General features: G+C 71.5%; 51 protein-coding genes, 1 tRNA gene and 1 pseudogene (2 of these 53 running past the window's edge). 27 read left to right on the forward strand and 26 right to left on the reverse strand.

Features of this window, described 5'->3' with window-relative positions:
- Positions 1-755, forward strand: partial view of a magnesium/cobalt transporter CorA gene (gene corA, locus ACQPXS_RS14235; protein WP_433449537.1) — the 3' portion only. 373 nt of this gene lie to the left of the window's left edge; 755 of the gene's 1,128 nt are visible here — the last part of the coding sequence; its start codon lies off the left edge, out of view; its stop codon occupies positions 753-755.
- 31 nt (positions 756-786) lie between these two features.
- Here corA and ACQPXS_RS14240 read toward each other — a convergent pair whose 3' ends face one another.
- Positions 787-1,419: a uridine kinase gene (locus tag ACQPXS_RS14240; protein WP_433449539.1), complete on the reverse strand. Its 633-nt coding sequence runs from the start codon at positions 1,417-1,419 to the stop codon at positions 787-789.
- A gap of 310 nt (positions 1,420-1,729) precedes the next feature.
- On the opposite strand from ACQPXS_RS14240, the gene ACQPXS_RS14245 reads away from it, so the two are divergent.
- From ACQPXS_RS14245 to ACQPXS_RS14255, 3 genes are all read left to right on the forward strand, one after another.
- A complete protein-coding gene (locus ACQPXS_RS14245; RefSeq protein ID WP_433449540.1) occupies positions 1,730-2,425 on the forward strand; it encodes a DUF2293 domain-containing protein in 696 nt (231 codons plus the stop codon).
- Positions 2,426-2,595: 170 nt separating this feature from the next.
- A complete protein-coding gene (locus ACQPXS_RS14250; RefSeq protein ID WP_433455810.1) occupies positions 2,596-3,075 on the forward strand; it encodes a DUF1772 domain-containing protein in 480 nt (159 codons plus the stop codon).
- 533 nt (positions 3,076-3,608) lie between these two features.
- Positions 3,609-5,096 (forward strand): glutamate synthase subunit beta, encoded by a 1,488-nt coding sequence (locus tag ACQPXS_RS14255; protein WP_433449542.1) that lies wholly within the window; start codon positions 3,609-3,611, stop codon positions 5,094-5,096.
- Positions 5,097-5,251: 155 nt separating this feature from the next.
- Here ACQPXS_RS14255 and ACQPXS_RS14260 read toward each other — a convergent pair whose 3' ends face one another.
- On the reverse strand, positions 5,252-5,770 hold the full coding sequence (locus tag ACQPXS_RS14260) for a carboxymuconolactone decarboxylase family protein (protein ID WP_433449544.1): 519 nt from the start codon (positions 5,768-5,770) through the stop codon (positions 5,252-5,254).
- Positions 5,771-5,816: 46 nt separating this feature from the next.
- Here ACQPXS_RS14260 and ACQPXS_RS14265 point away from each other — a divergent pair, with 46 nt between their 5' ends.
- Positions 5,817-7,238 (forward strand): PLP-dependent aminotransferase family protein, encoded by a 1,422-nt coding sequence (locus ACQPXS_RS14265; protein ID WP_433449545.1) that lies wholly within the window; start codon positions 5,817-5,819, stop codon positions 7,236-7,238.
- A 1,049-nt stretch (positions 7,239-8,287) separates the two neighbouring features.
- Here ACQPXS_RS14265 and ACQPXS_RS14270 read toward each other — a convergent pair.
- A complete protein-coding gene (locus ACQPXS_RS14270) occupies positions 8,288-8,542 on the reverse strand; it encodes a DUF397 domain-containing protein (protein ID WP_351800714.1) in 255 nt (84 codons plus the stop codon).
- Positions 8,543-9,403 (reverse strand): helix-turn-helix domain-containing protein, encoded by an 861-nt coding sequence (locus ACQPXS_RS14275; RefSeq protein ID WP_356304473.1) that lies wholly within the window; start codon positions 9,401-9,403, stop codon positions 8,543-8,545.
- 268 nt (positions 9,404-9,671) lie between these two features.
- Between ACQPXS_RS14275 and ACQPXS_RS14280 the strand changes: the two genes are divergently transcribed.
- The 3 genes from ACQPXS_RS14280 to ACQPXS_RS14290 all read left to right on the forward strand — a co-directional run bounded on the left by ACQPXS_RS14280 (position 9,672) and on the right by ACQPXS_RS14290 (position 13,110).
- Positions 9,672-10,424: an ATP-binding protein gene (locus tag ACQPXS_RS14280; protein ID WP_433449547.1), complete on the forward strand. Its 753-nt coding sequence runs from the start codon at positions 9,672-9,674 to the stop codon at positions 10,422-10,424.
- Positions 10,425-10,531: 107 nt separating this feature from the next.
- Entirely contained in the window at positions 10,532-10,918 is a 387-nt protein-coding gene (locus ACQPXS_RS14285) for a hypothetical protein (RefSeq protein WP_365326695.1), read from the forward strand.
- Between the two features lie 167 nt (positions 10,919-11,085).
- Complete coding sequence (locus ACQPXS_RS14290) at positions 11,086-13,110, forward strand: ABC transporter ATP-binding protein (RefSeq protein WP_433449548.1); 2,025 nt, start codon at positions 11,086-11,088, stop codon at positions 13,108-13,110.
- 24 nt (positions 13,111-13,134) lie between these two features.
- Here the strand turns inward: ACQPXS_RS14290 and ACQPXS_RS14295 are convergent, their stop codons facing one another.
- From ACQPXS_RS14295 to ACQPXS_RS14315, 5 genes are all read right to left on the reverse strand, one after another.
- A complete protein-coding gene (locus ACQPXS_RS14295) occupies positions 13,135-13,311 on the reverse strand; it encodes a hypothetical protein (protein ID WP_433449550.1) in 177 nt (58 codons plus the stop codon).
- Positions 13,312-13,464: 153 nt separating this feature from the next.
- The gene (locus ACQPXS_RS14300; RefSeq protein WP_433449552.1) at positions 13,465-14,121 is read right to left on the reverse strand and encodes a DUF899 domain-containing protein; all 657 of its coding nucleotides are present in this window, start codon (positions 14,119-14,121) and stop codon (positions 13,465-13,467) included.
- 138 nt (positions 14,122-14,259) lie between these two features.
- The gene (locus ACQPXS_RS14305; RefSeq protein WP_433449554.1) at positions 14,260-15,612 is read right to left on the reverse strand and encodes an amidohydrolase; all 1,353 of its coding nucleotides are present in this window, start codon (positions 15,610-15,612) and stop codon (positions 14,260-14,262) included.
- A 15-nt stretch (positions 15,613-15,627) separates the two neighbouring features.
- Positions 15,628-17,466, reverse strand: a complete 1,839-nt coding sequence (locus ACQPXS_RS14310; RefSeq protein WP_433449555.1) for an FUSC family protein — start codon at positions 17,464-17,466, stop codon at positions 15,628-15,630.
- Between the two features lie 148 nt (positions 17,467-17,614).
- A complete protein-coding gene (locus ACQPXS_RS14315; RefSeq protein ID WP_433455812.1) occupies positions 17,615-18,400 on the reverse strand; it encodes a nucleotidyltransferase domain-containing protein in 786 nt (261 codons plus the stop codon).
- Between the two features lie 221 nt (positions 18,401-18,621).
- Here ACQPXS_RS14315 and ACQPXS_RS14320 point away from each other — a divergent pair, with 221 nt between their 5' ends.
- Complete coding sequence (locus ACQPXS_RS14320) at positions 18,622-19,038, forward strand: RidA family protein (protein ID WP_365326414.1); 417 nt, start codon at positions 18,622-18,624, stop codon at positions 19,036-19,038.
- On the forward strand, positions 19,035-19,490 hold the full coding sequence (locus ACQPXS_RS14325; protein WP_433449557.1) for a GNAT family N-acetyltransferase: 456 nt from the start codon (positions 19,035-19,037) through the stop codon (positions 19,488-19,490). The genes ACQPXS_RS14320 and ACQPXS_RS14325 overlap by 4 nt, the downstream gene beginning before the upstream one ends.
- Before the next feature lie 49 nt (positions 19,491-19,539).
- Here ACQPXS_RS14325 and ACQPXS_RS14330 read toward each other — a convergent pair whose 3' ends face one another.
- Both ACQPXS_RS14330 and ACQPXS_RS14335 read right to left on the reverse strand, forming a co-directional pair.
- Positions 19,540-20,262 carry an aspartate/glutamate racemase family protein gene (locus tag ACQPXS_RS14330; protein ID WP_433449559.1) on the reverse strand — a complete coding sequence of 241 codons (723 nt, stop codon included), beginning with the start codon at positions 20,260-20,262 and terminating at the stop codon, positions 19,540-19,542.
- Positions 20,263-20,267: 5 nt separating this feature from the next.
- Entirely contained in the window at positions 20,268-21,725 is a 1,458-nt protein-coding gene (locus ACQPXS_RS14335) for an NCS1 family nucleobase:cation symporter-1 (protein WP_433449561.1), read from the reverse strand.
- A gap of 189 nt (positions 21,726-21,914) precedes the next feature.
- On the opposite strand from ACQPXS_RS14335, the gene ACQPXS_RS14340 reads away from it, so the two are divergent.
- On the forward strand, positions 21,915-22,577 hold the full coding sequence (locus ACQPXS_RS14340; RefSeq protein ID WP_433449563.1) for a GntR family transcriptional regulator: 663 nt from the start codon (positions 21,915-21,917) through the stop codon (positions 22,575-22,577).
- A 233-nt stretch (positions 22,578-22,810) separates the two neighbouring features.
- Here ACQPXS_RS14340 and ACQPXS_RS14345 read toward each other — a convergent pair whose 3' ends face one another.
- Positions 22,811-23,506, reverse strand: a complete 696-nt coding sequence (locus tag ACQPXS_RS14345) for a uracil-DNA glycosylase (RefSeq protein ID WP_351800678.1) — start codon at positions 23,504-23,506, stop codon at positions 22,811-22,813.
- A gap of 223 nt (positions 23,507-23,729) precedes the next feature.
- On the opposite strand from ACQPXS_RS14345, the gene ACQPXS_RS14350 reads away from it, so the two are divergent.
- Positions 23,730-24,524, forward strand: coding sequence for an RNA-binding S4 domain-containing protein (locus ACQPXS_RS14350; protein ID WP_433449565.1), 795 nt, complete (start codon positions 23,730-23,732; stop codon positions 24,522-24,524).
- Positions 24,525-24,679: 155 nt separating this feature from the next.
- Here the strand turns inward: ACQPXS_RS14350 and ACQPXS_RS14355 are convergent, their stop codons facing one another.
- From ACQPXS_RS14355 to ACQPXS_RS14365, 3 genes are all read right to left on the reverse strand, one after another.
- Positions 24,680-25,129: a DoxX family protein gene (locus ACQPXS_RS14355; protein WP_433449567.1), complete on the reverse strand. Its 450-nt coding sequence runs from the start codon at positions 25,127-25,129 to the stop codon at positions 24,680-24,682.
- 105 nt (positions 25,130-25,234) lie between these two features.
- On the reverse strand, positions 25,235-25,930 hold the full coding sequence (locus ACQPXS_RS14360) for a class I SAM-dependent methyltransferase (RefSeq protein WP_433449568.1): 696 nt from the start codon (positions 25,928-25,930) through the stop codon (positions 25,235-25,237).
- 132 nt (positions 25,931-26,062) lie between these two features.
- Positions 26,063-26,974 carry an acyltransferase domain-containing protein gene (locus tag ACQPXS_RS14365; RefSeq protein ID WP_433449569.1) on the reverse strand — a complete coding sequence of 304 codons (912 nt, stop codon included), beginning with the start codon at positions 26,972-26,974 and terminating at the stop codon, positions 26,063-26,065.
- An 86-nt stretch (positions 26,975-27,060) separates the two neighbouring features.
- Here ACQPXS_RS14365 and ACQPXS_RS14370 point away from each other — a divergent pair, with 86 nt between their 5' ends.
- Positions 27,061-27,357 carry a DUF6343 family protein gene (locus ACQPXS_RS14370; RefSeq protein ID WP_433449571.1) on the forward strand — a complete coding sequence of 99 codons (297 nt, stop codon included), beginning with the start codon at positions 27,061-27,063 and terminating at the stop codon, positions 27,355-27,357.
- 49 nt (positions 27,358-27,406) lie between these two features.
- Here ACQPXS_RS14370 and ACQPXS_RS14375 read toward each other — a convergent pair whose 3' ends face one another.
- The 4 genes from ACQPXS_RS14375 to rpsA form a co-directional block, all read right to left on the reverse strand.
- On the reverse strand, positions 27,407-27,787 hold the full coding sequence (locus ACQPXS_RS14375; RefSeq protein WP_351800663.1) for a tetratricopeptide repeat protein: 381 nt from the start codon (positions 27,785-27,787) through the stop codon (positions 27,407-27,409).
- A gap of 61 nt (positions 27,788-27,848) precedes the next feature.
- Positions 27,849-28,460 (reverse strand): dephospho-CoA kinase, encoded by a 612-nt coding sequence (coaE, locus tag ACQPXS_RS14380; RefSeq protein WP_433449573.1) that lies wholly within the window; start codon positions 28,458-28,460, stop codon positions 27,849-27,851.
- A gap of 45 nt (positions 28,461-28,505) precedes the next feature.
- A complete protein-coding gene (locus ACQPXS_RS14385; RefSeq protein ID WP_433449575.1) occupies positions 28,506-29,444 on the reverse strand; it encodes a PAC2 family protein in 939 nt (312 codons plus the stop codon).
- Positions 29,445-29,696: 252 nt separating this feature from the next.
- Positions 29,697-31,187, reverse strand: a complete 1,491-nt coding sequence (gene rpsA / locus ACQPXS_RS14390) for a 30S ribosomal protein S1 (protein WP_023551529.1) — start codon at positions 31,185-31,187, stop codon at positions 29,697-29,699.
- A gap of 228 nt (positions 31,188-31,415) precedes the next feature.
- Here rpsA and ACQPXS_RS14395 point away from each other — a divergent pair, with 228 nt between their 5' ends.
- Complete coding sequence (locus tag ACQPXS_RS14395) at positions 31,416-32,396, forward strand: class I SAM-dependent methyltransferase (protein WP_433449576.1); 981 nt, start codon at positions 31,416-31,418, stop codon at positions 32,394-32,396.
- A 69-nt stretch (positions 32,397-32,465) separates the two neighbouring features.
- Entirely contained in the window at positions 32,466-34,991 is a 2,526-nt protein-coding gene (hrpB, locus tag ACQPXS_RS14400) for an ATP-dependent helicase HrpB (RefSeq protein WP_433449577.1), read from the forward strand.
- On the opposite strand, the gene ACQPXS_RS14405 is transcribed toward hrpB, so the two are convergent.
- The 3 genes from ACQPXS_RS14405 to ACQPXS_RS14415 all read right to left on the reverse strand — a co-directional run bounded on the left by ACQPXS_RS14405 (position 34,981) and on the right by ACQPXS_RS14415 (position 38,019).
- Positions 34,981-35,973, reverse strand: a complete 993-nt coding sequence (locus ACQPXS_RS14405) for a DUF3068 domain-containing protein (RefSeq protein ID WP_433449579.1) — start codon at positions 35,971-35,973, stop codon at positions 34,981-34,983. The genes hrpB and ACQPXS_RS14405 overlap by 11 nt on opposite strands.
- Before the next feature lie 28 nt (positions 35,974-36,001).
- The gene (locus ACQPXS_RS14410) at positions 36,002-36,136 is read right to left on the reverse strand and encodes an SPW_0924 family protein (protein WP_433449580.1); all 135 of its coding nucleotides are present in this window, start codon (positions 36,134-36,136) and stop codon (positions 36,002-36,004) included.
- Between the two features lie 161 nt (positions 36,137-36,297).
- Positions 36,298-38,019, reverse strand: coding sequence for a lytic murein transglycosylase (locus ACQPXS_RS14415; RefSeq protein WP_433449582.1), 1,722 nt, complete (start codon positions 38,017-38,019; stop codon positions 36,298-36,300).
- A 341-nt stretch (positions 38,020-38,360) separates the two neighbouring features.
- Between ACQPXS_RS14415 and ACQPXS_RS14420 the strand changes: the two genes are divergently transcribed.
- Complete coding sequence (locus ACQPXS_RS14420; protein WP_433449583.1) at positions 38,361-39,248, forward strand: DUF4184 family protein; 888 nt, start codon at positions 38,361-38,363, stop codon at positions 39,246-39,248.
- Here the strand turns inward: ACQPXS_RS14420 and ACQPXS_RS14425 are convergent.
- Complete coding sequence (locus ACQPXS_RS14425; RefSeq protein WP_433449586.1) at positions 39,139-39,579, reverse strand: hypothetical protein; 441 nt, start codon at positions 39,577-39,579, stop codon at positions 39,139-39,141. The genes ACQPXS_RS14420 and ACQPXS_RS14425 overlap by 110 nt on opposite strands.
- A 431-nt stretch (positions 39,580-40,010) precedes the next feature.
- The gene (gene polA / locus ACQPXS_RS14430; protein ID WP_433449587.1) at positions 40,011-42,737 is read right to left on the reverse strand and encodes a DNA polymerase I; all 2,727 of its coding nucleotides are present in this window, start codon (positions 42,735-42,737) and stop codon (positions 40,011-40,013) included.
- Between the two features lie 180 nt (positions 42,738-42,917).
- Between polA and ACQPXS_RS14435 the strand changes: the two genes are divergently transcribed.
- From ACQPXS_RS14435 to ACQPXS_RS14470, 8 genes and pseudogenes are all read left to right on the forward strand, one after another.
- On the forward strand, positions 42,918-45,230 hold the full coding sequence (locus tag ACQPXS_RS14435) for an FdhF/YdeP family oxidoreductase (RefSeq protein ID WP_433449589.1): 2,313 nt from the start codon (positions 42,918-42,920) through the stop codon (positions 45,228-45,230).
- Positions 45,231-45,278: 48 nt separating this feature from the next.
- Positions 45,279-45,770: a hotdog fold thioesterase gene (locus ACQPXS_RS14440; protein ID WP_433449590.1), complete on the forward strand. Its 492-nt coding sequence runs from the start codon at positions 45,279-45,281 to the stop codon at positions 45,768-45,770.
- Positions 45,771-45,834: 64 nt separating this feature from the next.
- A pseudogene (locus ACQPXS_RS14445) lies at positions 45,835-45,975 on the forward strand (thioesterase); the annotation flags it as partial.
- Positions 45,976-46,685: 710 nt separating this feature from the next.
- Complete coding sequence (locus ACQPXS_RS14450; RefSeq protein WP_433449592.1) at positions 46,686-47,909, forward strand: branched-chain amino acid ABC transporter substrate-binding protein; 1,224 nt, start codon at positions 46,686-46,688, stop codon at positions 47,907-47,909.
- A 109-nt stretch (positions 47,910-48,018) separates the two neighbouring features.
- Positions 48,019-48,957: a branched-chain amino acid ABC transporter permease gene (locus ACQPXS_RS14455; RefSeq protein WP_351800630.1), complete on the forward strand. Its 939-nt coding sequence runs from the start codon at positions 48,019-48,021 to the stop codon at positions 48,955-48,957.
- A 5-nt stretch (positions 48,958-48,962) separates the two neighbouring features.
- A complete protein-coding gene (locus ACQPXS_RS14460) occupies positions 48,963-50,753 on the forward strand; it encodes a branched-chain amino acid ABC transporter permease (protein WP_433449593.1) in 1,791 nt (596 codons plus the stop codon).
- A gap of 6 nt (positions 50,754-50,759) precedes the next feature.
- Positions 50,760-51,710, forward strand: a complete 951-nt coding sequence (locus tag ACQPXS_RS14465) for an ABC transporter ATP-binding protein (RefSeq protein ID WP_433449595.1) — start codon at positions 50,760-50,762, stop codon at positions 51,708-51,710.
- Positions 51,707-52,423, forward strand: coding sequence for an ABC transporter ATP-binding protein (locus ACQPXS_RS14470; RefSeq protein WP_351800624.1), 717 nt, complete (start codon positions 51,707-51,709; stop codon positions 52,421-52,423). The genes ACQPXS_RS14465 and ACQPXS_RS14470 overlap by 4 nt, the downstream gene beginning before the upstream one ends.
- Before the next feature lie 67 nt (positions 52,424-52,490).
- Here ACQPXS_RS14470 and ACQPXS_RS14475 read toward each other — a convergent pair whose 3' ends face one another.
- Positions 52,491-53,150 carry an ANTAR domain-containing response regulator gene (locus ACQPXS_RS14475; protein WP_366808274.1) on the reverse strand — a complete coding sequence of 220 codons (660 nt, stop codon included), beginning with the start codon at positions 53,148-53,150 and terminating at the stop codon, positions 52,491-52,493.
- Between the two features lie 99 nt (positions 53,151-53,249).
- Here ACQPXS_RS14475 and ACQPXS_RS14480 point away from each other — a divergent pair.
- Positions 53,250-53,336 (forward strand) — tRNA-Leu (locus ACQPXS_RS14480).
- Between the two features lie 82 nt (positions 53,337-53,418).
- The gene (locus ACQPXS_RS14485; RefSeq protein WP_433449597.1) at positions 53,419-54,207 is read left to right on the forward strand and encodes a helix-turn-helix domain-containing protein; all 789 of its coding nucleotides are present in this window, start codon (positions 53,419-53,421) and stop codon (positions 54,205-54,207) included.
- Positions 54,208-54,237: 30 nt separating this feature from the next.
- Here the strand turns inward: ACQPXS_RS14485 and pyk are convergent, their stop codons facing one another.
- A complete protein-coding gene (gene pyk / locus ACQPXS_RS14490; RefSeq protein WP_433449599.1) occupies positions 54,238-55,674 on the reverse strand; it encodes a pyruvate kinase in 1,437 nt (478 codons plus the stop codon).
- Positions 55,675-55,882: 208 nt separating this feature from the next.
- Between pyk and ACQPXS_RS14495 the strand changes: the two genes are divergently transcribed.
- A protein-coding gene (locus ACQPXS_RS14495; RefSeq protein ID WP_351800613.1) for a bifunctional metallophosphatase/5'-nucleotidase crosses the window boundary here: on the forward strand, positions 55,883-56,905 show its 5' portion. The gene runs 783 nt beyond the window's last position; the window shows 1,023 of its 1,806 coding nt (coding positions 1-1,023); its start codon is at positions 55,883-55,885; its stop codon lies beyond the right edge, outside the window.

Consider the following 56,905-nt stretch of genomic DNA (forward strand, 5'->3'; position numbering starts at 1 on the left):
TCGCGGTGTTCAAGACGGTCTGCTATGTGGAGCACGAACAGCTGACGGCGACCAGCGAGGTGGTCAACACCGGCGAGATCATGGTGTTCGTCGGCGAGGACTTCGTCATCACGGTGCGGCACGGCCGGCACGGGTCACTGGGCCCGCTGCGCGAGGAGCTGGAAGCGCATCCGTATCAGCTCGCCAAGGGGCCGGCGGCGGTGCTGCACGCGATCGCCGACCATGTCGTCGACGACTATCTGAACGTCACGGACGCGGTGCAGGCCGACATCGACCAGGTCGAGACGGACGTCTTCTCAGAGAACAGCGCACGGCTCGACCCCGGCCGCATCTACCAGATGAAACGTGAACTGCTGGAGCTGAAGCGGGCGGTGGTGCCGCTCGGCCGCCCGGTGGAGGACCTTGCCACCCGGCCCATACGGGTCGTCGCCCCGGAGATACAGGCCTACTTCCGGGACGTGCTCGACCACCTGATACGGGCCAAGGAACAGATCGCCGCCTTCGACGAACTGCTCAACTCGATCCTGCAGGCCCACCTCGCGCAGGTGACCGTCGCACAGAACGAGGACATGCGGAAGATCACGGCCTGGGCCGCGGTGATCGCCGTGCCGACGATGGTGTGCGGGGTGTACGGCATGAACTTCGACCACATGCCGGAGCTGCACTGGCGGTTCGGCTATCCGCTGGTCATGGCCGTCATGGCGACGGCATGTCTGGTGCTGTACCGGGGCTTCAGGCGCAACGGCTGGCTCTGAGCCGCCGGGCCGCGCTGCCGGGCCGCCGGGATCAGCCGCTCCAGGCGGGACGGCGCGGGTCGTCGGCGCGTACGAGGACGTCCGCCGTGCCCGCGGGGTCGGTCTCGGACTCGTAGCGCTCGAAGGCGGGGAGCGTCCAGTGCTCGGACTCGGGGGTACGACGGCGCAGAGCACCCGGGGAGAGGAGGAGGTGCACGGTCAGGTCGAAGGGAAACCAGTGCCGCAGCAGAAGGGGGCCGTGCAGCAACAGGACTCCTCCCGGCGGGAGTTGGACATACGGGCTGCGGGTGGCCCGGTCGGTGGCCGGATCCCACAGGTCGGGCAGGACGCGCCCGCTGCCACCGGGGTCGAGGGGGCCGAAGACCTCGCGCCACAGGGCGCCGGTGTCGAACCAGCCGCCGTAGTACGACTCCGCGTCGCGCCGCCCGTGTTCCAGGCGCAGCGAGGCCGGACGCAGGAACCCCTCGGCGCCGACCACCAGTGAGGGCCGGCCGCGCACCCGCAACGCCTCCCCGACCCGTTCGGCGAGGTCGCCGGGCCGGGCGGCCGGGGCCCCGTCGAAGCCGACACGCGGCCAGGCGCTCCCGTCGGCCGGCTCCAGCCCGGCCAGCCGATCGGCGAGCCGCTCCGCGAGCCGGTCCCAGGTGATCGCTTCGAGTCGCACACGGCCCATGATGCCGGGTGCCGGAAGGTGAGGTGACAGTGCCTGCGGGTCACGGGCCCGACCGGGAGCTGACCGGTGTCGGGGGCGCCGGGGCCAGTTGCGGTGTTCGGACGCTCGGCGGACCGCAAGCAGGTTCGGGAGATGGGTCTCGCTCCAGGTGCGCGCCGCGCCGAGGCGGGGATCAGTGTGCGGCCGAGCCGGCGAGGACATCTTGGAAGGAGGCAGAGGCGACAAAGGTGAAGAAGGAGAAGGAGACCGCAGAGTAGACAAGGCGTGGGAGGCGCGGGCGGCAGCGGGGAAAGTACCGCGTATGGCGCTTCCCTCAACTCCCCACTCCCCCGGTCGGCTTGTCGTCATCCAGGCACAGAAGCCCAAGCGGTGCGCCACGTGCCGGCGCGGACCACTGTCGCTGCTCGTGCTGGAGGACGGGGCACCGCGTTGCCTGCACTGCGCGGACCTCGGACACCTGGTGTTCCTGCCGCGCGGGGACACCGCGCTGACCCGCAGGTCGAGGGAGGAGAGCGGGCTGTCGGTCGTCGTGGTGCGGTTCAACCGGCGCAAGAGCCGTTACGAGCGGCAGGGCGTGCTCGTGGAGGAGGCGGCGCTGGCCCGGGCCGAGGCCCGCTGCCTGGCGGACGCTGAGGCGCGGCGCAGGCGGCGGGCGCGGGACGCACGGCGCCGGGCGGCGGAGGACGAACGGTTCGCGGCGGCTTTCGCGGCCGAGATCCTGCGGCTCTTTCCCGGCTGCCCTGCCGACCGAGCGCGAGCCATCGCGGCGCACGCGTCCGTGCGCGGCAGCGGGCGAGTGGGGCGCAGCGCGGCCGGGCGGGCGCTGTCGGAGGGAGCCGTGGCCTCGGCGGTGGTGGCGGCCGTACGGCATGTGGACACGCCGTACGACCAGCTGCTGATGAGTGGGGTGTCCCGGTACGAGGCACGGCGCCGGATCGCCCCGGCCGTGGAGAGCGTGCTGCGGGCCTGGCAGGACGCGGGGGCGGAGGTTGGCTGATGGGGAGGGGGAGGGGGAGGGGGAGGGGGAAGAGGGAGGGGGCGACGGAGACGCTCGCGCATCTCGTCGCGTTTCTCGGCCGTGGTCCGCGCCCGTTCCTGGGCATTCACTGGGGATGATGGTGATGCCGGGTGCGTACTGGGCGGAACGAGACTGGATGGGGCGTGGAGATGATCGACGGGCCGTTCTTCGTGCTGGTCGTCGCGGGGATTCTCGGCACCGGGCTGATGGCCGGCGCCTTCTGTGCGTTCTCGACCTTTGTGATGCGGGGGCTCGCGGCGCTGCCGCCCGCGCAGGGCGTCGCGGCGATGAACGCGATCAATGTCGCCGCGGTCCGGCCCGCCTTCATGACGGTGTTCACCGGCTCGGCGGTGCTGAGCGCGGTGATCGCGGTGGTGACGTTCGTGGTGTGGCCGAACGAGGGGAGGCTCGAACTGCTGATGGGCAGCGCGCTGTACCTCTGCGGATCGTTCGGGCTGACGATCGTTGCCAACGTCCCGCGCAACGACAGGCTGGCCCAGCTGACCCCGGGCGCCCCGGAGGCCGCCGTGTACTGGCCGGCGTATGTGCGCGAGTGGACGTTCTGGAACCATGTCCGCACCGTCGCCTCGGCAGCGGCCGCCCTGGTCTACGTACTGGCTCTCACCTGATCCCGGTACGGGCCGTTTGCGTGACCAGCTCCTGACAAGCCACGGTCCCCCTGGCCTGGTCATGCCCGACCGCACCCCGACCCACCTGCGGCAGGCCCCTGACCGCTCCCTGACTGCACCCTGGCCCCTCCCAGACCGATCCCTGACTGCACCCTGGCCCCTCCCAGACCGATCCCTGACTGCACCCTGCTCCCCTCCGTGACCCCTCCCTGACCACGCCCTGATCAGTCCCTGCCCCCCCGACCCGCCCCCGAACACTCCCTGCCGGCTCCGCTCCTGATCATCCACTGACCAGCCGCTGACCAGCCGCGACCAGCCGCTGACCAACCCCTGAGGGACCCCTGGTCAGGGAGTCCGGACGCGGCTGGTGCCCGGCTCAGGGGAGCCTCGCGAGAAAGCGCTGTCCACCGCTCTGCGCCGTGGTCGGGGCGGACGTATCGTGGCCGAGAGAGAGCCGAAGGACGCCGCCCGATGGCGTACGGCCCGTCGTACACCCGATGCCCGCGCGGTATCCGTACGCGAGGAAGACGACCATGGCCGATCCCAAGGGGTTCATGACCACGCCGCGCCAGGAGTGGCCGCGGCGGCCCGTCGAGGAGCGGGTGCGGGACTGGGACGAGGTGTACGTCCCGGGAGCGCTGCTGCCCATCATCAGCAAGCAGGCCGACCGGTGCATGGACTGCGGCATCCCGTTCTGCCACGACGCCTGCCCGCTGGGCAATCTCATCCCGGAGTGGAACGACCTGGTCTCGCGGGAGGACTGGCGGGCGGCGAGCGACCGGCTGCACGCGACGAACAACTTCCCCGAGTTCACAGGCCGCTTGTGCCCGGCGCCCTGTGAGGCGGGATGCGTGCTCGCGATCAATCAGCCGGCCGTCACCATCAAGAACGTCGAGTGCGCGATCGCCGACCGGGCCTGGGAGGAAGGTTTCACCCAGCCCCGGCCGCCCGAACGGCTGTCCGGGAAGACGGTCGCCGTCATCGGCTCCGGGCCCACCGGGCTCGCCGCGGCACAGCAGCTGACCCGGGCCGGGCACACGGTAGCCGTGTACGAGAAGGACGACCGGATCGGCGGGCTGATGCGATACGGGATCCCCGAGTTCAAGATGGAGAAGCGGCATCTGGAGCGGCGGATCGAGCAGATGCGGGTCGAGGGGACGAAGTTCCGTACCTCGACGGCCGTCGGGCGGGATGTCGGGGCGGCGGAGCTGCGGGGACGGTACGACGCCGTCGTCATCGCGACGGGGGCCACGGCGTGGCGGGAACTTCCGGTGTCCGGCCGGGACTTCGACGGGATACACCAGGCGATGGAGTATCTGCCGCTGGCGAACCGGGTGTGTGAGGGGGATCTGGAGGTTTCGCCGCTGTCCGCGGCCGGCAAGCATGTGGTGATCGTCGGCGGCGGGGACACCGGAGCGGACTGTCTGGGGACCGCGGTGCGCGACAGGGCCGCGTCCGTGACCCAGCTGGACATCTACGCGCAGCCGGGCGCCGAGCGCGACGAGGACACCGAGCCATGGCCGACGTACCCGAAGATCTACCGGCTGTCGGCCGCGCACGAGGAGGCCCGGGATCTGCGTACGGCACCGGCGGCGGACGCGGACGCGCGGCTGTTCGCGGCGTCCACGCTCCGCTTCACCGGCGACGACAGCGGGCATGTGCGGTCCCTGCATCTGGTGGAGGTCGACGAGCGGCGCCGGCCGGTGACGGGTACCGGGCGGACGCTTCCCGCCGATCTCGTGCTGCTCGCCCTCGGGTTCACCGGGCCGGACCAGGAGGACGGGCTGATCGGGCAGTTGGGGCTGACGCTCGATCCGCGCGGCACGATCGCCCGGGACGACGGCTTCGCGACCAACGTCCCCGGGGTGTTCGCCGCCGGGGACGCGGCGCGGGGGCAGTCGCTCATCGTCTGGGCGATCGCGGAGGGGCGGGCGGTGGCGTCGGCCGTCGACCGGTATCTCACCGGGAGTTCACGGCTGCCGGCACCGGTCTCTCCGCGGGATCGGCCGATGAGGGTGTAGGTGTGGCCCTCGGTTTCTCCTCGCCATCGGCTGTGCTCGGCTGCTGACGTGGGTCGAGTGACCGGCGAGACTTGGCGATCGGCGTCTGCCGTCTGCCGTCTGCCGTCTGCCGTCTGCCGTCTGCCGTCTGCCGTCTGCCGTCTGCCGTCTGCCGATCATCGCTTCCGCTCGTCCGTCCCCGCCACCTTCCCCGTCGCCAGGGCCACCCGGTTCCACGTGTTGATGGTGCAGATCACGGCGATGACGTGGGCCAGTTCCTCCTCGTCGAAGTGGGCCGCGGCCTCGGCGTAGACGGTGTCGGGGACGCCCGCGTCGGCCACGAGGGTGAGGGCCTCCGTCAGTGCTAGGGCGGCCTGTTCCCTGGGGGTGAAGTAGTGCCGGGCCTCGCGCCAGACGGCCACCATGTGCAGCCGGTCCTCGCTCTCGCCGGCCTTGCGCGCGTCGTTGGTGTGCATGTGCAGGCAGTAGGCGCAGTGGTTGAGGAGGGAGGAGCGGATCTGGATCAGCTCCACCAGCGCCGGATCGAGGCCGGCGCGGGCGGCGGCGTCGAAGCCGACGATGGCGCGGAAGACCTTCGGGGCGGACCTCGCGAGGTCCAGCCGGGTACGGGCGGCCTCGACCTCGGCGATTGCGCTGGTGATATCGGCTGCGGCAGTGTTCGTGTTCGTCGTCATGGCTTCAACCTACGGGCCGGATAGACCGGCTGTAGGGTGCATTTCCATGACGGAATCGTGGGTCAATTCCGCGGAGCGGATCGGCGCCGATCTGCATCTGGAGCTGTCGGGTCCGGGCGGGCGGCGGGCGGCGCTGACCCGGGCGCTGCGGGAGACCGTGCGCAGCGGGCGGCTGGCGCCGGGCACCCGGCTGCCGCCGTACCGGTCGCTCGCCGCCGATCTGGGCGTGGCCCGCAACACGGTGGCCGACGCCTACGCGGAACTGGTCGCGGAGGGCTGGCTGACCGCCCGCCAGGGCTCGGGCACCCGGGTCGCCGACCGGGCCGAGCCGCTGCGGCACGCCGTACGGACGCCGGTGAGAACACCGCCACGCGCGCGTGGCCCGCGACACGATCTGCGGCAGGGCGCGCCGGACGCGTCGGCGTTCCCGCGGGCGGCCTGGTCGGCCTGTTATCGGCGGGCTCTCCAGGCGGCGCCGAACGAGGCGTTCGGGCCGGGGGATCCGGCCGGGCGCCGGGAGTTGCGGGAGGCGCTGACCGAATATCTGGCACGCGCGCGTGGTGTGCGGACCGAGCCGGACCGGATCGTGATCTGCTCGGGCTTCGCGCACGCGCTGCGGCTGCTGTTCGGCCAGGGCGCGGGCGGGGTGTTGCGCGGTCCGCTGGGCGTGGAGGCGTACGGGCTGGACTTCCACCGGGGGCTGCTCACCACGGCCGGGGTGCGGACGGTGCCGCTGCCGCTGGACGAGCACGGCGCGCGGGTGGACGTGCTCGGGCGGGAGCGGGCCGTGCTGCTCACGCCGGCGCACCAGTTCCCGACGGGCGGGCCGCTGCACCCGGAGCGCCGGGCGGCCGTGATCGACTGGGCACGCGCGCGTGGGACGGTCGTCCTGGAGGACGACTACGACGGCGAGTTCCGGTACGACCGCAGGCCGGTCGGCGCTCTCCAGGGCCTCGATCCGGAGCGGGTGATCCACCTCGGTTCGGTCAGCAAGAGCCTGTCACCGGCGCTGCGGCTGGGCTGGATGGTGCTGCCCGAGCGGTATGTGGGGCCGGTGCTCGCGGCCAAGGGCGAGCGGGAGGGCTGGGCGAGCGTCCTGGACCAGCTGGCCTTGGCGGAGTTCATCACCTCCGGGTCCTACGACCGTCATGTGCGGCGCATGCGGCAGCGCTACCGGCACCGGCGTGACCGGCTCGTCGCCGCGCTCGCCGAACACGCGCCGCAGGTCGAGGTGACGGGCATCGCGGCCGGGCTGCACGCGGTGCTGCGGCTGCCGCCCGGCACCGAGCGGTCCGCCGTGAAGGCCGCCGCGTGGCAGGGGATCGCCCTGGACGGACTCGCCGCGTTCCGGCATCCGGAGGCGGCGGCGACGGTGGGTGACGGACTGGTGGTGGGCTACGCGGCAGCCCCGGAACACGCCTACGGCGCGGCGTTGGAGGCGCTGTGCGAGGTGCTGCCTCCGGGGTGAGGACCGGGGTGCCTCCGGCGGTCGGAGCGGTTGCCTCCGGCGGTCGGAGCGGGTTGTCTCCAGTGGTCGGAGCGGATTGCTCCGGCGGTCGGAGCGGGTTGTCTCCAGTGGTCGGAGCGGATTGCTCCGGCGGTTGGAGCGGTTGCCTCCGACGGTCGGAGCGGATTGTCTCCGGCGGTTGGAGCGGTTTGTCTCCAGCGGTCGGAGCGGTTGCCTCCGACGGTCGGAGCGGATTGCTCCGACGGTCGGAGCGGATTGCCTCCGACGGTCGGAGCGGATTGCCTCCGACGGTCGGAGCGGATTGCCTCCAGCGGTCGGAGCGGATTGCCTCCGACGGTCGGAGCGGATTGCCTCCAGCGGTCGGAGCGGATTGCCTCCGACGGTCGGAGCGGATTGCCTCCAGCGGTCGGAGCGGATTGCCTCCGACGGTCGGAGCGGGTTGCCTCCGACGGTCGGAGCGGTTACCTCCGGCGGTTGGAGCGGGTTGCCTCCGGCGGTCGGAGCGGTGGTTCAGAGATCGGGGTCGGCGGCGGTGACGTAAACCTTCGCGACCGGCGGTCGGCTGTTGGGCCGGCGGCCGGTACCGGTCGACCGGAGCGGGTCCGGAGGATCGGGGGGTAGCGATGACTTGCGACGGAAGGATCCACTGCCTGCGCACCTGAACCCTGAGCAGCGTAGGCGCGGTGGGCGGGGCCGCGCAGCCGAATAAGCGCCGGGCGGCCCACCCGTCGGCCTGCGGATGCTCGGTCGCGCCCTCGGGTGTGCTGTGCAGTCGGGCCGCGGCGTGGGCCGGCACGACCGGGGCGTTGTCGCGGCGGACGACCGGGGCCGTCACCGGCACCCGGCGGTCGAGGGCCGGCATCCGCCGGCCCTCTCCCACTGCCTCAAGGGCATAGGCGGTGTCCCCGCTCGTCGACGGGGCAGTGGTCCTTGCTTCGGGTCCTGCCCTGTCGTGCGGCACTCCATGGACGTCCTGAGCGTCCGGCGCAATGAAGGATCAAGTAGGCGTCACCATAAGGAAGGTGAGGAAAAACAACACACGGTCGGGGTCAGGACAGCAGGAAGTCGGCCTCCCCCGCCTTGGCGCCCTCTATGAACGCGGTCATCTCGGCCGTGGTGTAGATCAGCGCCGGCCCGTCCGGGTCGGTGGACTGGCGCAGGGCGATCCGGCCGTCGGCCAGCTTCATCACCTCCAGGCAGTTCCCGCCGTTGCCGCCGCTCCAGGGCTTGTGCCAGCCCTCGCTGCCCAACTCCCGCGCGGGCATGCCGTTGTAGACGCGTGCGCGCGGCGTGATGCGATCCATTCACAGCTCCTTGCGGAGATCCCGGAGGATCTCCTTCGTGCGTTGTGCCGTAGCGGCCTGCGCCGCCATGCGGTCCATGACCTCGAGGTGCGTCGCCACCTCCGTGCGCGCGTCCAGATAGACCGCGCCGGTCAGGTACTCGCTGTAGACCATGTCCGGCAGCTCCGGCATGGCGAATCGGAACAGCACGAAGGGCCCGTACGTCCCCGGGTGCGGCCCGCTGGCGAACGGGGCGACCTGGAGCGTCACATGGGGCAGCTTCGTGGCCTCGAGCAACTTGTCGATCTGCGCGCGCATCACCTCCGGGCCGCCGACCGGGCGGCGCAGGGCGGTCTCGTCCATCACCGCCCAGAAGCGGGGGGCGTCGGGACGGGTGAGCAGTTGCTGGCGTTGCATCCGCAGGGCGACGTGCCGCTCGATGTCGTCCGGGCTGGTCTGGCCGATGGCACCTGACTTGAGCACACCGCGCGCGTAGTCCTCGGTCTGGAGCAGCCCGGGGACGAAGTGCGGCTCGTAGGAGCGGATGAGGGCGGCCGCGCCCTCCAGGCTGACGTACATCGAGAACCAGCCGGGCAGGATGTCGTGGAAGCGCTGCCACCAACCCGGCTTGTTGGCCTCCTCGGCCAGCTGGACGAAGAGTTCGGCCTCGTCGTCGGCCACGCCGTAGGCCTTCAGCAGCAGTTGCAGGTACGGGATCTTGAGGGCGACCTCGGCCATCTCCATGCGGCGGACGGTGGCGGGCGCGACGCGCAGGATGCGGGCGGCCTCCTCACGCTTCAGTCCGGCGCGTTCCCGCAGGTCCAACAGGCGCCGTCCGAGGACCACCTGGCCCACCGTCGGCGCGGACCGCGGTTCGCTCACGCTCTCACCTCCACCGAACGCCTCCACTGAACGTTTGCACCGGACGTTTGCACCGAACGTTTCCCGAGGGATGTCTCCTGACGGACGTTTCCCGACAGCCCTGCGGCGCCATTCGAAGATGCATTCGAAGACCGGGCGATCTCCGATGACCCCAATTGGCGCCGCTCTACGTGCTGTTGCGAGCAGTGTGCCACGGCCCCTGACCGAGTCACCCAGCACTCTGCATTTTTCAGAGTGATACTTGCCAAGTGTTCACGGCGGGGAGATAGTGGCAAGCGTGATTCCGTCCGCGCCCTTAGGAACAGACGCCGCCGCAGACCCTCCCGGTCTCGGCGCAGCCACGGGAGCAGCCCCTGACGGGGACGTTGCCGGGCGCCGGTTCCGCTTCGAGCTGGCCGCACATCCGGGTTCCGTCGCCCAGGCGAGACGCCTCGCGCATGCCCGGCTGACCGGCTGGTCGGTGTGCGCGGACACCTGCGACAGCGCGGCCCTGGTCATATCCGAGCTGGTCACCAACGCGATCGTGCACACCGCGAGCAGCCGCGTGGTGTGCGAGCTGCACGACCACGACGACACCCTGCGGATAGCCGTACGGGACGAGGGCTGTGCCCCCGGCGATCCCCATCCCTCCGCGCAGCGGCCCGATGAGGAGCACGGGAGGGGATTGCTCCTGGTCGACGCGCTGTGCCGGGCCTGGGGCGCCCAGGAACACGGGCCCGGCCTGCTGGTCTGGGCCGAGCTGGACCGCTGGTCCGACGCGGCCGACGACACCGCTCCGCGAGGCGACCTGGGCTGGGGCGCCCGTCCCAAGCCCGGCCGCCCGGACGACTCCGGCGAGGACGAGGTCCCGGAGGGCCGGCAAGGGGCCGCCGGGCACCCCCGCCCTCTCGCCCAGCTCGCCCCCGAGCACCAGCACCGCCACGGGGTGCCGGAGCCCCACCGGCACCGCATCCTGGACCGGCCGCCGCACCAGTCTTCGCACCGGGCCCCCGAGCAGCACCGTTCCGGGGACCGGCCGTGACCGCACGGTACGGCTCCGGCGACCACGACTTCGACGGGCACCGCGCCCCGAGTCCCTGCCCGGCCGGCACCGTCGGCTCCGCCTGGGGCGCCGAGCGGTCCCTCGGCCTGGACACCCTGGTGCGGCTGCAGCGGCTCAGGTCCGTCCCGGACGCGCCCCGCCGGCTCGCCGTGCCGGACGGTATGACCGCACCGCTCGGCTGCGACGCCGTGGCCGTGCCCGACCGCCTCGGCCCGCTGGTCGTACCGCGGCTGCCCCGGCTGGGCTGTGTGTACACCGACGGCGCCCGCTGGTGGTGGATCGTTCCGTCGGACTCCGACTACGCCCTGCCCTGGCCGTCCCCGGCCCACTACGCCCCCGGCGCCCTGGTCACCGGCACCGCCCGGCTCATCCACCGCCCGGAGGGCACGGTCCCCTACACCCCGCCGATCCCGCTGTACCTGGCCCTGTGCCGGGTGACCGGAACGACCCCCGACTGGTCCCGGGCGGCGTGACGCTGCGCTGGCCCCGGCCCCGGTCACCCTGGTCGGCTGACGGGCAAACCTCTCTGCGGAGTCCCGCCACACGCCCCCTTCGCTCCCCCGGCACTCCCCCGCACGCCCTCCCCCGCCACCGGTTCGCCCGGAGATAGTGGCCGTTCCGTCACGCTCCGGGAGGTCACGTGAGGAAGAAGCGGGGGACGCCCGAGCCCGTGGTGTCGGGGTCGGAGCGGCTGCTGTTCGGGGGACCGCTGCGCTACGACATGGGCTGGAACGAGCACGCGGACGCCTTCCTGGAACTGGGCTTCCGTGCGATGGTCGTCCGGCTGCCCGGCATGCTGGCCTCCAGTCTGCGGCTGGCCCTGCAGGCGGATGCCCGGGCCGCGCGGATGGTCCTGGCCGCCGAGGCGCTGCGCGGCGCCGCCCAGGCGGTGAGCCTGCTGGCCGTGAACAGCGCGCTCGCCAGGCTGCTGACCGGCCCGGACATCGAGCAGCGACTGCGGTCGGCCGCCCCCGCACTGCTCGCCATGGCCGCCGTATCGCTCGTGGCCGTGCTGCTGCGGGCGGCCTCCACGTACGCCATCGGGCGGCTGGAGCCCAAGGTGGAGCGGGTGGCGACCGAGCTGTACCTGGAGCGGGCGGCGAACGTGGAGCTGGCCGCCATCGAGGACCACGCCTTTCACAAACTGCTGGACACCGCCCGGTACGGCGCCGAGTCCGCGCGCCGCATGATCTCCTACGGCGCCCGGGTGATCGGCGCGCTGATCTCGCTGATCGCGGCGGCCGGCGTGCTGGCGGTACTGCATCCGGTCCTGCTGCCGCTGCTGGTCACCATGACCCTGCCGAGCGCCTGGAGCGCGCTGACCAACGCCCGGCGCCGCTACGAGTCCTTCCATGTCTGGGTGCAGCACGCCCGCGCGGGCCGGCTGATCAGCCATCTGCTCACCGAACCGGCCGCGGCCCCGGAGATCCGGGTGCACGGGGTCGGCCCGTTCCTGCTGCGCCACTTCCGGTCCATGTCGGAGACGGCGGAGGCGGAACAGGCCCGGCTGGCCCGGCTCGCCGCCCGGACCGGCCTGATCGCGGCCGGCTGGACCGGCCTCGCCACGCTCGCGACCTACGCCACGCTGGGCGCATTGCTGCTGACCGGCGCGATGGCCCTGTCGGTGGCCGGCACGGCGGTGATCGCGATCCGCACGGGTGCGTCGAGCCTGGACACGCTGGTGCTGGAGATCAACCAACTGCACGAGGAGGCCCTGTTCGTCGGGGATCTGCAGCGGCTGTACGTGGAGGCGGCCGAGCGGGCCGTCCCGGAGGGCGGCGAGCTCCTGCCGGAGGATCCGAAGGAGATCCGGTTCGAGCACGTCACCTTCAGCTATCCGAGTGACGCGCCGGACCCCTCTTCCGGTGGGCTGCCCGCCTCCTCCGGTGAGCCGGCGGCGTCTTCCGGTGGGCCGCGGACCCGCCCCGCCCTGGACGACGTCACCCTCACCCTGCCGCTCGGCCGGATCATCGCGCTCGTCGGCGAGAACGGCTCGGGCAAGACCACGCTGGTCAAGCTGCTCGCGGGCCTGTACACCCCGGACCGCGGCCGCATCCTGTGGGACGGCGTCGACGCGGCGCGGGCCGACCGGCGGCTGCTCGCCGAGCGGATCGCGATGGTGGCCCAGGACTTCAAACGCTGGCCGTTCACCGCCCGGGTGAACGTGGCCGTCGGCCGCCCGGCCGTGCCCATCACCGAGGAACGGCTGGCCGCGGCCGTCGCCGAGGCGGGGGCGGAGGAGGTGGTCGCGGATCTGCCGCGCGGCCTGGACACGCTGCTGGCCCGCGACTTCAGCGGCGGGCACGAGCTGTCCGGCGGTCAGTGGCAGCGGCTCGGCATCGCCCGGGCGGCGTACCGGCGCGGTCAGGTGCTGATCGTGGACGAGCCGACGGCCGCCCTGGACGCGCGGGCCGAGCTGGAGGTGTTCGAGAAGATCCGGGCGCTGGCCGGCAGTGGGCAGACGGTCGTGCTGATCACCCACCGGCTGGCCTCGGTCCGGCATGCCGACCTGGTGCATGTGCTGGAGCAGGGGCGGCTGGTGGAGTCCGGGACCCCTCAGGAACTGCTGGCCAGGGGCGGGGTCTACGCCGAGCTGTACGCGCTGCAGGCGGAACAGTTCACGGCGCAGGTACCGGCGCGGGTACCGGCGCCGAAGCCGGCCTGAGCCGGCCGGACGGCACCGGTCGCGTCACTCGGCCGCCTCGGCCCCTCGCACGATCACCAGGAAGGTGTCCGTCGCGAGGTCCATGACCACTTCGGCGGGCAGACCTTCCAGACGCCGCGCGTGCGCGAACTCCTCCGCGGGCCAGGATCCCCGCGGACCACCGGCGGGAAAGCGCTCGAGCACCCTTCGCCCGTTCACCATCTCGCACCTCCAGAAAGCGTCGTACTCGTAGGAGTTAACGCTCTGGAGAAGGCAAAGGCCTCACTCGGTGACGGGACTGAGACATTACCTACACCCGTTCGGCGCGGAGCGTGCGGAACCGTTCACTTTGCGACATGAACGGCACCCTCCGTGTCAGTGGTCGTACTCGTCGTGAAGCCGCAGCCGCTCGCCGCCGACGGGGCTGCGGCCGAGGGCGGTGAGGTCGAGCAGGCCGGAGAGGGTGCCGAGTCCGTCCAGCCCGTCGTCGTACACCGAGTAGGTGTGGAAGACCCGGTCGCTCTCCCGCAGGAAGCAGCTCACGCCCGGCCGGTCGACCAGGCCCCGGCCCGACTCCACGGTGGCCTCGAAGTCGAGGTTGAAGTCGCCCTGGGACGCGGAGCACGACGAGGAGTACCAGGGCACGACCCAGCCCATCCGCGCCTTGAACGGCAGGATCCGGGTGAACGGCGCCCGGGAGACGGCCGCGAAGGAGGTGTTCCTGGCCCGCAGGTGGGCGAGGTGGCCGACCTGGTCCAGGAAGGCCGCGCAGCACGGGCAGCCGTTCTCCCACTCCGGGGCGAACATGAAGTGGTGGACGACGAGCTGGGCCCGGCCCTCGAAGAGGTCCAGGAGGGTGGCCTTGCCGTCGCCGCCCTCGAAGACGTACCCCGCGTCGACCTCGACCATCGGCAGCCGCCGCCGCTCCTGACCGAGCACCTCGCGGGCCCGTCTGACCGTCTCCTCCTTGCGCTGCAACTCCTCGCGCGCCGCGCGCCACTGCTCGCGCGAGACGATCCTCGGAAGCGACATGGGCCCTCCTGTCCGACGGTCGGTACGAGGTGGTGACCGCCGCTGGGGGCGGAACTCATCGCTGTGCGCGGAGATTCTCGCGGAGATTTCCGGGAGATTTTCTTCCGGCCTCGCCGACCCGCACGGCACCGGGCCGGCTCAGGTGTCGTACTCCTGGATGCGCCGCCCATGGCTCCGGTCGGTCAGCGCGGGCAGCCGGCGGCCCAACTCCGCCACGACGGCGGGCAGGTCGAGGGTGAGGAGTTCCCGGTCGCGCATCAGGACCCGGCCGTCGACGACGGTCGTGCGGACGTCCGAGGAGCGCGCGCTGTGCACGAGGGTGGCGGCGAGGTCGTGGACGGGCTGGGTGTGCGGCCCGGTCAGGTCGACCAGGACGATGTCGGCGCGCCGGCCGGGCGCGAGGCTGCCGACGCGGTCCGCGAGACCGACCGCGCGGGCGCTCTGCAGCGTGGCGTGGTGCAGGGCCTGACGGGAGGTCAGCCAGCGTGGATCGCCTACGGTGGACTTCTGGATCAGGGAGGTCAGCGCCATCGACTCCCACACGTCGAGGGAGTTGTTGGAGGCGGCGCCGTCCGTGGCGAGCCCGACGGGGACGCCCGCCGCGCGCAGGGCCCGTACCGGAGTGGTGGTGGGCCAGGCGAACTTCAGGTAGCCGCGGGGCGCGGTCGCCACGGCCGTACGGCCGCCCGTGCGGGCCAGCAGCGGAAGGTCGCGCTCCACGATGCCGGTGCCGTGCGCGATGAGCAGGTCGGTGTCGAGGAGTCCGGCGCGGTCGAGGACCTCGATGGGGGTGAGGCCGTGCCGGGCGAGGCTGGTGTCGGTCTGGTCGCGGTTCTCGGCGGCGTGGATGTGGACGGGCAGGCCGTGGGCGCGGGCGAGATCGGCGGTGGCGGCGAGGTCGGCGTCGGTGACGGTGTAGGGGGCGTGCGGGGCGAGGGCCGTGGTGATGCGGCCGTCGGCGCCGCCGCGGTGGCGGAGGGCGAACTCGGCCGACCGCTCCCGCCCTTCGGGGCCCTGGCTGGAGAAGTAGGCCTCGCCGAGGTGCGCGCGCAGCCCGCACTCGGCGACGACGGCGGCGACAGCGTCCATGTGGAAGTAGTGGTCGGCGAAGCAGGTCACCCCGCCCCGGATCATCTCGGCGCAGGCCAGCCGGGCGCCCGACTCCACGTCGTGGGCGGTGAGGTTGGACTCGGCCGGCCAGACGACGTCGTTGAACCACTCCTCGGTCGGCAGGTCCTCGGCGAGTCCGCGCAGGGCCACCATCGGGGCGTGCGTGTGGCAGTTGATCAGCCCCGGCATGGCGACCTGCCCGTAGGCGTCGATCCGCTGCACGGCGGGCAGGTCCCGCACGGACGCGGCGGAGGTGACCGACTCGATGACCCGGTCACGTACGACGATCGCCGCGTCCTTGCGGAAACCGACCTGCTCCGCCTCGTCGTGGACGAGCGCGGTGCAGCCGGTGATGACGAGGTCGGCGGGAGCGGGGCGCATGGGCCCACCGTACGGCTACGCGGCGGCGGGCAGCGGTACCTCGACCCCCTGGTGCCTCAACTCGTTGAGGGCATCCTGCAGTTGACCGACATGCCGAGGGGTCAGCCGGCCCGTCTCGTCGAGGTGCACGGCGCAGGCCGTGGTCGTGTCGACAAGTCGCTCCAGGACGTCCGCGACGGCGTCCGTGCCCGCCGTGTGCCGGGCGAGGGCGGGCAGTTCGGCGGCGGCGAGCGCGATGGCGGTACGGGCCTCGGCGAGGGTGCGGTAGGCCTCCCGGCGCAGCGCCCACCGCTCGGCGCGGTCGTCGGACTCGCCGAGGACGTGCACGAGATAGGCGTGCGCGGCGCTCCCGGCCGTGGCGAGCCGCGCCCGTACCCCGCCGCCGCGCTCCCCCGGCACCGGAAGATGCCCGACGACCAGCACGAGCGCGCAGGCCAGCAGGGTCTCCCCGATCCGGCTGACGGAGGCCTGAGGCTCACCGCCGGCCATCACCAGGGCGAGCACGAGGACGGTGACGACGGCGGTCAGCGCGGCGAAGTGCCGGGTGGCGACCGGCACCAGCGCCCCGCAGACTGCGACCAGCGCGATCAGCCCGGCCGGGCGTGGCAGCAGTGCGGCGAGCCCGGCGAACACCAGGGCGCCCAGCACGGTCCCGGCGGCCCGGCACAGCACCCGGGAGGCGAGCGGCCCGAGGTCGGGCTTGACGAGGAAGACGGCGGTGGCGGGCAGCCAGTACCAGTGCTGGTGCTGGCCGTACCAGCGGGTGTGGTGCAGTGCCTGGGCGATGGCGGCGCTGGCCCCGAAGCAGACGGCGACCCGCAGCCCGTACTCGCGTCCGCCGGTGCCGAACGCGGCGCGCAGGGCGCCCGGGAGGCCCGTGCGCCGGGTGAGCAGCCGGTGCTGGGCGCCCTTGCCCTGGTCGAAGGCCTCGGCCGCGCGCAGCAGGGCGTCGTCGAGGGCGCGCAGGGCGGGGGCCGACCGGTGGGGCGCGGGCAGCGGGCCGGTGCCGGTGTTGCCGCGGACGGCGGCGGCGAGCCGCCGGGGTCCTTCCGCGGCCCGCGCGGAGACGGGCTCGCCCGCCCAGAACAGCGCGGTGGCGGCCTCCGCGAGCGGGAGGGCGGCCACGTACTGCGCGTGCAGCCGGCGCTCGGCGGCGGAACTGGCGTACCGGCGCAACCGGGGTCCGGCGAGGGCGTCCTGGGCATGGTCGAGGGCGGCGGTGAGCGCGGCCCGCCGGGCGGTGGCCCGCTCCCCGCCCACGGCGTCGAGGAGCGCGGCGACGGCGTCGTACACGTCGGCGACCGCCGCCCGCTCCCCGTCGAACCGGAAGTCCCCGGCGAGCGAACCGGGCGTGGGCAGGGCGAGCCGCAGTACGAGCAGCCAGCCGGCCCCGGCGAGAAAGGCGAGGGCCCGCTGCCAGCCGCTCTGCGCCGCCGGCATCCCGGCGCCGATCGCGGCGCCGACGAGGAGCTGCGTTCCCGCGGCGGAGGCGACGGGCCCGACCGCGCTGACGCCGCCCGCGACCAGCCCGAGCAGGGTGAGCGCCAGGGTGAGCGGTACGGCGGCCAGCCCCTGCCCCGCATACGTCCCCGCGAGCAGCCCGAGCGCCCCGGCCAGCGCGGGTACCCCGAGCCGTTTGACGGAGGCCCGCCGGCTGCCCGGCCGGTCGTTGATGCCGGCGAGCATCGCGGCGATCGCGGCGAGGACGCCGAGCGCGGTGTGTCCCGTACCGACGCCGGCGAGCAGCAGCGGCCCGGCGGCGAGCGCGCCCCGGGTGACCGCGCTCCAGGGGACGGGGCCGCGCTGGGCGCGCAGGGCATGGGCGAGCCAGAGAGGGGCGGCGGGCCGGGACACGGGGCTCCTGTCGTACGCGGGCGGGTTGTGCCTTGCCTTCGGACGACGGTGGCCGGGTGGGCTGTGCCCCACGGTAAGGGGCTTTCTTGGTGCGAACCGGGCGATCACGTTTCCGGCACGTGAAAGGTGCCGCGGTCGGCCGGTTTCTTTATGAACGCAATGCCCCGGCGACGATCTCCTCGGCCTCGGTCACGGCGGCGACGAGGGCCTCGGGTTCGGACGGCAGCGCCCCCACCACCGCGTCGATCCCCCGCAGCCCGGCCCGCTCCAGCAGCCGTTTCTCGTTCGTCACCCACTCGCCGCGCGCCGCGAGCACTCCGTGCGCGGCCTGGGCGGCGGCCGTCGCGAGGGCGCCTGCGGTCTCCGTGAGCCGGCCGTGGGGGGCGTGGTTGGCCTTCGCGTAGGCGAGGGTGGCGCGGGCGGTGCCGTGCCAGCGCTCGGCGGCGGTGACGCGCAGCCGCGCCGGGTAGCCCGCCGGGCGGGGCAGGGTGCCTCGGAGCACCTGATTGACGGCCAGTTCGGCCACGATCAGGTAGGTGGGGATGCCGGCGAGATGGAAGAGCAGCGGCTCCACCCGGAACCGTCCCTCCTCCGCCTCCGCCAGTTCGTGCTCGACCACGTCCAGGTCGCGGTAGTGCACATCGACCCGGCGTCCGTCGATGGTCAGCCAGGCCCCGCCGTTGAAGACCCCGCCGCCCCACCCGCCGATCTCGGAGACCTCGCCCTCCCAGCCGACCGCGCGCAGGTCGTCGGGGTCGAAGGGGCCGCGGTAGTAGACCGCCAGGTCCCAGTCGCTGTCCGCGCGGTGGGTGCCCTGGGCCCGGGAGCCGCCGAGGGCGACCGCATGGACGGTGGGGAGGGCGGCGAGGCGGTCGGCGGTACGGGCGAGGAAGACGGGATCGGAAACCTGGGGCGTGGGGGTCGGCTGGGACATGGGCATGGCCCCAGCCTGCCGCGCCGTCCCGGAGTCCGCGCCCGGAATTCCGGCGGGCCTTCCCGCCCGTGCGCGAAGTCGAGAGTCCGTACGCCTCCGCCGTCGGTGTCCCGTCAGCAGAGCGGTCCTGGTAATTCGGGTGCGGTCAGGGCCGACGGGATCGATCATCGGAATCTGTCGGGAAGTCGTGTCGTCCACCGCCGTTTTAGGAGAGCACCCCAGTGATCCAGCGCGTAACCGTCCCGGTCCTCTTCCCGCCGCCCCGCTATGCGCACGCCTCCGTCGTCGAGGCCGGGACGAAGCTGGCCTTCCTGGCCGGGGCCGTGCCGCTCGACGAGAAGGGGGAGATCGTCGGCCCGGGTGATCCGGTGCGGCAGGCGGAGCAGGTGATCGCCAACCTGCGGGAGCAACTGGCCGCGGTCGGGAGCGACTTGGCGCATGTGGTCGCGACGGACGTGTACGTGGTGAGCAGCGAGCCGTCGGTGCTGTCCGCGGTGTGGGACGTGGTGGAGGCCTCCGGGCTGAGCGCGGGACCGCACTCGTCCACGCTGCTCGGGGTCGCCTGCCTCGGGTACACCGGGCAGCTGGTGGAGATCACGGCCACGGCCGTGGTGCCGGAGCGCGAGGGGAACCGGTGACGGACAAGGTCGTGCTGCGCCGGGCCGTGGCGGCGGACGCCTTGGCCGCCGCGGACGTGTATCTGCGGTCCTTCGACGCCGCCCTGCCCACCGTCGTCCGGCCGCGCACCGACGACGAGGTGCGCGAGTACATCCGGGATGTCGTCGTGCCGTTGCGGGAGACCTGGGTGGCGGAGGCCGACGGCGGCGGGATCGTCGGACTGATGGTGCTGAACCGGGAGTTGCTGTCGCAGCTGTACCTGGACCCGGAGTGGCGGGGGCGCGGCATCGGCGGCCGGTTCGTGGCGCTGGCCAAGGAGCGCAGCCCGGGCGGGCTGACCCTGTGGACCTTCCAGGTCAACAAGCCCGCCCACCGCTTCTACGAGCGCCATGGTTTCGCCGCGGTGGAGTTCACCGACGGCAGCGGCAACGAGGAGCGGGAGCCGGACGTGCGGTACGTCTGGCGGCCGTGAGCCCGGCCGTTCCGGCCCGCCGTGGCGAGCGAGGGCCACGCCGTCGGGCTCAGCGTGCCGGGTGTCCCCACCTCCTCCCCTTGGGCCGCGGCCTGTCGTAGCTGCCTGCTCGGCTGGTGGTCAGGCCCAGGGCGACCAGGGACTCGGCGAGCTTGACCGCCGCCGCCACCCCGTCGACCACGGGCAGCCCGAGCTTCTCCCCCACCGCCCGCTGCAGTCCCGTCATCCCGGCGCAGCCCAGGACCAGGACCTCGGCGCCCGCGTCCCGGGCCCGCTCGGCCGCCGTCAGGAACGCGGCCTCGGTGCGGCCGGGGTCGTCGGCGAGGTCGAGGACGCCGAGGCCGGTGCCGACGACGGCGGCGCAGTTGCGGGCCACACCGGCCGTCTCCAGGCTGTCCTCGATCTGGCCGCAGGAGCGGTCCAGGGTGGTGACGACGCCGTAGCGGCGGCCGAGGAGGCAGGCGAGGTGGGCGGCGGCCTCGGTGATGTCCACGACCGGGACGTCCACCAACTCCCGTACGCCTTCCCGGCCGTGCTCGCCGAAGCCGGCCAGGACCACGGCGTCGTACGCGGGTCCGTCGTACGTTCGCAGGGTGTCGAGGACGGCGGCGGCGGAGAGATAGCTGTCCAGCCAGCCCTCCGCGGACGCCGGGCCCCAGGCGGGGGTCAGACCGGTCACCGTGGTGGCCGGGTCCGCGGCGGCCCGGGCGCCGCGGACGATCTCCTCGGTCATCTCCTGCGTGGTGTTGCAGTTGGTGACGACGATCCGCACGCCTGTCAGGCCTCCTTCGCCGTCGTCGCGCGCTCCCGGCGGGTCAGCAGGGTGTACAGGCCGGCGGCGAGTGCCGTGCCGATGAACCAGGAGTACGGCGCCACATCGCTGAAGCTCTTCACCAGCGCCGCGACGGCGGCCACCGCGGCGGAGGGCAGGAACGCCCACAGCGCCGTCGGGTTGACGCCCTTGCGGTAGTGGTACGGGGTGCCCGGCCGGGCGTCGAACAGCGCCTCGACGTCGACCTTGCCGCGTTTGACCCAGTAGTAGTCGACCATGATCACGCCGAACAGCGGGCCCAGGAAGGCGCCGAGGCCGCCGAGGAAGTAGTTGACGACGGTCGGGTTGGAGAAGAGGTTCCAGGGGGTGACGAGCAGCGCGGCGACCGTGCTGATCATGCCGCCGACCTTGAAGGTGATCTTCTGCGGCCAGACGTTGGCGAGGTCGTACGCCGGTGAGACGAAGTTGGCGACGATGTTGACGCCCATGGTGGCGACCGCGAACGTGAACGCGGCGATCACGAGCACCCAGGTGTTGCCGACCTTGGCGACCAGTTCCGCGGGGTCGGTGATGGCCTGTCCGAACGCCTTCAGCGAGCCGGCTGTGACGATCACCGACACCACCACGAAGGCGGTGGAGTTGATGGGCAGGCCCCAGAAGTTGCCGCGCCGGACGGTCTTGTAGTCGGGCGCGAAGCGGGAGAAGTCGCAGAAGTTGAGCATCAGGGTGCCGTAGGTGGCGAGGATGAGACCGATCGCGCCGAACCACTGCTGCCACTGCTCTCCCGTGGACACGGGGTGCGGGGTGGAGGTGAGCGAGATGCTCCAGTGGGCCTTGGCCAGGATCCAGAGCGCCAGCGCGATCATCACCAGCCAGATCGCCGGACCGCAGAAGTCCTGGAACTTCCGTACGGCCTCCATGCCCCGGCTGATGATCAGAGCCTGGATCACCCAGAGCGAGACGAAGGAGATCCAGCCGAGCGCGTCCAGGCCGAGGAAGGAGTGGTGGGTGAGGGAGTCGAGGCCCGGCCAGGCCGCGAGCAGCATCACGTTGACGGCGACGGAGGCCAGATAGGTCTGGATGCCGTACCACATGATGGCGATCACGGCCCTGATCAGCGCGGGGATGTTGGCACCCCAGACGCCGAAGCTGATCCGGCCGACCACCGGGAAGGGCACGCCGTGGCGCTGGCCGATCCTCCCCATCCAGTTCATGCCGGCGTAGATGAGCACGAAGCCGACGAGCAGGGAGGTGAAGACCTGCCAGACGTTCATGCCGAGGACGAGCAGGCCGGCGGCGAAGGTGTAGTTGCCGAGGTTGTGGACGTCGGACATCCACATGGCGAAGAGGTCGAAGACCTTCCAGTTCCGCCGCTCGGCGGGGGCGAGGTCCTCGTTGACGAGGCGGGGGTCGGGGACGAACGCGGGGGCGCCGGTGACTTCGGCGCGATCGGCGAGGGACACGGGGCCTCCTGGACAGGGGGACGAAGGGGCCATACCGCAGGAACTCGGACGGACTGCGGACCGGAAACCCACAGCGGGGCGAGTTTGGTATACCAAACAGCTGCCATAGTGCCGTCGTCAAGCATTCGGACCGATGTCCTTGCCGTTACGGCCCCGTAAAAGTGGCCTCGCGTCGGCGAAGATGGGCCCATGACGAAGATCGAACCCCTGGGCGCGGTGCGCGAGCGCGTCCTGGCGAGCCTGCGGGAGGACATCATCGCCGGGCGCCTCGGGCCCGGTGACCGACTCGTCGAACGGGAACTCGCCGAGCGGTTCGGCGTCTCCCGCGTGCCGGTGCGGGAGGCGATCCGCGCGCTGGTCGCCGAGGGCTTCGTCCTCTTCGAGTCGGCCCGCCGCACGGTGGTGCGCCGGCTGAACCCGACCGACGTCAGGGAACTCTTCGAACTGCGCGAGGCGCTGGAGGTGTACGCGGCGGGGCTGGCGGCGTCCCGGGTGACCCCCGAGGCCCTGGCGGAGCTGCGGGACCTGCTCGACCAGGCGGCGCGGGCGACGAAGGAGGGCGACGCCGAGGCGATCACGGACGTCAACACACGCTTCCACGACCGCATCCGCGCCCTGGCCGGTAACAGCCTGCTGATCTCGGTCATGGAGCCGGTCGACGGCCGGCTGCGCTGGCTCACCCGGCGCAACGAGGAATGGCCCCAACTCCTCACCGAACACCGCGAGTTGTACGAGGCGATCGCCTCCGGCGACCCCGACCGCGCCCGCGCCCACGCCCTCGACCACGTCCGCGCCAACTACCGCTCGACGGTAAGACACCTGTTCGGAACCGATCCCGCCGACGCCGACTGAAGAGGGGCCGCTGGGGGCTCGTGACGGACGGCTACCGGCTTCCGCAGGACCGGTGCGAGATCCTGGCCGGCGGCTTCGGCTCCCCAGGGACCACCGAGCTGCTGGCGGGTCTCGATCGGCTCCTGATGGATCGGGCGGGGCCGACCGGCGTCGGTCGGGTACCGATGGGCCGACGGATGAGCCGCCGCGGACTCTGACGGGGGCGCCGGTCGGGGTCGGCTGTTGGAGGGCGGTTACCGCAGGCCGGCTGCCTCCGCCGCTGTGCGCAGCACCTCGCGGAGCATCTCCGTGGTGAGCCGGCCGGTGAAGGTGTTGCGCTGGCTGACGTGGAAGCAGCCGAAGAGGTCCAGGTCGTCGAGCGCGACCCGGGTGCCGTGGGCGAAGGCCGGGCGGGGCCGGGGCACGGTCCAGCCCGCCTCGCCGAACGCGGGCAGCGCGGCCTGCCAGCCGAAGGCTCCGAGCACGACCGCCGCCCTGAGCGTCGGGCGCAGCAGCCTGAGCTCCTGGACCAGCCAGGCGCGGCAGGTGTCACGCTCGCCGGGGGTCGGCTTGTTGGCGGGCGGAGCGCAGTGCACGGGCGCGGTGACCCGGACGCCGTACAGCTCCAGCCCGTCGTCGGCGCTGACGGACGTCGGCTGGGAGGCCAGCCCCTCGTCGTACAGCGCCTGGTAGAGCACGTCGCCGGAGCGGTCGCCGGTGAACATCCGGCCGGTGCGGTTGCCGCCGTGCGCGGCCGGAGCCAGCCCGATGATCACCAGCCGTGCGTCGGCGGGGCCGAACCCGGGCACCGGCCGCCCCCAGTACGTCCAGTCGGCGAACGCGGCCCGTTTCGTGCGGGCCACCTCCTCGCGCCACTCGACCAGGCGGGGACACGCCCTGCAGTCCGCGACCCGCCGGTCGAGCCGGGCGAGGGCGCTGCTGTCGTCCATACGGCCACCGTATGCCTCTACCGTCTCTGGTGGACGCCGCGCCCTGCACTCACCAGGAACCCGCCGTAGCCGGCCTCGGCCGGGGCCCAATCAGCAGGGCCGCGGGCAGAAGCAGTGCGGCCGGCTGCAGGAGGATCGCACCGGCACACCCGGCACCCGGCACCCCACGACCCCGGGAAAATCGCCTCCGGCTCACACGGCCCGGGGAGTTAAGGTCGGGGGCATGGCTTCCGAGGATGCGGACGAGAACGTGAACCGTGGGACCGGCGGACCGGACGGGCCCCGCCCCGCCCAGGACGCCCCGGACACCCAGGACACGCACGGCTGCGGTGCCTCCGCCGAGCAGCCCGTCGATCCGAAGATCGCCGCCGCGGTGGCCGCCGCCGAGGCGGCGGGGCCGGCCAAGGGTGAGACGGTCCGGATCGACAGCTGGATCTGGGCCGTGCGTCTGATCAAGACGCGTTCCCTGGGCGCCACCGCCTGCCGTGGCGGCCACGTCCATGTCAACGGCGAGCGGGTGAAGCCGGCCTACTCCGTGCGCGTCGGCGACGAGGTGCGCCTGCGGCACGAGGGCCGGGAACGCGTCGTGATCGTCAAGCGTCTGATCCGCAAGCGGGTCGGCGCCCCCGTGGCCGCCCAGTGCTACATCGACAACTCCCCTCCGCCTCCGCCCCGCGAGGCCATCGCCCCCGCCGGCCTTCGCGACCGGGGCACCGGCCGCCCCACCAAGCGCGACCGCCGCGAAATGGAACGCCTGCGCGGCCTAGCGGACCCGAGCCTCCCGGGCGGTTTCGGCGCCTTCGGCGGCGCCGCAGCCCCCGGCGGCTTCGCCGGACTCGGCGGCCCCGGCGGGTCCGGGGGCCGCGGTGGGCCCGCGGCCGGCGGCCGCGGCGGCTCCGGTGGGCGCGGTGGATCCAGCGGGTCCGGCAGGTCCGGTGGGACCGGCAGGTCCAGTAGATCCGGCCGGCGTGGTGGATCCGGGTCGGGCGGGGCCGGTGGGCACCCCCGGGGACGGTGACCTGAAGCGTTACCCCCGCAACGACCGCCAGGCCGGACCGACGGGCCGTCCACGTGGGCGTTGGTCCGAAGGCACCACCACCCCGCATGCACACGCCGGTGCCGTCGGCCGGGCCCCCGCGCCCGGCCGGCGGCACCGGCGCCGCGCGCCCAGGGTCATCGCCGCCGCACCAACCGCAGAAGGTCCGCGTTGTGCCCACGCCGGGCCCAGGCGATCAGGGCGAGCGGCACCATCAGGATCAGCGGGGTCGCCGCGTTCTGTCCGTCGAAGGCCGTGAGCTGGACGATGAACGCGCCCACCATCAGTGCGCTGAGCGCGATCGCCGCCACGGACTGCAGCACGGGGATCAAGAGCGCGACGCCTCCGGCGAGTTCGAGCGCGCCGATGGTGTACATGGCCCCGCTGCCCCAGCCGATCTTGTCAAAGGCCTCGACGGCCGAGGGGTGCGCGATGAGCTTGGGCAGCGCGCTCGCGAGGCCGTAGAACAGCGCGAGCAGCACCCGCACGGTCCGCAGCGCGACCCGGGCCGCGCGCCTCCGGCCGCTGAGGGAGCCGGCGGAGTCGACGGAAGCGGTGCGGGAGACGGGAGCGGTGGTCTCGGACATGAGGGTCTCCTGGGGGAAGCGGTGCCGATTGCTTTCACCGAGGTAGACCGGACACGGTCCGGAAACTCATCGCTCTTCCGGCCACCCTGTGCGACCGTCCGCCCGCTATGCCTTCGGCACCGCCCGCACCCAGGTCCGGTCCGGTGTCAGATACGCGTCCACCTCCAGCCCCGCTTCCTCCAGTGCCGACTCGAACTGCTCCTTGGTCAGCGGCCGGGCCCGGAACGTCTGGGTCCAGCGCACGTCCGGGAAGTCGTACTCGACATGCACCGAGTTCGCTCCGTTGCCGAGCGGCTCCGAGGAGACGATCCGCACGGTGAAGCCGCTCGGGTCGGCCCGCTCCCTGGGCACGTTCGTGTGGTAGTCCTCGCCCTCCCGCTGGATGAGCACGCAGCCGCCCTTCGCCACGTGCCGGGCGCAGGTACGCAGCATGCCCCTGCGCACCTCCTCGTCCCCGGCGTGCACAAGGAACGACGCGAGCATCACCACGTCGAACTCTTCGCCCTCCAGATCCAGTTGCTCGATGGGGCCGCATATCGTGCGCGCCCCGCGGATCCGGCTCAGCATGTCGGCGGACTCGTCCACCGCCGTGACCGTGAAACCGCGCTCGAGCAGGGGATGGGTCATCCGGCCCACTCCGCTGCCCAGCTCCAGGATGTGCGCCCCGGCCGGTACCGCCGCGGCGATGATGTCCGGCTCGTCGCCGACCGGCAGCCGCTCGTACAGCTCGACCGCGCAGCCGTCCGGGGTGATCGCACCGGGTCCCGTGCCCTCGTATCCCTCACGCATCTCGACCGTCATGCCCGAACAACGGCCCGCCCTCGCACGGCCGTTCCCGTCCGACCGCAGTTCACTCGTTCGAGTTAGCCACCGCTGTTCGGCTCGGCTCAGTGCGGTTCGGCGGCCTGGTCCGCGCTCCTCGCGTGGTCCTCGCTATCGCGCCGGGAACGGAAACCAGCCGCGCCCGATGTACCAGTGGCCGCCCGCCCGCAGATGGTCCCCCACGGCCCGTTCCACGGACGTGCGGGCGGGCAGCTCCGCGGCCGGGAGGTCGGGGTCGCCGAAGACGAACTGGACGGGTTCGGTGTCGGCCGGTTCGGTGTCCTCACGGACGGTACGGAACCGGTCCTGGAAGCGGATGATGTTGGAGTCGGCCGGCAGGTACCGCTTCAACTGCGGGTCGAGCAGCCAGGAGTGGCACAGTGCGGCCACCGGCCGTTCCTCGGGGAAGTGCACGGCGAAGAACTCGCGGGCCCGGGCCAGGGAGCGGTCGCAGGCGGACGGGTTCAGCGGACCGTGGAAGTCGGGGATGTGCAGGTTGAGGCAGGGCGTGCCGGGGAGCGCGTCCAGGCCGGCCGCCGCGAGCACGGGAGCCGTGCGCTGCCCGAGCCGTGCCCGCTCGAACTGCAGCCGGCCCAGCTGGAACAGTTCGCCCCGGAAGTGACGGACGAGCCAGCGCCGCGACTGCACGCCGGTCGTACCGTGCCGTCTGCGGTGCACGGCCATCTGGCGGCCCAGGTCGGCCAGGGTGTGCCGGGAGACCTCGGGCGGGATGCCGCGTTCCCGGTGCCGGGCGAGGGTGTGCGGGGCCGCGGCGACGAAGACGTACACGGCGAAGACGCCGGCCAGCTCGGGCGGCGCCGCGTCGAGGAGTCCGGCGAGCTCGGGTGTGCGGTCGACCTCCTCCGGATCGCTCAGCAGCTCCTCGACGCACTCCTCCAGGAGTCTCAGCACTCCCGGGTCACCGGTCACCCGGCGCCGCCCGGCCACCAGGACGTTGATGTCCTCGTGCGGCACGGCCAGGTCGAGGAGCAGTTCGGGCAGGTCGTCGGCGTCCGGCAGCAAGAGAACCCCCTTCGACGAGCAACGGTCGAGCGCCGTTGGTGTGCGTGGTCAGCGAAGAGTACGTTGCAAGCAGGAGTGGTGGTCCGATGCGTACGGGCAGTGAACCGGCGACCGCGCGCAGTGCTCTGCGGGCGCGGTTCTGGCTGTCCGTGTGGGGGCTGGTCTGGGCGGTCTTCGGCACGGTGGCGTTCGCACTCCTCGGGCGCCCCGGCTGGGCAGTGGCCTGCGGGGTGCTGTGGCTGGTGGTCACCGTCGACATGGCCATGATCGTCAGGCACATCCGGCAGGGCCCGCACTATCAGCCGGGCCGTGACGTGCCGCCGTACCGGCCGCCGGAGGGCGGAGCGCCGTTCCCGGGTCCGCCGCGGCACCGGCTTCCCTGACCGGCCCTACGCACGGCACGGCCGACTCGGTCGCTCGCTCGCCAGAGGGTCAGTCGTCGAAGCGTGCCGCCTTCAGGTACTGCGGGTTCGGGTCCAGTGCGGCAGCGAGACGGAAATGGCGTTTGGCCTGGTCGGGGCGGCCCTGGCGTTCGTAGGTGCGGGCCAGTGCGAAGTGCGCGAACGCGTTGTCCGGCTCGCGCTCCAGCACGATCGTGAACTCCAGCTCGGCGGGCCGCAGTTGTGCCGCGGCGAAGAACGCACGCGCGCGCAGCAGCCGGGCCGCGGTGTTCTCCGGGTGCGCGGCGATGACTGGGTCGAGCAGCTTCACCGCACCCCTCGGGTCCCGTGAGTTGAGCAGATGCTCGGCTGCACGGAAGTCGATGACATGCGTCTCCGGAGTACGTCCGGTGGAACCGCTGGTCTCGGGCACGGCAGAGTCCTTCCCTCACTGCACCCATTCAACGCCTGCGGGGAGGGCCGCTATTCCGGCGCTACTCAGTGGTACCCTCGCGCGCCCGCCGTACGAGGTCCTCCCACACCTCGGTGACGCGCTTGTGCAGCGCGTCCAGTGGTACGTCGTTGTCGATCAGGATGTCCGCGATCCGTCTGCGCTGCTCGCGGGTCGCCTGCGCGGCCATACGCGCGCGTGCGTCCTCCTCGGTCATCCCGCGCAGCCGGACCAGCCGGTCGAGCTGGGTCTCGGGGCTCGCGTCCACGACGATCACCAGGTCGTACAGCGGCGCCAGGCCGTTCTCGGTGAGGAGGGGCACGTCGTGGATCACCACGGCGTCGGCGGCCGCGGCCTCCTCCAGCTCCCGGGAGCGGGCGCCCACCAAGGGGTGCACGATCGAGTTGAGGAGGGCGAGCTTCTCCGGGTCGGCGAAGACGATCGAGCCGAGCTTGGGCCGGTCCAGGCTGCCGTCCGCGGTGAGGACGTCCTCGCCGAAGGCCTCGACCACGGCGGCGAGGCCGGGGGTGCCCGGCGCCACGACCTCGCGTGCGATGCGGTCCGCGTCGATCAGCACGGCCCCGTGCTCCACGAGCAGCCGTGACACCTCGCTCTTGCCGGCGCCGATCCCACCGGTCAGGCCCACTTTCAGCATGACCGGAAGCTTAGGCCCTGCCGCTGACAGCGGGCCCCGGGGAGGTCAGTTCTCGCCTTCGCGCTCCGCCAGGAACCGCTCGAACTCGCGCCCGATCTCGTCGGCCGACGGGATGTCCACCGGCTCGGCGAGCATGTTGCCCCGGGTCTCGGCGCCCGCGGCGGCGTCGTACTGGTGCTCCAGGCCCTGGACGAGTGCGGTGAGCTCCTCGTCGCCCTCCTGGATCTGGCGGTCGATCTCCGTCTGGGTGCGGTACGCGTCCGTGCGCAGCGAGTGCGCGACGCCCGGGAGGACCAGCCCGGTGGCGGCCGTGATGGCCTCCAGGACGGTCAGGGCGGCGTCCGGGTACGGCGAACGGGCGATGTAGTGCGGGACGTGCGCGGCGACGCCCAGGACGTCGTGGCCGGCCTCCATCAGGCGGTACTCCAGCAGCGACTCGGCGCTGCCGGGCACCTGGGCCTCCTCGAAGGGGCTGCGGTGGCCCGGGACGAGGTCGGAGCGGTTGCCGTGCGGGGTGAGACCCACGGGGCGGGTGTGCGGGACGCCCATGGGGATGCCGTGGAAGTTCACGGAGAGGCGCACGCCGAGCCGCTCGACGATCTGCCGTACGGCTGCCGCGAACCGCTCCCACTCCACGTCCGGTTCGGGTCCGGAGAGCAGCAGGAAGGGGGCGCCCGTGGTGTCCTGGACGAGGCGGACCTCGATGGCCGGGACCTCGTAGTCGGTCCAGCGGTCCCGCTTGAAGGTCAGCAGGGGCCGGCGGGCCCGGTAGTCCACGAGCCGGTCGTGGTCGAACCGGGCGACGAGCTGGTGGGGCAGTGAGTCGAGCAGTCCGTCGACGATCTGGTCGCCGGTCTCGCCCGCGTCGATGTATCCGTCGAAGTGGTAGAGCATGACAAGGCCGGCCGACTCCTGGGCGAGCGCCATGTCGACGACGGCGAGGCCCTTCGGCTCCCATGCGTACAAACCCTGCGGATCAAGCACTGTGACCGCTCCTCCTCGTGTTCGTTCATCGACAACGCGTCGTGGAGCGGGGGCATTCCCGTGAGACGCCGCTGATCAGCGTTCTCGAGAGACGGTACGACAACTCCCCAGGGGCGCGGGGAACTGCGCGACAAGCCACGACGCTCCCGCAGCGAAACGACGACCGGGCCACCCCGAACACGCCTGAGGGGCCGCACCCGGAAAGGTACGGCCCCTCAGAACCAGCTATCGGCTAACCCTCAGCGGCAGCGTTCAGCTCTGGCCACCGGCGAGCTTCTCGCGCAGCGCGGCCAGCGCCTCGTCCGAGGCCAGCGCACCGGAGGTGTCCGCGCCCTCGGAGGAGTACGAACCGCCGGTCGCGGCCGGAGCCGCAGCCTCGCCGCCCTCGGCCGCGGCAGCGGCGTCGGCCTCGCGGGACTTGATGACCTGCTGCTGGTGCTGCTCGAAGCGGGCCTGCGCCTCGGCGTACTGGCGCTCCCACTCCTCGCGCTGCTTCTCGTAGCCCGGCAGCCAGTCGTTGGTCTCCGGGTCGAAGCCCTCGGGGTAGATGTAGTTGCCCTGGTCGTCGTAGGACGCGGCCATGCCGTACAGGGTCGGGTCGAACTCGACCGAGGCCGGGTCGGCACCGAAGGACTCGTTGGCCTGCTTCAGCGAGAGGCTGATGCGACGACGCTCGAGGTCGATGTCGATGACCTTGACGAAGATCTCGTCGTTGACCTGGACGACCTGCTCCGGGATCTCCACGTGGCGCTCGGCCAGCTCGGAGATGTGGACCAGACCCTCGATGCCCTCGTCCACGCGGACGAACGCACCGAACGGCACCAGCTTCGTGACCTTGCCGGGCACGACCTGGCCGATCTGGTGGGTGCGGGCGAACTGCTGCCACGGGTCTTCCTGGGTCGCCTTCAGCGACAGGGAGACGCGCTCGCGGTCCATGTCGACGTCGAGAACCTCGACGGTGACCTCCTGGCCGACCTCGACGACCTCGGACGGGTGGTCGATGTGCTTCCAGGACAGCTCGGAAACGTGGACCAGACCGTCGACGCCACCCAGGTCCACGAAGGCACCGAAGTTGACGATCGAGGAGACGACGCCGGAGCGGACCTGACCCTTCTGGAGGGTCGTGAGGAACGTCTGGCGGACCTCGGACTGGGTCTGCTCGAGCCAGGCGCGGCGGGACAGGACCACGTTGTTGCGGTTCTTGTCCAGCTCGATGATCTTGGCCTCGAGCTCCTTGCCGACGTACGGCTGAAGGTCGCGGACGCGGCGCATCTCGACCAGGGAGGCCGGAAGGAAGCCACGGAGGCCGATGTCGAGGATGAGACCACCCTTGACGACCTCGATGACGGTACCGGTGACGATGCCGTCCTCTTCCTTGATCTTCTCGATGGTGCCCCAGGCACGCTCGTACTGGGCGCGCTTCTTCGAGAGGATCAGGCGGCCTTCCTTGTCCTCCTTCTGGAGGACCAGGGCCTCGATCTCGTCGCCGACGGCCACGACCTCGTTCGGGTCGACGTCGTGCTTGATCGAGAGCTCGCGGCTCGGGATGACACCTTCGGTCTTGTAACCGATGTCGAGCAGGACCTCGTCCCGGTCGACCTTCACGATGACGCCGTCGACGATGTCGCCGTCGTTGAAGTACTTGATCGTCTCGTCGATCGCTGCGAGGAAGGCTTCCTCGTTACCGATGTCGTTGACCGCTACCTGCGGGGTGGTGGCGGTGGTCTCGGTGCTGCTCGTCATGTGGGAAAGGGCTCCGGTACGGACATTGAAGTCGTAGGCACTGCTTACGCCGGGAGCCCGTTTCGCTCTGCAGAAGCCGGACAGCCAAGGAAGCGCCACCAAATGGACACCGGGTGCCCGGTGGCGCCTCGAGAACCGAGGGGACATACAACAGATGCGAGCGCAGCCTGCTCCGTCTGAGGTGCGCAGGCCCGCAGCGCAACTTGTAGCATACGGGGGCAGCCGGACATGGTCAATGCGCGAAGGCGCACACCCGGGGCAGATCGCCCCATAACCGGCAGAAGAAACGTCCCTGGAGGCCACGCAGGCCTTGGGGACCGCTTCCGTGACGAGCCCCGGCGGGTTGGACGGAAGAGTACGACGAGGGAGCCCGTCATCCAAGAGCCGGAAACGTACGAGCCCGAGGGAACCGAGGCGTTCGAGCCGGAGGCGACACGCCGTGACGCCGGTGTCGCGGAGAGCGCACGGGCCAACCGGGGCTGGTGGGATCGCAACGCAGACGAGTACCAGGTCGAGCACGGCACCTTCCTCGGCGACGACCGCTTCGTGTGGGGGCCGGAGGGCCTGGACGAGGTGGAGGCCGAGCTGCTCGGCCCGCCGGAGGAGCTGAAGGGCAAGGACGTCCTGGAGATCGGTGCGGGCGCGGCGCAGTGCGCGCGCTGGCTGGCCGCCCAGGGGGCCCGCCCGGTGGCCCTGGACCTCTCGCACCGCCAGCTGCAGCACGCCCTGCGCATCGGCGGATCGTTTCCGCTGGTCTGTGCGGACGCCGGCGCGCTGCCCTTCGCGGACGGCTCCTTCGACCTGGCCTGCTCCGCGTACGGGGCGCTGCCCTTCGTCGCCGACCCGCGGCTGGTGCTGCGCGAGGTGCGCCGGGTGCTGCGGCCGGGTGGCCGGTTCGTGTTCTCGGTGACGCACCCGATCCGCTGGGCGTTCCCGGACGAGCCGGGCCCCGAGGGCCTGTCGGTGTCCTCCTCCTACTTCGACCGCACGCCCTACGTGGAGCAGGACGAGGAGGGCCGCGCGGTCTACGTCGAACACCACAGGACGATCGGCGACCGGGTCCGGGACATCGTGGCGTCCGGTTTCCGCCTGGTGGACCTGCTGGAGCCGGAGTGGCCGGCCTGGAACACCTCGGAGTGGGGCGGCTGGTCCCCGCTGCGGGGCAATCTGATCCCGGGGACGGCGATCTTCGTGTGCGAGCGAGACTGACCTCCCGACTCGTACACACGTGCACGCGCGCGTGAGGGCCGTTTTTCGCCGTCGTACGACACTAGGGGCGTGATCCGTTACGACGCCCTGGACGCGCTGCCCGTGCGCTCGGCCCTGCCCGCCCTGACCGCGGCCCTGGAGGACGGCGGCACCGCCGTGCTCGTGGCGCCGCCCGGCACCGGCAAGACGACGCTGGTGCCGCTCGTGCTGGCGGGGCTGGTCGGGGGCGGGCCCGCCCGGCGTGTCGTGGTGGCCGAGCCGCGCCGGATCGCGGCGCGGGCGGCGGCCCGGCGGATGGCCTGGCTGCTGGGCGGGAAGCCCGGCGAGAGCGTCGGCTTCACGGTGCGCGGCGAACGGGCCGTGGGGCGGCACACGCGCGTGGAGGTCGTGACGACCGGTGTGCTGCTGCAGCGGCTGCAACGGGACCAGGAGCTGCCGGGTGTCGACGTCGTGGTCCTCGACGAGTGCCACGAGCGGCATCTGGACGCCGACACGGCGGCCGCGTTCCTGTGGGACGTACGGCAGGCGCTGCGGCCGGAGCTGCGGCTGGTGGCCGCGTCGGCGACGACCGACGCCGAGGGCTGGGCGCGGCTGCTGGGCGGGGCGCCGGTGGTCGAGGCGGAGGGCGTCGCGCACCCGGTGGAGGTGGTGTGGGCGCCTGCGGTGCGCCCGGTACGGCCGCCGCACGGGATGCGGGTCGACCCCGCGCTGCTGGCCCATGTGACGTCGGTGGTGCGGCGGGCGCTGGCCGAGCGGGACGGGGACGTGCTGTGCTTCCTGCCCGGCGTGGGCGAGATCGCGCGCGTGGCGGGCCAACTCGGCGATGTGGGGGACATCGACGTGCTCCAGGTGCACGGGCGGGCGCCGGCCGCCGTGCAGGACGCGGTGCTGGCGCCGGCGGCGCGCCGCCGGGTGGTGCTGGCGACCTCGGTGGCGGAGTCCTCGCTGACGGTGCCCGGGGTGCGCGTGGTGGTGGACTCGGGGCTGGCGCGGGAGCCGAGGGTGGACCACGCGCGCGGGCTGAGCGGCCTGACGACGGTACGGGCGTCGCGGGCGGCCGGGCGGCAGCGGGCGGGGCGGGCCGGACGGGAGGCGCCGGGGGCGGTGTACCGGTGCTGGTCCGAGGCCGAGGACGGGCGTCTGCCGGCGTTTCCGGCGCCGGAGATCAAGGTGGCCGACCTCACCGCGTTCGCCCTGCAGACGGCTTGCTGGGGCGATCCGGACGCCTCCGGGCTGGCGTTGCTCGATCCTCCGCCGGGTGGGGCGATGGCGGCGGCGCGGGAGGTCCTGTCGGCCGTCGGCGCGGTGGACTCCGCCGGCCGGGCGACGCCGGTGGGTGTGCGTCTGGCTCGGCTGGGGGTACACCCTCGGCTCGGGCGGGCCCTGTTGGACACCGGTGGTGGGGGTGCGGAGGTTGTCGCCCTGCTCTCCGAAGAGGTGCCGCGGGATTACGGGGACGATCTCGCCGGTGCGTTGCGTCGTGCGCGGCGCGGGGGTGACGCCTATGCGGGGCGGTGGGCCGCGGAGGTACGGCGGCTGCGGGCCGTCTCGGAGGGTTCTTCCCACCGGCCCGCCGGCGGCCGTCAGGCGGAAAGTGCCCTTGAGGTCGGACCGGGTACCGGTGACGAGCGGCTCGCCGGGGTCGTCGCCGCGCTCGCCTTTCCCGAGCGGGTGGCCAAGCGCGACGGCGGGTCGTATCTGATGGCCTCCGGCACGCGGGCCGAGTTGGGTGACGGGTCGGCGTTGCGGGGTGCGCCCTGGATCGTCGTCGCCGTGGCCGACCGGCCCGCCGGGAAGGGGCACGCGCGTGTGCTGCTCGGAGCCGCCGTCGACGAGGGCGTGGCACTCGCCGCCGCCGGGACCCTGCTCGACGAGCGGGACGAGGTCCACTGGGCCGACGGCGACGTCGTGGCCCGGCGTGTCGAACGGCTCGGCGCCATCGAGCTGGCCGTACGGCCGCTGAAGGACGCCGATCCCGCGCTCGTACGCGGGGCCCTGCTCGACGGGCTGCGGCAGGAAGGGCCCGGGCTGCTGCGCTGGTCGCCGGAGGCGGAGGTGTTGCGGCAGCGGCTCGCGTTTCTGCACGCCCGCGTGGGTGAGCCGTGGCCGGACGTGTCCGACGACGCGCTGCACGCGCGCGTGGACGACTGGCTGGAGCCGGAGCTGGGCCGGGCCCGGCGGCGGGCCGATCTCGGCCGGATCGACGCCGGGCAGGCACTGGCACGGTTGCTGCCGTGGGCGACCGGTGAGGCCGCGCGGCTGGACGAGCTGGCGCCCGAGCGGATCACCGTACCGAGTGGGTCCAGGATCCGGATCGACTATCGGGATCCGGAGCGGCCCGTGCTCGCGGTGAAGCTGCAGGAGATGTTCGGGCTGCGCGAGACGCCGGCCGTCGCGGGCGTGCCGCTGCTCGTGCACCTGCTCTCCCCCGCCGGGCGGCCCGCCGCCGTCACGGCCGACCTCGCCTCCTTCTGGCGGGACGGCTACCGGGGTGTACGGGCCGAGCTGCGCGGGCGCTATCCGAAGCATCCGTGGCCCGAGGACCCGGCGACGGCCGAGCCCACCCGGCACACCAACGCGCGGCTCAGGCGCTGACGGGTTCGGGTGCGGCGGGTTCCGTGGGTGCCGGGTCCTGGGGGCGGCGGGCGCGGGCCTCCAGGCAGAGGGAGAGGGCCAGGAGCAGGAAGCCCGTGGCGAGGGAGCCCCAGGGGACGTACGAGGTGAGCAGCAGCACCAGGGTGCGGTTGTGCTTGACCAGGGCGACCGTGTGCTCGATGTAGTCCTCGCGCATCTTCACGTCCCCGGCGAACGCCGTGACCCTGTCCCGGCCGCCGAGCAGGGTGCCGCCGCGCAGTTCCTCCTTGTGGAGCTCCTCGCCGTAGACGGGCGCTCCGGTGACGGGTTCGACCCAGAACCTGCGGACGGTGCTGTACCAGCGGGTGGTGCCGGTCCTGGCGACCGATTCCGGTGTGATGCCCTGGACGGGCATGGTCTTCGGCAGGGCGACCTTGGTCCAGGGGATGGTCTGTTCGAAGTAGTAGACCTCCAGGCCGCGGAAGGTCCGGGTGCCCTTGTAGTGGATGGGGCCGGTGGTGCGGGTCTGCGCGTCGAAGTACTCGTAGTCGCGTTTCTGCGTCAGGAACGGCCACTTGAACTCGATGCCCCGGCGGGTGACCGGGTCGCCGTCGACCGTCTCGCCGGTGGCGTGCACGGGGTCCTGGCTGTGGGCGTCGAAGATGTAGCGCTCGGGGACCTTGGAGACCATCTTGCCGTCGGGGCCCTGGACGTAGGACAGGCCGTCCCAGACCACGACCGGCCGGCCCGCCGTCCTCTCGATCCTCTTCGCGGCCGCCACATCGCCCTTGAGGGTCTGCACGATGGTGACCTTGGAGACCTTCCGCGCGCGCATCGTGCCGTAGTCGAGAAGGGTGGCGCCCTTGGCCTCCAGGACCATGTCCTGGTACTGGTCGGCGGGAATCCTGGCCAGGCGCGGGAAGGCGTACCAGCGCATGAGCGGGGCGAGCGCCGCGCAGAAGACGGCGCAGGCCAGCAGGACCAGGCTTGCCTTGCGGCGCATGGAAGGCCTCCCTCCGGGACGGGCGCGGCTAGGGGTGCGAGGGCACCGTCGTCAGCAGCGGCTTGGGGGATGTCCGGCTCGTCGGCGTACCCAGGGCGGTCATCGCCAGGACCAGGGCGAGCGCGAGGGCGAGACCGGTGGCGGCGGCGATCAGGGCGCGCATACGGGCCTCCCGGCGGACGGTCGTGTCCTGACAGTTTTCTGATGGCTCGTCAGGTTCGGCACCGTAGCAACGGGCGGGTGAGATGAGAACAGCGGTGCACGCACGAACGAGGGCGCCCTCCCCGCCGGTGCGGGAAAGGCGCCCTGCCGGTGCGCGTGGTGTCAGGAGGCGGACGGGCTCGGGGACGGGGACGGGCTCGCCGAGGAGTCCGCGGCCGCGACCTTCAGCTCGACGGTGAGCGTCGCCCCGCCGGCGGTGGTGATGCGCAGCAGGAAGGTGCCGGTGGTGTCGTCCGCGTAGAGCTTCGGCAGGGTCAGCAGGCCCTTGTCGTCCGTCTTGAGGCCGGTGAGGGTGCGTACGGTCTTGCCGTCGGCGTCCTTGAAGTACGGGCCCTTGTCGTTCTCGGTGGCGTCGGTGTCGGACGTGATCAGGGTGGCGGTGGCCGCCACCTTGTCCGCGACGGCGCCCTTGTACGTCGCCTTCACCTGGACCTGGTCGGCGAATTCGCCGCCCGGGGTGCAGGTCAGCGGAGTGTCGCTGGTGCGCGCCAGGGTGTCGGCGGCGCGCTCGGTGACGGTGACCGGGTAGGCGACGCCCTTGACCGTGCGGCCCACGACGGTGGCCATGACCGTGAAGTCGCCGGTCTTCTCGCCCGCCTGGAGGGCAGGGGCGAGGGCGACGCCCTCGGCGTCGGTGGCGACCGTGGCCACGGTCTCGCCGCCGGCGAAGGTGGCGTCGGTGTCCCCGGTGATGGTGAACCGGATCCTGACCTTGGCGACGGCCTTGCCGGCCTTGGTCTCTGCGCGGGTGCCGATCCGTTCGGTGAAGGCGTGCCCGGCCATCGCGGTGAGCTTGGCGGTGCCCGCGTCCTGAAGGTGGTCCACGGTGTCGGTGGGGGTCTGCGGGGGCGTCGGCGGGACGGGCGGCTTCGGCGGGGTCGGGCTGGGGCTTCCGCTCCCGCCGCCGGGCGTGCTGGGCTTCGGGTCGGGCTTGGGCTTCGGCGCCTTCGAGTGCCCAGGGGACTGGGCGTGCGGGCTGCCGTCGTCGCTGCGGTGGGTGGGCACGTCGCCGGTGCCGTCGGGCACGGAGTGGGTGCCCTTGCGGTAGTACTCCAGCCACGACAGGACGGTGTTCAGGTAGTCCTGCGAGTTGTTGTAGCTGAGGATCGCGCTGTGCAGGTTGCCCTCGTGCGAGAGGTCCCAGCCGTTGCGGCACAGGTAGTGGCCGGCGGCCAGGGCGGCGTCGTAGACGTTGTTGGGGTCCTTCTTGCCGTCGCCGTTGCCGTCGCGGCCCGCCCAGGCCCAGGTCGACGGGATGAACTGCATGGGGCCGACGGCCTGGTCGTACTCGGTGTTGCCGTCGTAGACGCCGTGGTCGGTGTCCTTGATGAGCGCGAAGCCGTTGCCGTCGAGCGCCGGGCCCAGGATCCGGCCGATCGTGGTGCCGTCGGCGTCGACCCGGCCGCCGCGGGCCTGGCCCGACTCGACCTTGCCGATCGCGGCGAGCAGCTGCCAGGGCAGGTTGCAGCCGGGCTTGGCGGAACGCAGTTCGGCCTCGGCCTTCTTGTAGGCGTCGAGGACCGTCGCCGGGATGCCGGCCTCGGCGTCGCCCTGGGCGACGGGGGTGCCGGTGGCGGTCGGCGAGGGGCTGGGGTCGGGGCTGTTGAGCGGCGGCAGGTCCGTGTAGTACGGCGAGTTGCCGGTGGCGTTGCCGTCGGAGGCCGCGTCGGGTACGGGGGCGGAGGCGCCGGCCGTCGCCGGTCTGCCGTGGTCCTCGCCGGGCGTTCCCGGAGCCTGGGACGCGGACAGTGCCGCGACCGCCGCCGCGGCCACGGCGGTGGTCGCCGCCCCCTTGCGCAGCCGCTTTCCGAAATGCGCCGCCATCGAGTGAACCCCTCCTGTGGACTCCGTGCGTCCTTCTCCGTCTGCCTGCCTCGCCCTGGTGTGACGGTTGACCCGGTGTTCTGGTTGCCCCTGTGACGCCCTTCCGTTTGTGCGACGTGTGTTCGGCCACGCGCCCCGGAGGGCACGCCGCAGGTGACCCTACGACAACTTGCTTTGCGTCGGGACCCGTTCGCGCCCGGTTTTCACCCGTTGGCCAACTGTCGTTGACACGAACTTCCCGGAAGGCGGTCCCGCGCACCGGACGGACCTGGTCGGCGGATACTGGACGGATGTGATCACCGGCCCGGCGCCACGGCCGACGACCGTTCCTGGGGGCTCTGTTGCCGTTCACACTCAGCCATGCGGCCGCCGTGCTGCCCGCGGTCCGCCGGGACGGGACCGGCCGCGGCACGCTGGTGCCGGCGGTGCTCGTCGCGGGCTCCTTCGCGCCCGACATGACCTACTACGCGGCGAATATCCTTCCGGGTGGCATGGAATTCGGCGCGGTCACGCACGCGTTCGCCGGGGTCTTCACGGTCGACGTGCTCATCTCCTGGGCGCTGGTGGGACTGTGGCTGCTCGTCCGCGAGCCGTTGCTCGCGCTGCTGCCCCGGGGCCGGCAGGGGCGGCCGGCCGTACTGCTGCGCTGCGGTGCGCCACGCGCGCGTACACGTCCGGTCACGGTGGTGCGGTGGTACGTCTCCGCGGTGCTGGGTGCGCTGACCCATGTGGTGTGGGACGCGTTCACGCATCACGGGCGGTGGGGGACGCGGCTCGTTCCGGCCATCGGGCGGGGCCGGGTGGCGGGCATGCCGCTGTTCTCGTGGCTGCAGTACGGCTCGTCCGTGGCGGCCGCGGTCGTGATCGCGGTGTTCGCCGTGCGTGCGCTGCGGTGCGCGCCGGACGGGATGCCACTGGGGGTGCCCGTGCTGTCCGTGCGGGACCGGTGGTGGGCCGGCGCGGTGATCGGGGGCTGTGCGGTGGCCGGGGCGGTGCAGCGGGCGGCGCGCCGGGGGGCGCTCGTGGGGGCGCCGGGGCGGCCGTGGGAACTGGTGCCCACCCTGTGCTTCGGGGTGGGCGCCGGGCTGGTCCTGGGCGTGGTGCTGTACGCCGTCGGGGTCAGGGTGTGGCGCCGGGGCCCGGTTCCGGACGGTCCTGGGGGTCTCGCTGGTCCGGGTGATCCCGGTGGGGTGGTCGGTGCGGGCCCGGGGCGGCCGGTCGCTCGGTGAGGGACGCGACGAAGACCGTGAGGGTGCGCCGGGGGCGCCGTCTCGGGATCGCGGTGAGCGCGAGGGCGAGGTAGCCGCGGGCCAGGTCGGCCCACTGGCGCCAGTCGGGGGCGGCGCGGTCCCCGGGGGCGGACAGGCCGACGAGACCGTGCCGGAGGTTGGTGGCGGCCCTGCGGACCGTCGCGCTCAGCTCGGCGGGGATGCGGGCGGTGCTTGCGTCGGCCGCGAGGGCCGGGACCGGCGAGGCGGACATGGCCTGCGCCGAGACGGTGTCCGCCCAGCCCCGGAGGTCTGCCTCGGGCGTCCGGCGGTGAAGCATGCGTATACCCATGCCCGCAGTTTTGCGGCTGTGAGGGGCGGGGGGCGTATTGGCGGGGTCCACGTGAGTGACGGGTCCCTCCGGGGGTTCGGCCGAATTGCTGGTGTGGGCGCCCTGCCGGGTTCTTGTGTTGGTTGGGCTGGGCGGGGCCTGGGGTGCCGGGGGGGGACCGCCGGGGTGGCGTGGGGGGTGGCACCCGGGGTGGCGCGGTGGGCTGGGCAGCGTCGCGACGGGCTGTGGGTGGGCCCGGGGATTCACGGGGCGAGATGGGCCCGGGCGCAGGTTGCGGCGGGATCGGGTACCGCCGGGGAGCGCCGTGAGGGCTGGGGGCCGTCGCTGTGGAGGAGTCCGGGCCGACGTCCTCTCGCCGCGCCGCTGCCCGGGCGGAGGGGGCGTTGCGGCCGGTCTTGGCCGCGACGCCCCCTCCGCCCGGGCACCGCGGGCTAGTGCGCTGCCGACTCCCAGTCCGGGCCGACGCCGACCGAGACGTCCAGGGGGGCCCGGAGGTGGACGGCGCTGGACATTTCCCGGCGGACGATCTGCTCGGCGGCCGTCCGCTCGCCGGGGGCGATCTCCAGGACGATTTCGTCGTGGACCTGCAGGAGCATGCGGGACTTCAGGTCCGCCGCCCGCAGGGCGCTGTCCACCTTGAGCATGGCGATCTTGACGATGTCGGCGGCCGTGCCCTGGATGGGCGCGTTGAGGGCCATGCGCTCGGCGGCCTCACGGCGCTGGCGGTTGTCGCTGTTGAGGTCGGGGAGGTAGCGGCGGCGGCCGAAGAGCGTCGCCGTGTAGCCCGTCGCCCGTGCCTCGTCGACCGCCCGGCGAAGGTAGTCCCGGACGCCGCCGAAGCGCTCGAAGTAGGCGTCCATCAGGGCGCGCGCCTCCGCCGCCTCGATGTTCAGCTGCTGGGACAGGCCGAACGCGGACAGGCCGTAGGCCAGGCCGTACGACATCGCCTTGATCTTGCGGCGCATCTCCGCGTCCACCGCGGCGGGCTCGACGCCGAACACCTGGGAGGCGGCCGTGGTGTGCAGGTCCTCGCCGGAGGTGAAGGCCTGGATCAGGCCCTCGTCCTCGGAGAGGTGGGCCATCACGCGCAGCTCGATCTGGCTGTAGTCGGCGGTCATCAGGGACTCGAAGCCCTCGCCGACCACGAAGCCGCGGCGGATCGCGCGGCCCTCGTCCGTGCGGACCGGGATGTTCTGGAGGTTGGGGTCCGTGGAGGACAGGCGGCCGGTCGCGGCCACCGTCTGGTTGAACGTGGTGTGGATACGGCCGTCGCCCGCGATCGTCTTGATCAGGCCCTCGACCGTGACCCGCAGCTTCGCCTGCTCGCGGTGGCGGAGCATGATCACCGGCAGTTCGTTGTCGGTCTGGGTGGCGAGCCAGGCCAGCGCGTCGGCGTCCGTGGTGTAGCCGGTCTTGGTCTTCTTCGTCTTCGGCAGGGCCAGCTCGCCGAAGAGGACCTCCTGGAGCTGCTTGGGCGAGCCCAGGTTGAACTCGTGGCCTGCGGCCGCGTGGGCCTCCTTCACGGCCTGCTGCACCGCACCGGCGAACGTCTGCTCCATCGCTTCGAGGTGCGCGCGGTCGGCCGCGATGCCGTGCCGCTCCATACGGGCGAGCAGGGCGGAGGTGGGCAGCTCCATGTCGCGCAGGAGGTCCGCCGCGCCGACCTCCGCGAGGCGGGTCTCGAAGGCCGTACCGAGATCGAGGACCGCGCGGGCCTGGATCATCAGGGCCTCCGCCTCGGCGCCCTCGTCGGCGCCGAAGGCCAGCTGGCCGTCGGCCGCGGCGGCGGGCGCCAGCTCGCGGTGCAGGTACTCCAGGGACAGCGCGTCCAGGTCGAAGGAGCGGCGGCCCGGCTTGACCAGGTAGGCGGCGAGCGCGGTGTCCATGGACACGCCCTCGACGGACCAGCCGTGCTCGGCGAAGACACGCATGGCCCCCTTGGCGTTGTGCAACACCTTGGGGCGGCCGGCGTCGGCCAGCCAGGCCGCGAACGCGTTCTCGTCGGCCTCGTCCAGCTCGGCGGGGTCGAACCAGGCGGCCGCTCCCCCGGCCGCGGCCAGGGCGACCTCGGCGACCGAGCCGGCGCCCAGCGCCCAGGTGTCGACGGTGGCGACGCCCAGGGTCTCCGCGCCGTGCTCGGCGAGCCAGGGGGCCAGCTCGCCGGTGCGCAGGATCTTGCCGTCCAGCTCCACCCCGTCGGTGGCGATCGGCGTGGCCTCGGCCTCCTCGGAGCCGGGGTCGACGGCGAAGAGACGCTCGCGCAGCGACGGGTTGCGGATCTCCAGGGTGTCCAGAACCATCGAGACGGCCTTGCGGTCGTACGCGGCCCGCTCCAGGTCGGCGACCGCCTTGGGCAGCTCGACCTGGCGCTCCAGCTCGGTGAGGACGCGGTTGAGCTTGACCGACTCCAGGTGGTCGCGGAGGTTCTGCCCGGCCTTGCCCTTGACCTCGTCGACGCGCTCGACCAGCTCGGCGAAGGAGCCGAACTGGTTGATCCACTTCGCCGCGGTCTTCTCGCCGACGCCGGGGATGCCGGGGAGGTTGTCGGACGGGTCGCCGCGCAGGGCCGCGAAGTCCGGGTACTGGGCGGGCGTCAATCCGTACTTCTCGAAAACCTTCTCCGGGGTGAACCGGGTCAGCTCCGAGACGCCCTTCGTCGGGTACAGCACGGTGATGTTGTCGGTGACCAGCTGGAAGGAGTCGCGGTCGCCGGTGACGATCAGCACCTCGAAGCCCTCGGCCTCGGCCCGGGTGGCGAGGGTGGCGATGACGTCGTCCGCCTCGAACCCGTCCACGGCGAAGCGCGGGGCGTGCATCGCGTCGAGGAGCTCGCCGATCAGCTCGACCTGACCCTTGAACTCGTCCGGGGTCTTGGAACGGTTCGCCTTGTACTCGGTGAACCGCTCCGAGCGCCAGGTCTTGCGCGAGACGTCGAAGGCCACGGCGAAGTGCGTGGGCGCCTCGTCACGCAGTGTGTTGGCCAGCATCGACGCGAAGCCGTAGATCGCGTTCGTCGGCTGGCCGGTCGCGGTCGTGAAGTTCTCCGCGGGCAGCGCGAAGAACGCGCGGTAGGCCAGCGAGTGCCCGTCCATGAGCATCAGCCGGGGACGTGTACCGCCGGGGGTGTTGTCGGTCTTCTTCGATGCTGTCTCTGCCACGTCCCCGATCCTGCCACGCCGCACTGACACTCCGGTCCGGGACCGAGTGGAGGGCTGCGCAGGGTTGCCCTCGCTCACCGAGAGTGCCGGAGTTCCCGTATGCCCTCCGGGCACGGCTGTCGGTGCCCCGTGGCAGGATCGGCACCGTACTTCTCACACGCAGTCGAAGGGGAGCGTGCGATGGCGACGAAGCCGCCCAAGGGTGATCCGGTTCAGGACGCGCCGCAGGTCGCGGAGCCGAAGCACGCGGCGGCGGGGCTGCCCGCCATCGGGCACACGCTGCGCATCGCGCAGCAGCAGATGGGTGTGCGGCGCACGGCGCTGACGTTGCTGCGGGTGAACCAGAAGGACGGGTTCGACTGCCCGGGCTGCGCCTGGCCGGAGCCGGACCACCGGCACAAGGCGGAGTTCTGCGAGAACGGCGCGAAGGCGGTCGCGGAGGAGGCCACCCTGCGCCGGGTCACCCCGGAGTTCTTCGCCGCGCACTCCGTGGCCGACCTGGCGACCAGGAGCGGCTACTGGCTGGGGCAGCAGGGCCGGCTCACGCACCCCATGTACCTCGCCGAGGGCGGCACGCACTACGAGCCGGTCGGCTGGGAGCGCGCCTTCGACATCGTCGCCGAGGAGATCACCGCGCTCTCCTCCCCCGACGAGGCCGTCTTCTACACCTCGGGCCGCACCAGCAACGAGGCGGCGTTCCTGTACCAGCTCTTCGCGCGCGAGCTGGGCACGAACAACCTGCCGGACTGCTCCAACATGTGCCACGAGTCGTCCGGGTCGGCGCTCACCGAGACCATCGGCATCGGCAAGGGCAGCGTCCTGCTGGAGGACCTCCACAAGGCCGACCTGATCATCGTCGCGGGGCAGAACCCGGGGACGAACCATCCGCGCATGCTCTCCGCGCTGGAGAAGGCGAAGGCGAACGGCGCGAGGATCATCAGCGTCAATCCGCTGCCGGAGGCCGGCCTGGAGCGGTTCAAGAACCCGCAGACGCCGCAGGGCCTGCTGAAGGGCGCCGCGCTCACCGATCTGTTCCTGCAGATCCGCATCGGCGGCGACCAGGCCCTCTTCCGGCTCCTCAACAAGCTCATCCTGGAGACGCAGGGCGCGGTCGACGAGGAGTTCGTCCGCGAACACACCCACGGGTTCGAGGAGTTCGCCGAGGCCGCGCGCGCCGCCGACTGGGACGAGACCCTGAAGGCGACGGGCCTCACCCGCGCGGAGATCGAGCAGGCCCTCGGCATGGCGCTCGCCTCCAAGCGCACCATCGTCTGCTGGGCCATGGGCCTCACCCAGCACAAGCACGCCGTCCCGACCATCCGCGAGGTGGTCAACTTCCTGCTGCTGCGCGGCAACATCGGCCGGCCGGGCGCGGGCGTGTGCCCGGTGCGCGGGCACAGCAACGTGCAGGGCGACCGCACCATGGGCATCTTCGAGCGGCCCGCCCCGGCCTTCCTGGACGCGCTGGAGAAGGAGTTCGGGTTCGCGCCGCCGCGCGAGCACGGCTTCGACGTCGTACGGGCCATCCGCGCGCTGCGCGACGGCGAGGCGAAGGTGTTCTTCGCCATGGGCGGCAACTTCGTCTCCGCCTCCCCCGACACCGAGGTCACCGAGGCGGCGATGCGGCGCGCGCGGCTGACGGTGCACGTGTCGACCAAGCTCAACCGCTCGCACGCCGTCACGGGCGCGCGGGCGCTGATCCTGCCCACGCTGGGCCGCACCGAGCGGGATCTGCAGGCGAGCGGCGAGCAGTTCGTGACGGTCGAGGACTCGATGGGCATGGTGCACGCCTCGCGCGGGCGGCTGGCGCCGGCGAGCGCGCACCTGAGGTCGGAGCCTGCCATCATCTGCGGGCTCGCGCGCCGCGTGCTCGGTGAGAGCAGCGTCGTGCCGTGGGAGGAGTTCGAGAAGGACTACGCCACGATCCGTGACCGCATCGCGCGCGTGGTCCCCGGTTTCGACGACTTCAACGCGCGCGTGGCCCGGCCGGGCGGCTTCGCCCTGCCGCACGCCCCGCGCGACGAGCGCCGCTTCCCGACCGCCACGGGCAAGGCGAACTTCACGGCGGCGCCGGTGGAGTACCCCGAACTGCCCGAGGGCCGGCTGCTGTTGCAGACCCTGCGCTCGCACGACCAGTACAACACCACGATCTACGGCCTGGACGACCGCTACCGGGGCATCACAGGCGGCCGCCGGGTGGTGCTGGTGCACCCCGAGGACGCGCGTGCGCTCGAGGTCGCCGAGGGGTCGTACGTCGACCTGGTGAGCGAGTGGAAGGACGGCGTGGAACGGCGGGCGCCCGGCTTCCGGGTCGTGCACTACCCGACGACCCGGGGATGCGCGGCGGCGTACTACCCCGAGACGAACGTCCTCGTCCCGCTCGACGCCACCGCCGACACCAGCAACACCCCGGCCAGCAAGTCCGTGGTCGTACGTCTCGAACGTCACACCGCTGACCCGGACGCCCGTCTGGAACAATCGGCGACCGACTGAGCGTTTGCTCAGCCATACGGACAGGTGTACGACGAAGGAGCCGGGCCCATGGGCGAGCAGCAGCAGGTGCAATTCCCGCAGGAGGTCATCGACGAGTACGCCGCGCTCGGTGTGGACCTGCCCGCCCTGTTCTCGGCCGGGCATCTCGGCACGCGGATGGGTGTGCAGATCCTGGAGGCCTCGGCGGAGAAGGTCGTCGGGACCATGCCGGTGGAGGGCAACACCCAGCCCTACGGCCTGCTGCACGGCGGCGCCTCCGCGGTGCTGGCGGAGACGCTCGGCTCGGTCGGCTCCATGCTGCACGGCGGCAGCTCGAAGATCGCCGTCGGCGTGGACCTGAACTGCACCCACCACCGCGGGGTCCGCTCGGGGCTGGTGACCGGTGTGGCCACGCCGGTGCACCGGGGCCGTTCGACGGCGACGTACGAGATCGTGATCAGCGACGAACAGGGCCGCCGGGTGTGCAGCGCCCGGCTGACCTGCCTGCTGCGGGACGTGAACGAGAGCGACGCCGCACGCGTCCAGGGCACCCGCCCCTGACACACCGACCGACGGGGCCGACCAGCCCCGCCGAGCCATCCCGCCCAACGAAGGGGCTGCCCCGCACCGGGGCCGTTCGACGGCGACGTACGAGATCGTGACCAGCGACGAACAGGGCCGCCGGGTGTGCAGCGCCCGGCTGACCTGCCTGCTGCGGGACGTGAACGAGAGCGACGCCGCACGCGTCCAGGGCACCCGCCCCTGACACACGACCGGCGGGGCCGGCCGGCCCCCGAGCGGGCCTCGGGCACGGAATACAAAGGGCGGGCCTCGCCACTGAATTGACGGGCCGCCAGGTCTGTTCGGGGCCCAGCCGGCTCGGCCCGCCGGACGGCCGCCCCGGCCCACATGCGCGCACCGCCCGCTGCCCGCAGCGCCCGCAGCGCACCGCGCCCGGCCGCCCGCACGCGGCTCCGTCCCCGGCGCGGAAACGCGGAAAAGTTCCGAAGCCTCGCCTTCCACCCCGGCTTCCGCCCCCGCCTCCACCCTCCCCTTCAGCCTCAACTCCCTTTTCCTGCGCGTAACCCTGCGTAATATGCATGCAATAGGCATTCATATTTCCCTGTCCGCGCCCTCCGATGCGCAACACCCCCGGGGACCACGCAAGTAGCCTGCAGCAACGGTGTCGTGTAATCACCAAAACCGCCGAGACGCCTGAACCGATTCAGGCAAGGCCTGCAGGTTCTCAGAATGCGGACGGGGTGAATCGGGCTTAATTCCTGCTTTCCCCCCACGCAGTACCGCTCTGCATTACCCCGTGTCATAACAAGAGCGTCACAGCCTTGGTCAAGCACTCCTCCACGTTCCTCACACACGCTTAGAGTCACGGCCAGTCACCGCTCCATAGGGAGTTCGGTACCGGCGCGGCAGCTCCGCACCCCAAGGGGCGGAACGTGCCTGCGGAAAGGATCGATAGTGCGACAGCGTTCTCTGGTGATTCTTACCTCCGTGCTGACCACCGGAGCTCTGACTCTCACCGCTTGCGGCTCCCGCAACAACGACAGCAAGGGCGGCGACAGCGGCAACGTGACCGTCACGATCGGCGTCGACGCTCCGCTGACCGGCCAGAACTCCGCGACGGGCCTGGGCATTCAGTACGGCGCCCAGATCGCCGTCGACGACGCCAACAAGAACAAGACGGTCCCGGGCGTCACCTTCAAGATCAAGGCGCTGGACGACAAGGCGATCCCGGCCACCGGCCAGCAGAACGCCACCCAGCTGGTCTCCGACAAGAGCGTGCTCGGCGTCGTCGGCCCGCTCAACTCCGGTGTGGCCACGCAGATGCAGCAGGTCTTCGCCACCGCCAACCTGGTGGAGATCTCCCCGTCCAACACCAACCCCGAGCTCACCCAGGGCAAGAACTGGCAGACCAGCAAGTCCCGCCCGTTCAAGACCTACTTCCGCACCGCCACCACCGACGAGCTGCAGGGCGCCTACGCGGCGGACTACGCCTACAACGGCATCCACGCGAAGAAGGCGTTCGTCGTCGACGACAAGCAGACCTACGGCGCGGGCCTCTCCAAGATCTTCTCGGAGCAGTTCACCAAGCAGGGCGGCAAGGTCATCGGCACCGACCACGTCAACACCGGCGACCGTGACTTCTCCACCCTGGTCACCAAGATCAAGAACTCGGGTGCCGACCTGCTCTACTACGGCGGCCAGTACGACGAGTCCCAGGTGCTGACCAAGCAGCTCAAGGACGCCGGCGCCAAGATCCCGCTGTTCGGCGGTGACGGCATGTTCACCCCGACCTACATCAAGACCGCCGGCAAGGCCGCCGAGGGCGACCTGGTCACCTCCATCGGCGTCCCGGTCGACACCCTGCCCGCCGCCAAGACCTTCGTCGACACCTACAAGGCCAAGAAGTACCCCGGTGACTACGGCACCTACGGCTCCTACGCCTACGACGCCGCCACCGCCATCATCAAGGCCGTCGGCCAGGTCGTGAAGGACGGCAAGGTTCCGTCCGACGCCCGCGCCCAGATCGTCGACGCCGTCCAGAAGACCTCCTTCGACGGCATCTCCGGCAAGATCTCGTTCGACCAGTACGGCGACACCACGAACAAGCAGCTGACCGTCTACCAGGTCAAGAACGGTGAGTGGAAGTCCGTCAAGAGCGGAACGGCCAGCCCGAAGTAAGCCACCGACACACATCGCCTCACCAGGGCCGCGCGGCGCAGACCACCGTCACCGCGCGGCCCGCCTTCTACCGCCCCCTTGACTCTCCCCACCACATGGAGGCCATGCGGTGAACACCCTGCCGCAGCAGCTGGCCAACGGGCTGTTCCTCGGCTCGATGTACGGGCTGATCGCCATCGGCTACACGATGGTGTACGGCATCGTCCAGCTCATCAACTTCGCCCACGGCGAGATCTTCATGACCGGAGGCTTCGGCGCCCTCACGGTCTACCTCGTCCTGCCGGACGGCATATCCATGTGGATAGCCCTGCCGGCGATGCTGATCGGCGGTGCACTGGTCGCCGTACTCATCGCCGTCGGCGCCGAACGCTTCGCCTACCGACCACTGCGCGGCGCGCCACGCCTCGCCCCGCTGATCACCGCGATCGGCCTGTCGCTCGCGCTGCAGCAGGCGGTCTTCAACTGGTACCACGTCGACGGCGACGCCAAGTCCGCCCGCGTCTTCCCACAGTTGCCGTTCGGCCCGCTGCACCTCGGCTCCGTAACCGTGCAGAGCGGCGACGTCTTCCTCATCATCGCCGCCCCCGTGTGCATGGCGGTCCTCGCCTTCTTCGTCCGGCTCTCCCGCACCGGCCGCGCCATGCAGGCCACCGCCCAGGACCCGGACACCGCCCAGCTGATGGGCATCGACACCAACCGCATCATCGTCATCGCCTTCGCCATCGGCGGCTTCTTCGCGGCCGTCGCCGGCCTCTCCTACGGCCTCAAGTACGGCTCGGTCTCCTACGACATGGGCTTCATCGCCGGTCTGAAGGCGTTCACCGCGGCCGTCCTCGGCGGCATCGGCAACATCTACGGCGCCATGCTCGGCGGCCTCGTCCTCGGCCTCGCCGAAGCCATGGCCACCGCCTACATCTCCGACATCCCCGGCATGCACCAACTCGGCGGCGGCAGCTGGGCTCCCGTGTGGGCCTTCGTCCTCCTCATCCTCGTACTCCTCTTCAGGCCACAGGGCCTGCTCGGCGAACGCGTCGCGGACAGGGCGTGAGCAGCATGACCGACACCACCACCGAGACCACCGCCCACACCCCCGAACCGGCCGAGCGCGGGCCCGTCCCGCTCCCCCCGGCCGCAGCCCGCCTGCTCATCGCCGCCGGTGCGATCGGCACCATCGCCAGCACCTTCCTCAGCTGGACCTGGACCCCCTCCTTCCCCGGCGACCTGACGGTCTACGGCTACCCGGCGGGCCTGCAGGTCATCGCCCTCGCGGCAGGCGCCCTCACCCTGCTGTACGGGCTCACCCTGTGGAACGTGCGCGGACTGAACTGGCTGAACCCGGGCAGGTCCACCACCCCGGTCCTCCTGATCACCCTCTCGGCCTTCGCCGTCTGCTGGTTCACCGGCATCGCCATCGCCGTCGACCTCGGCGGCCTGGTGAACCTGGACCCCGGCGCCTACGTGGCCATGGCGGCCTCCGCCCTGCCCGTCCTCGGCGCCCTGGCCCTGCCCCACCCGGCCCCCGGCACGGGCCTGCGCGGCTACCTCACCAAGCCCGACCAGCCCCGCCCCGGCACGCTCTCGCCGCTCGCCGAGCGCGCCGCCATCACCCTCGGCACCGCTCTCGGCCTCGTGGTCTTCACCTACGGCATCGGCATCAACGACGACGACAGCGAGACCTTCATCGGATTCCTGCTCGTCCTCATCTTCGGTGCCTGGGGCCTGGTCCACTCCGGCCTCCTCGACCGGTACGCGACGATGTCCGCCCGCCACAAGGGCTTCGCCACCACCCTGGCCTTCGTCGCCGCCGTGATCTTCCCCTTCACGCAGAGCGACGACCACAACGCCAACATCGGCGTCAACATCCTCATCTTCGCCACCGTCGCCCTCGGCCTGAACATCGTCGTCGGCCTCACCGGCCTGCTCGACCTCGGTTACGTCGCCTTCCTCGGCGTCGGCGCCTACGCCGCCGCACTGGTCTCCGGCTCCGAGTACTCCCCCTACGACGTCCACTTCCCCTTCTGGGCCGCCGCCCTCACCGGCATGGCCGCCTCGCTCGTCTTCGGCGTCCTGATCGGCGGCCCCACGCTGCGACTGCGCGGCGACTACCTGGCCATCGTCACCCTCGGCTTCGGAGAGATCTTCCGCATCACCGTCAACAGCCTGGACGGCGACTCCGGACCGAACGTCACGCGCGGCCCCAACGGCATCACCCAGATCCCCGACATCAAGATCTTCGGGTTCAACCTGGGCGACGCCCACGACGTCGGCGGACTCACCCTCGGCCGCTTCGCCAACTACCTGTTCCTGATGCTCCTCATCACGGCGATCGTCGTCCTCGTCTTCACCCGCGCCGCCGACTCCCGCATCGGCCGCTCCTGGATCGCCATCCGCGAGGACGAGACCGCCGCCACCGCCATGGGCATCAACGGCTTCCGGGTCAAGCTCATCGCCTTCGCGCTCGGCGCCTCCCTCGCGGGCCTCGCCGGCACCGTGATGGCACACGTCAACTACAGCGTCAACCCGCAGCCGTACCAGTTCGCCGGCGCCGCCCCGCCCAACTCGGCCTTCCTGCTCGCCGCCGTCGTCCTCGGCGGCATGGGCACCGTCAGCGGCCCGCTGCTCGGCGCGAGCGTGCTCTACCTGGTCCCGGAAAAGCTCCAGTTCCTGCAGAACTACGAGCTGTTCGCCTTCGGCATCGCACTGGTCCTGCTGATGCGCTTCCGGCCCGAGGGCATCATCGCCAACCGCCGTCGCCAGCTGGAGTTCCACGAGACCGACCAGCTCGACGTGCCGGCACAGAAGACGCCGACCGACGAACCGGCCGTCACCAAGGCAGGGGCGTAAGGAACCATGACGACACCTGTACTCGAAGCCCGTGACGTCACGATGCGCTTCGGCGGTCTGACCGCCGTCCGGTCCGTCGACTTCACGGTGAACAGCGGCGAGATCGTCGGCCTCATCGGCCCGAACGGCGCCGGCAAGACCACCTTCTTCAACTGCCTCACCGGCCTGTACATCCCCACCGAGGGCACGGTCGCCTACCAGGGCAAGGTGCTGCCGCCCAAGCCGCACCTGGTGACGCAGGCGGGCATCGCCCGCACCTTCCAGAACATCCGGCTGTTCGCCAACATGACCGTCCTGGAGAACGTCCTCGTCGGCCGCCACACGCGGACCAAGGAGGGCCTGTGGTCGGCCCTGCTGCGCGGCCCCGGCTTCCGCAAGGCCGAAAAGGAGTCCGAGGCCAAGGCCATGGAACTCCTGGAGTTCGTCGGCCTCGCCGCCAAGCGCGACCACCTCGCACGCAACCTGCCCTACGGCGAGCAGCGCAAGCTGGAGATCGCACGGGCCCTCGCGAGCGAGCCGGGCCTGCTGCTGCTCGACGAACCGACGGCCGGCATGAACCCGCAGGAGACCCGCTCCACCGAGGAACTGGTCTTCGCCATCCGGGACAAGGGCATCGCCGTCCTCGTCATCGAGCACGACATGCGCTTCATCTTCAACCTGTGCGACCGGGTCGCCGTGCTCGTACAGGGCGAGAAGCTCGTCGAGGGCACCTCCGACGTCGTACAGGCCGACGAGCGCGTCGTCGCCGCCTACCTCGGTGAACCCTTCGAGGGCGAGCCGGGAGCGGCGGAGGTCGCCGAGGTCGAGGCCGCCGAAGCCGAAGCCGCCCAGCCCGAGGCCGAAGCCGCGGCGGACGAGGCCGAAGCACCGACAGCAGGAGACACAGCCGAAACCGACTCGGAGACGGAGTCCGCCGACGCGGAGAGCACCGGCACCACCAAGGGAGAGACCCAGTGACCGCACTGCTGGAGGTCGAGGACCTCAGGGTCGCCTACGGCAAGATCGAAGCCGTCAAGGGCATCTCGTTCAGCGTCGAGGCCGGCCAGGTCGTCACCCTCATCGGCACCAACGGCGCCGGCAAGACGACGACCCTGCGCACCCTGTCGGGCCTGCTCAAGCCCACGTCAGGAAAGATCGTCTTCGACGGCAAACCGCTCACGGGCGTACCGGCACACAAGATCGTCGCACTCGGACTCGCCCACTCCCCCGAGGGCCGGCACATCTTCCCCCGCCTGACCATCGCCGAGAACCTCCAGCTCGGCGCCTTCCTCCGCAAGGACAAGGAAGGCATCGAGAAGGACATCCAGCGCGCCTACGACCTCTTCCCCATCCTGGGCGAGCGGCGCAAGCAGGCCGCGGGCACCCTCTCCGGCGGCGAGCAGCAGATGCTGGCGATGGGGCGCGCCCTGATGTCCCAGCCGAAGCTGCTCATGCTGGACGAGCCGTCGATGGGCCTGTCGCCGATCATGATGCAGAAGATCATGGCGACGATCAACGAGCTGAAGTCCCAGGGCACGACCATCCTGCTGGTCGAGCAGAACGCCCAGGCGGCGCTCTCGCTCGCCGACCAGGGTCATGTCATGGAGGTCGGCAACATCGTCCTGTCCGGCACCGGCCAGGACCTGCTGCACGACGAGTCGGTCCGCAAGGCCTACCTGGGCGAGGACTGACCCGAACGACGGCGAAGGCCCGCGCCCCCTTCTCCGGGGCGCGGGCCTTCGCCGTACAGGCCGGCCGTCAGCCCTTCTTGGCCGCCTTCTTCTCCTCGTTGTCCGCGATGACCGCCTCCGCGACCTGCTGCATCGACATACGCCGGTCCATCGACGTCTTCTGGATCCAGCGGAACGCGGCCGGCTCGGTCAGACCGTACTCGGTCTGCAGGATCGACTTCGCGCGGTCCACCAGCTTGCGGGTCTCCAGACGCTGGGTGAGGTCGGCGACCTCCTGCTCCAGCTGCTTCAGCTCGGTGAAACGGGAGACGGCCATCTCGATGGCCGGGACCACATCGCTCTTGCTGAACGGCTTGACCAGGTACGCCATCGCACCGGCGTCCCGGGCGCGCTCGACGAGGTCGCGCTGCGAGAAGGCGGTGAGCATCAGGACCGGCGCGATGGACTCCTCGGCGATCTTCTCGGCGGCCGAGATCCCATCGAGCTTGGGCATCTTCACGTCCAGGATGACCAGGTCCGGCCGGTGCTCGCGGGCCAGCTCGACGGCCTGCTCACCGTCCCCGGCCTCGCCTACGACGGTGTACCCCTCCTCCTCCAGCATCTCTTTGAGGTCGAGCCGGATCAGGGCCTCGTCCTCGGCGATGACGACACGGGTCGTCAGCGGAGGCACGTGCGACTTGTCGTCGTCGGGCACGTCTACGGGCTGGGGCGACTCGGGGGCGGTCACTGAGGCTCCTTGGTCCAGGGCAGGGGCTCTGCTTCCAGCAGGGTACCTAGCTGCGGGGACGCGCGGTGAACCGGTACACTTCCCACGGCTTCCCAGCTTGCCCGGTTGGAGGAACTGGTCAGACTCGCGGCACTCAAAATGCCGTGCCCTTTGGGCATGTGGGTTCGAATCCCACACCGGGCACCATGATCAGAAGCGGAGGATCACATTCGCGTGATCCTCCGCTGTTTGCTGCATATGGCCGCGTTCGGTGACCCAGAGTGGCCGCATGAACTTCCATGGCACAGAGGTACGACAGACGGCCCTCACTCTGCTACGCGGCGATGCGAAGAACGCTGACGTGGCCCGCAAGCTGAACGTACCGGTGGGGACGGTCGGCTACTGGAAGCATCTGGACCGGGCCAAGCGGGGTGAATGCCCAGGCCGTCACGCTCCGCCCTGTCCGCGTTGCGACGGACGGCAGCTGGATGAGGCTGCGTACGGCTATCTGCTTGGCCTGTACCTCGGCGACGGGCATATCAGCCACTACTCACAGCACCGCGTCCCCAACCTCATGATCAGCTGCACTGAGTCGTGGCCGGGCCTCATGGACGCCTGCGAGGCAGCCATGCGCGCAGTCTTCCCGGACAACGGGGTCTGCCGGGTCCGAAAGACCGGCTGCAGCAACGTGAAGGTCTACTCGAAGCACCTGCACTGCCTCTTCCCCCAGCACGGCCCCGGTAAGAAACACCAGCGGCCGATCATTCTGGAGCCCTGGCAGCAAGCCGTCGTCGACGCCCACCCCTGGGAGTTCATCCGCGGCCTCATCCACTCCGACGGCTGCCGCATCACCAACTGGACCACACGCATGGTCGCCGGAGAGCGCAAGCGGTACGAATATCCGCGCTACTTCTTCTCCAACAAGTCGGACGACATCCGGAAGCTCTTCACGGACGCCCTCGACCTGGTCGGCGTCGAGTGGACCACCCTGGCCCGCGGGAGCTATCCGTTCACCATCTCCATCGCCCGCAAACCCTCCGTGGCCCTCATGGACACCCACGTCGGTCCCAAACACTGACAAGGGCCCCACAAAGGGAGGCCCGGCCGGTTATTTCGGGCTGTCGTCCTCCCCGATGTGGTGGACCCGGACCATGTTGGTGGAGCCGGAGACCCCGGGCGGGGAACCCGCCGTGATCACCACGACGTCGCCCTTCTCGCAGCGGCCGTACTTCAGCAGCAGCTCGTCCACCTGGTCGACCATGGCGTCGGTGGAGTCGACGTGCGGGCCGAGGAAGGTCTCGGCGCCCCAGGTGAGGCTGAGCTGGGAGCGGGTGGCCGGTTCGGGGGTGAAGGCCAGGAGGGGGATCGGGGAGCGGTAGCGGGAGAGTCGGCGGGCGGTGTCTCCCGACTGGGTGAAGGCGACCAGGAACTTGGCGCCCAGGAAGTCGCCCATCTCCGCCGCCGCGCGGGCGACCGCGCCGCCCTGGGTGCGGGGCTTGTTGCGCTCGGTGAGCGGGGGCAGGCCCTTGGCGAGCATGTCCTCCTCGGCGGCCGCGACGATCTTGGCCATGGTGCGTACGGTCTCGACCGGGTACTTGCCGACGCTGGTCTCGCCGGAGAGCATCACCGCGTCCGTGCCGTCGAGGACCGCGTTGGCGACGTCGGAGGCCTCGGCGCGGGTGGGCCGGGCGTTGTCGACCATGGAGTCGAGCATCTGGGTGGCGACGATGACCGGCTTGGCGTTGCGCTTGGCGAGCTTGATCGCGCGCTTCTGCACGATCGGCACCTGTTCCAGGGGCATCTCCACGCCCAGGTCGCCGCGCGCGACCATGAGTCCGTCGAAGGTGGCCACGATGTCGTCGAGGTTGGCCACGGCCTGTGGCTTCTCGACCTTGGCGATCACGGGGAGACGGCGGCCCTCCTCGGTCATGATGCGGTGCACGCCCTTGGCGTCGTCGCCGCTGCGGACGAAGGAGAGCGCGATGACGTCGAAGCCGGTGCGCAGCGCCCAGCGCAGGTCCTCCTCGTCCTTTTCGGACAGGGCGGGGACGGAGACGGCGACGCCGGGGAGGTTGAGGCCTTTGTGGTCGGAGATCACGCCGCCCTCGACGACGAGGGTGCGGATGCGTGGGCCGTCGACCGCGGTGACTTCGAGGCAGACCTTGCCGTCGTCGACGAGGACGCGCTCACCGGTGGTGACGTCGACGGCGAGGCCGGCGTAGGTGGTGCCGCACTGGTGGCGGTCGCCTTCGACGCCTTCCTCGACGGTGATGGTGAAGGTGTCGCCGCGTTCAAGGAGTACCGGTCCTTCGGCGAAACGGCCGAGCCGGATCTTCGGGCCTTGAAGGTCGGCGAGGATTCCGACGCTGCGGCCGGTTTCGTCGGCCGCCTTGCGCACTCGCCGGTAGCGCTCCTCGTGTTCGGCGTGGGTGCCGTGGCTGAGATTGAACCGGGCCACGTCCATTCCGGCGTCGACCAGTGCCTTGATCTGGTCGTACGAGTCGGTGGCGGGCCCCAGAGTGCAGACGATCTTTGCTCGGCGCATATGTCGAGCCTAGGCCTTACCCACGGGTAGAGAATCGGCCCCACGTGACCACTCAACAACCTTTGAGTAAAGGGTCATTGACAAGTGTTGAATTGTGCGGTCACTCGCTCCGATGAGCGAATTCCCCTCGTGTGAAGTCTGGCGTGGCGGGTCATGTTCAAGTCAGAATCTACGCGCGTCGTTGACTGATCCACGAGGAGACCATGAGATGCCCTTGAACCGTCGGAAGTTCATCAAGCAGTCCGCCGCCACGGGGGCGGGAGTGGCGATCGCCGGCGCGGCGGCGGCTCCGGCGGCCGAGGCCGCGCAGCCCCGCACGCCCGTTCACCCCGTCAAGCGGTACTCCCTGACCGTCATGGGCACCACCGATCTGCACGGCCATGTCTTCAACTGGGACTACTTCAAGGACGCGGAGTACTCCGACAAGGCCGGGAACGCGATGGGGCTGGCCCGCATCTCGACTCTGGTCGACGAGGTGCGCAGGGAGAAGGGCCGCCGCAACACCCTGCTGCTGGACGCCGGTGACACCATCCAGGGCACTCCGCTGACCTATTACTACGCCAAGGTCGACCCGATCACCGCCGAGGGCGGCCCGGTGCACCCGATGGCGCGGGCGATGAACGCGATCGGGTACGACGCGGCGGCGCTCGGCAACCACGAGTTCAACTACGGCATCGAGACCCTGCGGAAGTTCGAGGAGCAGCTCGACTTCCCGCTGCTCGGCGCCAATGCGGTCGACGCGAAGACCCTGCGGCCCGCCTTCCCGCCGTACGTCATGAAGACGTTCCACGTGCCCGGTGCCAAGCCGGTCAAGGTGGCCGTTCTGGGTCTGACCAACCCGGGCATCGCGATCTGGGACAAGGCCTATGTGCAGGGCAAGTTGGCGTTCCCGGGGCTTGAGGAGCAGGCCGCGCGCTGGGTGCCGAAGCTGAAGTCGATGGGCGCGGACGTGGTCGTGGTGTCCGCGCACTCGGGTACGTCGGGCACCTCGTCGTACGGCGACCAGGTGCCGTACGTGGAGAACGCGGCCGCCGACGTGGCCCGGCAGGTGCCGGGCATCGACGCGATCCTGGTCGGGCACGCGCACGTGGAGATCCCCGAGCTGAAGGTCGTCAACGAGAAGACGGGCAGGACGGTCGTGCTCTCCGAGCCGCTGTGCTACGCCGAGCGGCTCACCCTCTTCGACATCGAGCTGGTCTTCGCCAGGGGCGGGTGGGAGGTCGAGTCGGTC

This window comes from Streptomyces sp. CA-142005 (assembly GCF_050942335.1).
GTDB lineage: Bacteria > Actinomycetota > Actinomycetes > Streptomycetales > Streptomycetaceae > Streptomyces.

Excerpts from the sequence above, each read along its gene's own strand:
- ACQPXS_RS14245 (WP_433449540.1), top strand. The coding sequence starts at position 1,730 with ATGGCGCTTCCCTCAACTCCCCACTCCCCCGGTCGGCTTGTCGTCATC.
- coaE (WP_433449573.1), bottom strand. The coding sequence starts at position 28,460 with ATGCTGAAAGTGGGCCTGACCGGTGGGATCGGCGCCGGCAAGAGCGAG.
- ACQPXS_RS14345 (WP_351800678.1), bottom strand. The coding sequence starts at position 23,506 with ATGGACGACAGCAGCGCCCTCGCCCGGCTCGACCGGCGGGTCGCGGAC.
- ACQPXS_RS14370 (WP_433449571.1), top strand. The coding sequence starts at position 27,061 with ATGCGTACGGGCAGTGAACCGGCGACCGCGCGCAGTGCTCTGCGGGCG.
- pyk (WP_433449599.1), bottom strand. The coding sequence starts at position 55,674 with ATGCGCCGAGCAAAGATCGTCTGCACTCTGGGGCCCGCCACCGACTCG.
- ACQPXS_RS14465 (WP_433449595.1), top strand. The coding sequence starts at position 50,760 with ATGACGACACCTGTACTCGAAGCCCGTGACGTCACGATGCGCTTCGGC.
- ACQPXS_RS14305 (WP_433449554.1), bottom strand. The coding sequence starts at position 15,612 with ATGCGCCCCGCTCCCGCCGACCTCGTCATCACCGGCTGCACCGCGCTC.
- ACQPXS_RS14425 (WP_433449586.1), bottom strand. The coding sequence starts at position 39,579 with ATGGGTATACGCATGCTTCACCGCCGGACGCCCGAGGCAGACCTCCGG.
- ACQPXS_RS14315 (WP_433455812.1), bottom strand. The coding sequence starts at position 18,400 with ATGTCCCAGCCGACCCCCACGCCCCAGGTTTCCGATCCCGTCTTCCTC.
- ACQPXS_RS14270 (WP_351800714.1), bottom strand. The coding sequence starts at position 8,542 with ATGGATCGCATCACGCCGCGCGCACGCGTCTACAACGGCATGCCCGCG.
- ACQPXS_RS14355 (WP_433449567.1), bottom strand. The coding sequence starts at position 25,129 with ATGTCCGAGACCACCGCTCCCGTCTCCCGCACCGCTTCCGTCGACTCC.
- rpsA (WP_023551529.1), bottom strand. The coding sequence starts at position 31,187 with ATGACGAGCAGCACCGAGACCACCGCCACCACCCCGCAGGTAGCGGTC.
- ACQPXS_RS14265 (WP_433449545.1), top strand. The coding sequence starts at position 5,817 with ATGACGGAATCGTGGGTCAATTCCGCGGAGCGGATCGGCGCCGATCTG.
- ACQPXS_RS14255 (WP_433449542.1), top strand. The coding sequence starts at position 3,609 with ATGGCCGATCCCAAGGGGTTCATGACCACGCCGCGCCAGGAGTGGCCG.
- ACQPXS_RS14410 (WP_433449580.1), bottom strand. The coding sequence starts at position 36,136 with ATGCGCGCCCTGATCGCCGCCGCCACCGGTCTCGCCCTCGCGCTCGCC.
- ACQPXS_RS14360 (WP_433449568.1), bottom strand. The coding sequence starts at position 25,930 with ATGACGGTCGAGATGCGTGAGGGATACGAGGGCACGGGACCCGGTGCG.
- ACQPXS_RS14435 (WP_433449589.1), top strand. The coding sequence starts at position 42,918 with ATGGCGACGAAGCCGCCCAAGGGTGATCCGGTTCAGGACGCGCCGCAG.
- ACQPXS_RS14485 (WP_433449597.1), top strand. The coding sequence starts at position 53,419 with ATGAACTTCCATGGCACAGAGGTACGACAGACGGCCCTCACTCTGCTA.
- ACQPXS_RS14260 (WP_433449544.1), bottom strand. The coding sequence starts at position 5,770 with ATGACGACGAACACGAACACTGCCGCAGCCGATATCACCAGCGCAATC.
- ACQPXS_RS14300 (WP_433449552.1), bottom strand. The coding sequence starts at position 14,121 with ATGTCGCTTCCGAGGATCGTCTCGCGCGAGCAGTGGCGCGCGGCGCGC.
- ACQPXS_RS14405 (WP_433449579.1), bottom strand. The coding sequence starts at position 35,973 with ATGCGCCGCAAGGCAAGCCTGGTCCTGCTGGCCTGCGCCGTCTTCTGC.
- ACQPXS_RS14350 (WP_433449565.1), top strand. The coding sequence starts at position 23,730 with ATGGCTTCCGAGGATGCGGACGAGAACGTGAACCGTGGGACCGGCGGA.
- ACQPXS_RS14250 (WP_433455810.1), top strand. The coding sequence starts at position 2,596 with ATGATCGACGGGCCGTTCTTCGTGCTGGTCGTCGCGGGGATTCTCGGC.
- ACQPXS_RS14340 (WP_433449563.1), top strand. The coding sequence starts at position 21,915 with ATGACGAAGATCGAACCCCTGGGCGCGGTGCGCGAGCGCGTCCTGGCG.
- ACQPXS_RS14295 (WP_433449550.1), bottom strand. The coding sequence starts at position 13,311 with ATGGTGAACGGGCGAAGGGTGCTCGAGCGCTTTCCCGCCGGTGGTCCG.
- ACQPXS_RS14440 (WP_433449590.1), top strand. The coding sequence starts at position 45,279 with ATGGGCGAGCAGCAGCAGGTGCAATTCCCGCAGGAGGTCATCGACGAG.
- ACQPXS_RS14460 (WP_433449593.1), top strand. The coding sequence starts at position 48,963 with ATGACCGACACCACCACCGAGACCACCGCCCACACCCCCGAACCGGCC.
- ACQPXS_RS14395 (WP_433449576.1), top strand. The coding sequence starts at position 31,416 with ATGGTCAATGCGCGAAGGCGCACACCCGGGGCAGATCGCCCCATAACC.
- ACQPXS_RS14415 (WP_433449582.1), bottom strand. The coding sequence starts at position 38,019 with ATGGCGGCGCATTTCGGAAAGCGGCTGCGCAAGGGGGCGGCGACCACC.